This is a genomic window from Streptomyces sp. NPDC057543, from assembly GCF_042801895.1.
Taxonomy (GTDB): Bacteria; Actinomycetota; Actinomycetes; order Streptomycetales; family Streptomycetaceae; genus Streptomyces.
This window is the reverse complement of the sequence record NZ_JBHVFF010000012.1, coordinates 1-55,937: the sequence shown is the minus strand read 5'-3', so window position 1 is coordinate 55,937 and position 55,937 is coordinate 1. Positions and strand designations below refer to the sequence as shown.

Sequence of the window (55,937 nt, the reverse complement as noted above, 5' to 3'; positions counted from 1 at the left end):
TCGACGATCGCAGGTGCGTCTCGGTCCTTGGCGATGTTGGTGACGCCCGCATCCGTGTGGGCGACCAGACGGCCGAACGTGACACCTTGCGGGACGGTGGTGGCGGCGTACAGCTGCAGCGAGCCGAAGAAGATGTTCGGGCCCATCAGCACGCCGGTGGCGACCTCGCGCCGCGGGCCGCGCAGCGCCTCCTCCAGGCCGTCCGTGTCGGTGTCCGTTCCGTGCTCGAAGCGCAGCGTCAGCTCGCCGTCGAGAAAGGGGGCGACGGGAATGGTGCGGGCCTGCTGGCTCTGGTCGCGGACGAAGCCGCAGTAAGTGAAGTGATGGGCGTACAGGACCTGGCCGCGCCGCTCGAAGGTGATGGCCCGGGTGTAGCCCCCGAGTTCCAGTGGCAGGACCAGCTGGCCGCCCTCGGCCAGTTGCTCGCGCCAAGCTGGTGCGATGTCCCAGCAGTTGTAGGTGATGACGCTGGCGTCGAAGCCGCCACGGGGCACGAGCCGCGCCGGGGCGCCGAGGGATCCGTCCGTCTCCACGACGTCGACGCGGCCGGTGCTGGTCTCGGCGAGGAATCGGCGCGTGCGGTCGATGACCCACCAGTCGATGTCGACCGTCACGACCCGACCGTCGGGCCCGGCGACGTGCGCGAGCAGGGCGGCGTTGTAGCCGCCCGATCCCGCCTCGAACACGACTGCTCCCGGGGGCAGGCCGAGGTGCTCGATCATGTCGGCCTGGAGCCACGCCGCCGAGATCGAGCTGATCGTCGTTCCCGTCCCATCGCGGCGGGTGACCACGGCCCGGTCGCTGCCGTCGTACGCCGTGGACAGCGGCGCCTCCGGCGCGAACCGGTGGCGGGGCACGGACCGCAGCGCCTGCTGCACTGCGGGGGACGTGGCCCAGCCGCCGTCGATGACGGTCTGGGCCATCGCATCGCGCAGCCGGCCAGCCTCTGCGGGCTCTCCGGGCACGGCTGGCTCATCGGCGGCAACGCGATAGGCGATGACTGGCGGCACCTCGGGGAGGATGCCGGGCCATACAGCGTTCAGAGCCTGCGCTGTTGGGGCGAACAGGTCGCCGATCGCGGGCAGCGTGTGCAGGCGATGCCACTCCCAGCGTAGGAACTGCTCCTCGGGCCGCCCGATCGTGCCCTTGTGCGCGCTGATCCGCACGACGGCCGTCACGCGGGTGATGTCCTCGCGTGCGTCGTGCAGCACGGTGAGCACGTGCGCGTCCTCCACGTTGGCGGACAGTCCGGTCTCCTCGCCGAGCTCGCGCACCGCGGCCGCGGCCGCCGATTCGCCCGGCTCGATTCTCCCGGCGGGCAGCTCCCATGCGGGTGTGCGACCCAGGCGGCGGCCGAGCAGCACGCGCCCCTGGTCGTCGGTCACGACCGCAGCCGCGCCGAAGACCGCGCGCGGCTCGGGAGGGTGGGTGCGCTCGACAGCCTGTCCGGGACGGGCCTTCTTGCCCAGCACCAGGACGGCGAACTGGTCTGCGGTGTACCGCGCAGTGTCGCTGAACGGGTCAGTGAGGACCGCGATCTGGTCCTCATCGAGCGCGATGTAGCGCCGCTCGGCGGGCGTGTGCTCGGTGGTCGGCGTGATGACGACGAGCCGGCCGTCCTCGGTCAGCAACTCTGCAAGGCGCAGCAGGGTGGCGGTGGGATTGGGGAAGAAGGCGACGGCCAGGCGCAGGGTGATCAGGTCGTAGCCCTCCCCAGCCAGCGGCTCCAAGTCGTCGTTCTCTACGTCCAGGCACAGCCACCGCACCCCGGGCGTTTCCGCGTGCTCGGCGCGGGCCCGCTCCAGGGCGCCTTCGGCGAAGTCGATGCCGTCGACGGTGTATCCGAGGGAGGTGAGGTAGACGGACAACTCGCCGGTTCCGCAGCCGATGTCGAGCGCGCGGCCGCCCTTGGGTGCCGGGGCGTGCTCGACGAGCAGGCCCTTCTCCTCGTCCCCGAGACGCCGGAAGCCCTGCCCGGTGTTGTAGTGCTCGGACCAGTCAGTCCGGGTGTATCCCACAGGTCGCTCCTCGTTCGTGAAAGGCGGTGTCAGGGCAGTTCGACGGGTCCGTAGAGGGCGGCCGACTGCTGCGTCTGCAGCGCCCAGTACCGGTCGCCGAACGACCAGTGCCACCACTCCGTGCCGTAGTTGATCAACCCGGCGGTGGACAGCGCGCCGCCCAGGGTGGCCCGGTTCGTGCGAGCCCGGGTGCTCAGGTTGGGGGCGTCGGTGTAGCAGGCGCCCGAAGATTCCTCCGGCGACGCATTCACCCGGGTACCCATGTCCAGTTCGCGGCCCCGATGGTCGACGAGCGTCACGTCGACGGCTGCGCCGGCGGAGTGCGGCGCGATCTCCGGAGGCGATACGAAGCGGCTGGCGGCCTCCCGGATCGCGGCGGCCTGCCAGTCCGGATGGGCGCGCGCGAGCTCGTCGGAGTACTCCTCGAAGTACCGGCGCTGCAGGGACGGGGGCCGGTAGCCCTCGATGAACAGCAACTGCACACCGCCGGGGAGTAGCGATTGCGCCTGCTGGAGCCGCGTGAGCACACCCTGGCGGACGTGGGCCCAGGCGCCCGCAGCGTCCTCCTTACGGTCGTCGACCATCAGACCGTGCACGCGGGCATCGAGGAGGACCTCGCCACGCTCCTGGACAGGGATCGCGGCGACCCGCCAGTCGGACATCAAGACGATGCTGCTGGCGGTCATGCGTTCCCCCAGGTGTCGACGTATGCGGCCACGCCGGTGCGGCGGGCCTCCTCCACGGCGCGCAGCCGCACGAAATCGCGAGCCGGCATCAAGGCCTCCCACTCGGCCAGGGGCAGGACGCGGGCCTGGTCGTGCTCGCGCGGGTTGAGGGTGATGCCCCGGATCTGTTCAGCGGTGAGGCGACCGCCGTCGAAGATCAGCTGCAGAGTGCTGTACGGACGCCTCTCCCGGGGCTGCCCGTACACGGTGGCCAGCAGCCGGGGCGGGCCCGCGGCGGTCATGCCGGTCTCTTCCCGGCACTCGCGCACCACCGCGTCCCAGGGCCGCTCGCCCAGGTCCATCGCGCCGCCGATCATGTGCCAGGGGTGGCCGGGGGAATAGACGGAATGCAATTGCAGGGGCCGGTCGTCCTCGTCGGTTACGTAGAGGCACGCGTACGCGGCCGCCCGGGGCAGTGCGTCGGCGTACTGCTGCGGCGGCACCCACGTCGATTCCGGCTGCGCACCGGGCACGGCTCCATCTAGTTGGCGGTGGCGGGTCATCCGCATCAGCGCCGGGCTGCCGCTGAAGCCGAGTTCCCGGTACAGGGGCGCGGCCTCCGGGCTGGTGTGCAGCTCGAACAGCGTGACGTCCTCAACGGTGGCGAGGTGGTCCAGGAGTGCGGACACGACGGCCCGGGCGTAACCGCGTCGCCGGTGGGCCGGGTGCGTGGCGACCAGCTGCACGCGGGCGGCCCGGCCCCGGGGGTAGGCCGGGGCCGGGAGCACGGGGTGGATCAGGCCGAGGGCGCAGGCGGCCATCGTGCCGTCCGGGGCGTCGGCGACGAAAGCCCGGGCGTCTCCCTCCGGCGTGAGCCGTGGCGCCAGCTCGTCCGTGCACCGCTGGAGCCAGTCGTCGGTGAACGGTGCGGACAGGACGTATGCGGAGCGCATGCAGGTGATGGCTTCGGCGTCAGCGGGGGTTGCCGCGCGGACCGGCGGCAGCCCGTCGGCGTCGCGCGGCTCGGCCGCGGTAGTGGCAGTGGGTGCCGGGTCGGCGTTCACGTCGCATCTCCTGTCGGTGAGAGGGCGGCACGGTGCTCGGCGCGCAGGCGGGCCAGGGTCCGCCGGCCGCGTTCGACCAGCTCGGAGTCACCGTGGGCGGCACCGTACGAGATCCCGCTCACGGAATCGAGCGCTGCGTCGATGACGAGGCGGGCCTCCTCGGCGGCGGTCAGGGACCTGCCGTACCCGGCCAGAAACGCCTCGAACAGATCCGGGCGGCCGGCCCAGGCGTCGGACAGACGGACCAGATCCCGTACGGCCGGTCCCGGCTCACTGCGCTCGAGGTCGATCACCGCCACGAACTCACGGTCGTCCGTCTCGTCGGCGGCGTCACGGGTGGCGAGGATGTTGCGGAGCTGGAAATCTCCGTGGGTCTCCACCCACTCCAGCGAGGACAGGTCCTCGGCCTGCCGGACGAGCTCGCGGACGAACTCCTCATCACCCGGGAGCAGATGAGACCGCGCCCCGGCCAGGTGCCGGTCGGCCTTGGCCACAGCCGGGCCGCTGCCGACAGGAGCGGGCCGTGGGGGAGAGGCCTGGTGGATGAGGGCAGGGCGTGAAGGGGTGCCCAGTCCATCGCGTCGCAGACGTCCGGCTCGGCGATCTCAGGCTCGCCCTTCCACTGCCGGACCTCGAAGAAGTGCCCGGTACGACTGGCGCTTCCGGGGCTGCGGTGGTGCACGGTCACGGCAGACCGCACGTTGGCCGGGTCGATGACGACCCCGGTCTCCTCCCGCGCCTCGCGGATCAGGGCGGTGACCACGTCCTCATGCGGACCGTCCAGATGCCCCGACGGCAGGTGCCACAGGCCGGCGGCGTACACCCGCCCGGCCCGCCGGGACAGCAGAACCTGAGGCCCGTCGACGGTCTCCCGGCGCAGGATCAGGTGGACGTCCACCGGCTCGGTGTGCCGCTGTCCGCCGCTCACTGCGCTCCCTCCGGACGCCGGGCGAGCAGAACCCTGAACGTCGCTTCCTCGACCAGAGACCCGTCCACCGCATGCGCGTGGAGAAGGGCCAGGGCCTCGTCCTCGAACGCCTGGTGCCGCTCTGCGAAGAGCTCAGGAGCGGCGAAGGACGTGGTGCGCAGGTAGCCGAGTACCTCCTGCGGCGCCCAGGTGCGGGTCACCGGGAAGAGGTGTTCGGTGACGTCGTTGAACGCCGAGTCGGCGAGGTCCTCCTCGTAGGAGCGGCGGGGCTCGGCGTAGGAACGGCGGGCGCCCGCCCGGCGCTCGGCGCCCAGGTAGCGCTGGATCAATTCGCGCAGCGCACGGGTCCAGCCGGCGTCGTGGGTCCACAGGCTCCCGTCGCCCATGATCGCCACTGCGGCACCTGGTGTGGCGATCCGGTCGGCCATTTCCAGGACCGCCTCACCGTTCATCCAGTGGTAGGACCGGCAGAAGGTGATCAGGTCCGGGCCGGAGTCCGGTTCGCCGGGCAGCGTCGCGAGCGGCTCGTAGGCGTCGGCTGCCGCGTGGACCAGGGTGAGGGTGCAGTGGCCGAGCACAGGCTGGAGGGCTTGCCTGGCCTGATGCAGCATCTGCGGGCTGACGTCGACCGCTTCGATGTGCGTCAGGTCAGCGCCGGCGGACAGAAGCGCGAAGGGCACCTGTCCGGTTCCGGTGCCCAGGTCGAGGAGAACCGGGGACGGACGGCCCCGCAGCGTGTCGGCGAGCAGGCGCACCGCTGCGTCCGGCAGGCCGGGGCGGTGGCGGGCGTAGGTCAACGCCGCGCCCTCGAACATTGCCTCCTGCTCCGGTGCAAGGCCCGGAAGGGGCCCGTCGGGGTAGGTCACGAGGTGGCTCCCTCATCAATCGGGCGGGCGATAGGCAGTTGCCAGGACAGGCGTCCGCACTCGGACGCGGCCCGCTGCCTGCCGTCCGCGTCGAAGTAGAGGCGGTAGCGGTCGGGGGAGCGTGCGGCCCGCCACCGGTCAGCGAGGTCGTGGACCTCTTTCCAGATGTCCCGAGGCCCGTGGACGGTGACGTCCCAGCGCCGGTGGCCCACCGGCTCCGCGCGCATCCAGGATCCGCAGCTGGGTGCACCGATCGCCAGGTGCTCAGAGCCGAAGTCCCGCACCAAACCTCCGAGGAGGTGGTCAGCCGCCAGCCAGAAACCGCGGTCGCTGTCCGCGGGCGGCATCAGCTTGCTTCGCTGGGTACACGTGCCGGGCTCGGTGGCCATGCGCTGCCGGAGCTCCTTGTTGAGCCAGATCCGCGTCATGCCGTGCCCGGCACGGTGGGCGAACTCCACGGCCCGCAGCTCCGCCGTGACATGCCCATCTGCGGTGCGCTCGACGACGGCGAGGCCGGGCCACGACGGGGACGCGCTGGTCACGTGTGCCAGCAGTTTGCCGCCTGGCGCGAGTTGCTCGACCAGGGCCGTTGGCACGCACTTCACCGTGTACGACACGAAGATCCGGTCGAACTCCCGGCCCCGCACGCCCTGTTCGCCCGAACGGCACACTACCTGCGGCCGGAAGCCGAGATCGGCCAAGCGGGCGGCGGCCGCGTCGGTGAGGTGCCGGTCCCGGTCGAGGGTGACGACCCCCTGGTCGCCGCAGACCTGGCAGGCCACTGCGGCGGTCACCCCCGCGCCCGTCCCGACGTCCAGCACCCGCAGGCTCGGGCGCAGATCCAGCTCCTCCAGCAGCTCGACGGTCAGGCCCATCACCGACGACATCGACGTGATCGACGCCCCTGACCGCGTCCCGCGCGCCCGGCCCAGCAACGGCTCCCCGTCATGCTGGACGAGCACACTGGCCCCGCCGTGCAGCAGCCCGAGCAGCTCGGGGCGGTCCTGTGACGCCGACCAGTCCAGCAGATCCCACCGCGGCGGCTCCTCGCCCGGACCGCTGCGCCGTACGTACGCCTGCGGCATCAGCACTTCGCGGCGCAGCGCGAGGAGGGCGTCGCGGACCGGGCCCGGCCGCAGAGACCCTTCCTTCTCAAGCCGGGCGACCATCGCCGCCCGCGCGGCTGCCGGATCCGTTTCCGCATCCGTCGGCGTGGCCCGGCCGACCGGGCCGCCGGTGGGACAGGTGTCCAGAGTGCTCATCGCTCGCCCCAGCCCTGCTCGGAGTACGGGCGCTCCCGAAGGATTCCGTCGATCGCCATGCGGGTGTACGGCACGACCTCGGCCGGAAGGTCCTGCGGCTTCCACCACCGCCACTCCACGCACCGGTCGGGCTCAAGGACCTCCGGTTCGCCGGTCCAGGAGCGGGCCTGGAAGACGAGCGCGATCCTCGGCCGGGCGCCGGGGGAGTCGACGTGGTGCACCGTGTGGACGAGATCGACGTCCTCGGGCGCGATGGTGAGGCCCGCTTCCTCTTTCGCTTCGCGTACCAGGCAGTCGATCGCCGCTTCCCGCTCGCAGTGGCCGGCCAGGAAATGCCAGGTGTCCGGCGCATACGGGGAGTCCGGGTGGCGCAGGCCGAGGAGGATCCGACCCTGGTCGTCCTGGAGATGGAGGTGAACGCCAACGATGTGCAGTTCGGTCCCCGGCGGAGTCTCGTCGGCCAGCGGGCCGGTGTCGTCCGGCGGTCCCTCGGCCGGGGGGTGCTCGGCGGCGTGGCGCCGGATCAGCTCCCCGAGCCCGGGGCTCAGGCGCAGCCGGTCGAGCATGTCCACGGTGCACCACGTCAGCAGGACTCCCTCCCGGAGCTCCACCGCCTCGGCATCACCGCTCCAGCGCCCGGCATAGACGCTGATGGACACCGCCAGGCCGTCGACGCTCGTCGCCGCCTCCACGGCGAACGGCACCAGATCGGTGGGCTCCAGACCCGGCACCTCCTCGGCAAGCTCACGTCGCAGCGTCGCCTTAAGACAGGCGTCGTCCCTCGTGCGGCCACCGCCGAGGAGGGCGAGCACCCAGGGCTCCCAGATGCCCTCCCGGTCATCCCTAAGATGAAGGAGATACTGGCCAGCCCCATCGTGGATCAAGGCGCTCGCATTGACGGGCTCCGGGCGCCCATCAAGGCCGTCCGCCTCGGCGGCAAGGAGCTTGGCCCGCAGCGTCGGGGACCGCACGTCGGCGTACGGGAGCCACCGGGCCCCGGCAACCTCCTCGTCCTGCAGAGCGAGCTCAGGAGGTTGTTCGGCGGTGAGGTAGAAAGCGAAGCGGACATCGAAGTGCCGGTGGGCGGCCTCGCCCTTGGCTGGGTTGGCGTCGATGTCATGGACGTCCACGTCGATCGGCTCGTCGAGGAACTGCGGTGTCAGACAGAGGTCGCCGGGGCGGAGCCCGGCCTCTTCGCTCACCTCCCGCACAGCCGCGGCCAGGAGAGTACGGTCACCTGCCTCAACGTGGCCGCCTGGGGCGAGAAGCAGTCCCGTGGCCCGGTGGCCGATGTGGAGCACCCGCCGGTCGCGGTCGATGACCACCGCGCTGCAGGTGACATGACCGGGCAGAGTGGCGCGGCTGGACGGCTCCCCGGTGCCGTCCAGGGCAGCCAGCAACCCTTCCAGAGCGCCCCGTTCCTCGGCGTGCCGGCTGAGATAGGCCTCGATGGTTGCGCGGATATGAGAGCGGGAGGGCGGCACGTGATCACCTCGAACGTTGGAGGGCAGGGCGTAGGTGACGGGCGGGAGGGCCGTGTCCGGGTTCGTGCTCACGGCCCGCCTTCCGAAGAGTGGTCGTGCCGCACATCCACGGCGACTGCGGGATGAGGGACGATCGGCCCCGGCGTCAGGGGTGTGACGGCCTCGGCTGAAGGAGGAGCCACGGTGGGTGCGCCGGGCATGTCCAGCAGGCTGCGCAGGGGGGAGCGGTAGAGGACCACGAGGGGGACGACGAGGAGGCAGGTGCCGACGATCAGGGTGGGGCGCACACCGATCCAGGTGCCGAGCCCGCCGGCGAGGAGGGCTGCCACCGGACGGGCGCCGGAGGTGAGCCAGGTACGCACGGCCTGCTTCCGGGCCTGCATCCCGTCCGATGTGACGATCTGTCTAATGGTGCGTTGAGTCGTTCCGTCGGCCCCGGCGCAGGCCAACTGAAGGAACAGGGCGGCACCGATGGCGAACTGCCAGACCAGGCCCGGGGAGGAGAGGAGCAGAGGGACCTGGGTGAGCGGGGTGATCGCGAGCGCGGTGAGCATCATCGGCCCGGGCCCGTACCGCGCCGCGAGCGACGGGGCGGCCAGAGCACCCGCCGCCGCGCCGAGGGCTCCGAGTCCCAGGACCACGCCGAAGGCGGTCGGATCCAGGGTGAGGGACCGGAGCAGGTACAGCGCCCACAAGGTATTGAGGAGCGCCAGGGCGAACGACGTCGTGGCGTTGACAAGGGTCAGGGTGCGCAGCCGGTGGTCGCCGTTCACGTAGCGCAGGCCCGCACCGATCTCGGTGTGCAGCCGACGGCCTTCCGCTGCCGGCCGGGGGCTTTCGGGGGCCTGGATGCGGGCGGTGCACCAGGCGCTGACGAGGTAGGACAGGACGTCCCCGAGAAGGGCCCGGGCCGGGCCGAGGAGCGCGGTCAGGGCGGCGCCGAGGTTGCTGCCCGCGGTGGCGGCGACGGCAAAGAGGCCGCCGATGCGGCTGTTGCTCCGCTGGAGCAGGGACCGGTCGACCAGGCCGGGCAGGAGACTGATCGCGGCAGCATCGTGCAGCATGCCCGCCGCGCCCTGCACGGCCGCGACCACCATCAGCTGGGGCAGGGACAGCCGGTCCAGCGCGGCCACCACCGGCACGCTGGCCAGCGCGGCGGCGCTGACCAGGTCGCCGGTGATCATCTGCTTCCGCTTGGAGTGGCGGTCGGCCAAGGCCCCAGCGTGCAAAGCCAGCAGTGCGGGCGGCAGTTGGCCCAGGCACGTCAGCCAGGCGACCTCGGCGGTGGTCGCGTCCAGTTCGAGCACCGCCAGCACGGGGATCACCATGCTGCTGATCGAGCTGCCGGTCACGCTGGCTGCCTGACCGGTCAAGTAGCGCCGGAAGTCGCGTTGCCGCCACAGCGACGGCCGGGCGCCGGGGGAGGAGGGGTCAGTGGAGGAAGTCATGGAGCACCTCCTCGGCTTCCGGCAGGCGCTCGCACAGCTCAGCCATGGCCGCCTGCCGGTTGTGGCCGTATGCCTCCAGTTCGGGGGTGACGGCGGCCGGGTCGTCGACGGCATCGGACAGCGGATACACCGAGCAGGCCAGGTACCCGGCGGCGAGGCGGGGTACGGCAAGGAGCTCTTCGTCCGGCAGCGCCGGGTTGGCTGCCCGGTAGGCGTCAACGGCTTCGGCCAGGCCCGTGGGCCACTGCGGCTCTGCTAGGACGGTGCGCGGGTCGAGGACAATCCGCCCGAGCTCCCAGGCGGGGCTGCGGTGACCGGGCGGCCGGAAGTCGATCAGCGCCGCGACCTGCTGTCCGCGCAGGAGCAGGTTGGGCGAGGCCAGGTCGCCGTGGACGGTCTGCACCGTCAAGGACGTCCGCAGCCCTTTGACCATGGCGGCCGCGGCGGGCAGCGCGTCGACCCGCCGGGCGGCGGTCTCGCGTGCCCAGGCGGGAAACCCCGAGGCGGGCGGCCCCTTAGCGAAGAGGGCGAGCAGCCGTTCAAGACGCTGCCGGGCCCGTTTCACATCGCAGACCTCCCGGGCGGGCACCCGGCGCGGTGGCCCGGCCGGGTGCCGGGCCAGGGTCCGGTGCAGGCGTCCGACGGTCTCGCCCACCGCGGCCCACCGGTCGCCGGACAGGCCGCCCTCCGCTGTCTGCGCGTTCTCGACGTACGCCGCGACCGAGACCGCCATCCCGCCGGCGGCTGCGATGAGGTCACCGTCGAGGGTCTGCCGCACCTTCGGCACCGGGATCCGGCCGATCCGTGCGAACTGGCCGAGCTCCAGCGCCTGGCGCTCCGCGTCCAGATCGGTGCCCGTCGGGTAGGCCTTCACGAACCACCGGGCTCCGTCGCTGTCCCGGGCGACGTAGTTGCGGGTCGCGGTCCCCGCGGGACCTTCGACGACCGCGGTGGGGATGATCCGGTAGAAGAGCGTCAGGATCCCCGCCACGACCATCACGTCCGACTCGGCGCCGTTCATCGCCGCACCCCCGACCGGCCGGTGAGGTTCAGCAGCTGGCGCAGGGCTCGGGCATCCGCCTGCAGCTGCTCCTCGTCCTGGCGCCCGAGATCGAGCACCTCGAAGGGCAGCGGCCCGCCCGGGGCCGGGCCCGTTCCGGCTTCGCGGCGTGGAACGCAGTGCCAGTGGGCGTGCGGGATCTGGTTCCCCAGCAGCAGGTAGTTCATCTTCAGCGGCTCGTAGAGCGCCTCCACAGCGCGGCCCAGGGCGAGGACGTCGCGCCAGAACGCGGCTGCCTCCCCCTCGTCCAGCTCGGTGGGCTCGGCGACATGACGGCTGGTGTAGATCACGACGGCGTACCCGCGGACCTGGCCGCTGCGCCACAGGTAGGCGTTGCTGACCTCTCCGCGCCGGACAAGAAGGCCCCAGCCGATGTCGTCGGCGGCGAAGTCGTTCATGCACATCGGGCAGTTGGTGCCGTAGCGGTGGTCGGTGAAGTGCTCCGGCCAGACGCCGGCCGACGCGCGACAGGGCTGTACGTGGTCGGGCATCACGCCGCCTCCCCGGCCTCGGCGCGGTAGCCGGCGGCCTGGAGCGTGAACATGGCGGCGTAGTCGCCGCCGAGGTCCATCAGCTCCTGGTGCGTGCCGCTCTCGGTGATGCGGCCGCCGTCGAAGACGAAGATGCGGTCGCAGGCGACGACGCTGGCCAGGCGGTGGGAGATCAGCACCGTGATCTGATCGGGGCGCGGGTTGTTCCGCAGTACCGCCTCGTATACGGCGTGCTCGGCGCGGGGGTCCATGCTGGCGGTCGGTTCGTCCAGCAGCAGGACGGGGGCGTTCTTGTACAGGCCGCGGGCGACGGCGACCTTCGCCCACTGGCCGGCGGACAGTTCCTGGCCGCCGCGGAACCGCTTGGACAGCAGCGCCTCCCACCGGCCGGGCAGTCCGGCGATGACCTGTTCGGCGCCGGAGGCCCGTGCGGCGTCCAGCGCCCGCTGCGGGTCGGCCTCGGTGAGGGTGCCCCGGGAGACCGTCAGGTTGGCCAGCGCGCTGAACGGGAACCGGACCGGGTCCTGGAGCACGCAGCCCACCCTGGCCTGCAACGACTCGGCGTCCATGTCCAGGACGTTCACGCCGTCCCAGCAGACCGTGCCCCCGTCCTGGGGCTCGTACAGCCCTGCGAGCAGCCGCGCGCAGGTGGACTTGCCGGAGCCGTTGACGCCGACGAACGCCACCGTCTGCCCGGCGTGCAGCGTCATGGAGATGCCGTTGAGCGCCGGGGTGTCCTTGCCCGGGTAGGTAAAGGACACGTCGTCCAAAGTGATGGTCTTCACCGTTTCGGGGGCGGGTAGCCCGCTGCGCCGCGGCTGGAGAGTGCGGCAGCGTTCCTGGAAGGCCAACAGGTCGTCCACCCACATTGCGTGCTCGTAGACCAGGTGGGAGACGTCGACGAGCCGGGTCAGCGAGGACTGGGCGGCCTGAATGGCGAGGACCGCGCCCGCACCGGCGGCAAGCGGCAGCCAGCCCGCGATCAGCATGGCGCCGAGCGCCGTATAGGTGATGCCGGTGCCGATCCCGCCGACCGCCCGGCCCGCCAGGGTCAGCCCGGCCGAGCTCACGCCCAGGCGGGTGTCCTCCTCGGCGATCCGGGTCGTCAGCCGGTAGTGCTCCTCCAGCAGCGCACCCTGGGCGGTGTCCGAGCGGAGCTCGGCGGCGGCGTCCCTCTCCAGCAGCAGCCAGGAGAAGACCCGCACCCTGCGCTGCAGCGTGTTCCACCGCTTGAAGGAGTGAAAGCGCGCCCGGGCGCTTCGAACGGCCGCCGCGCCGACCGGCAGCACCGACAGCAGGAGAAGAGGTAGCAAGGCCGGGTGGAGGACGCCCAAAACGCCGGCGGTGCCCACAAGCCCGAGCAGGGCCGCGGCCAGGGAGACGACCTGGCCGACGATCTGCCGGGCATAGAACAGCCCGCGGTCGTTGGCCCGGTACGCCTCGTCGTGCCAGTCCGCGTCGTCGACAACCTCCAGCCGCACATGGGCGGTCAGGGTGAGGAACTCCGTCTCCAGCGCGGTACGGATCTTCGGGGTCACCCGGGCCTGCGCGATGGCGACGCCCGCCTCCAGAAGCGCCCGGGCAGACAGGAAGCCGACGACGAACAGGAGTTGGGGGATGGCCGCGCGCACCCGGTCCGGGGTCGGCCCTTCGGCGAACAGTTCCCGCAGTACCGCCACCGAGGCCATGAGCCCGAACGCCGTCATCGCGGCCGACGCCAGCTGCAGAACCACGACCGCGACCGTCGCGGTCCGGTCCGTGTTCCAGGCCAGTTGGCCGATCTGGCGCACGATCCGCGGCAGCCGAGCGAGGATCTGTCCCACCGTAGCCTGGGACGCGGCGCCGTCGTACACGGACCAGTACGCCTCCTCCAGGCCGTCGGCGATGTCACCGTCGTGCGGCCCGTCCGGCACGGCGGCGGGCGGCAGCGGAAGTTCCGCACCGCGCGGGCCGGGCACCGCACCCGGGCGGATGCCGTCTTCATCACTGCCGCTGCTCATGCCCCCCACCTCGTATCCAGTCGAGCCGAGCGGCGCGCGTAGACGTCGGACTGCCGAGGGCCGCAGGTCTGGGAGGCGAGCGGGGACCACCGCCGCTGTTCGAATCCGGGGCGATGAGCGGGAGCGGGCTCAGCGTTCACAGTGTTCCTCCATCTGGGCGGCCGGTTGGTACTGGTGCTCTAAGAACGCGCCGAATCCGGGTCCGTAACGGCCCCGGACGGGCGAATTTCTCGAACGTAAATACGGCCCTGGCGTCCGGGCCAAGAGCCTCCTGCCTGGTCACTCTTGAATCCACACGTTCGAGTGGTTGACGACGTGTGGCACTTGATCAGGGGCTTGCGCGGGCCTTCCACGGCCTAGGGGCGGGACGGTCACGCTCCAAGGCCGCCAACACCAGCAGGAAGCAGTGTCGGCCGGTGCGCCCCCGGCCGGGACGATCGCGTGCGGCGACTCCCGCAGCATCCAGGTGTCCGGGACGTTCTGCGACGTCGACCCGGACACCGGGGACGTCCTCGGCCTGGTCCTCGTCGAGTACTCCTACGCAGCTGACGGCTCGATCGCCGCCGTGCGCCTGGTCGACGCGACTGGGCATCAAGACTGGCCGCCCTGGAGGGTCGCGATTGGGTGCGCATAGACACCTGGCGGACGAACGAGGGCCTTCACTTCTACTGGGAACGGCTCGGGTTCAGGCACGTGAGGACCGAGAGCCCGTCACATCGGCTCTCAGGGTGGCTCGCTCAACGGCCGACTACCGCGCTTAGCCTCCCCGACTGCCCACTGACCGTGGGCAGGCCTCACGAGGGCGGTTCAGCGCCGATCCCATCGCAGCACACCCCGGCGGACTGACCTGGGGCGGAGCTTCCCAGGTCATATTCGGATCCTGCCGAATACTCAAAAGCCCCCCAGGGTCATCCTGGGGGCTTCTGGCGTCACCATCTTTGTCCGGGCGCGCCGCTCCGCCGACCTTTATGCGTCCAGGTCCCCGTAACCGCGATACACGGATCAGATTTTCCCCGTGCCACAACCGCGCCAGATTGGGCAGGGAGCCACGGGGTATTCCGGGCGGCGTCAGGCTGGCGGTCAGTTCGTGCAGCCGGGGACCACGCTGGGAGCGCAGTTGGTCCGGAAGTTGTCCACGACCGGAGTCGCGGTCAGCGAGACGGTGCCGCCGTTGTTGAAGATGCCACCCGGTGCGTCGTCGGCGAAGTTGTTGGTCACCGAGCTGTTGCGGATCGTGAGGCTCGAACCCGCGTCAGCGGCGATGCCGCCGCCCTGCCCTTCGACGGCGCGGTTGGCGAAGACGGTGGTCCGCTCGAGGGTCAGCATGCTGCCACTGCTATTGATGCCTCCGCCAGCCTGGCCGGGGTCGGCGCTGGTGTTGCCGCGGACGAGGGTATCCCCGACCGTGCCCGTGACGTCGAACGCCAGGATGCCGCCAGCGTCCTCACCCGAGGAGTTGTCGGTGACCCGGCTCTTGCTGAGGGTCAGGTTGCCACGGGCGTCCATCCCGCCGGCGCTGTCGCTGGCGGTGTTGCCGGTGATGGTGGTGTTGGAGAGGTTCGCGGTACCGTCCGAGGCGATGCCGCCTCCGTTGTTCGTGGAGATGTTGAAGCTCACGGTGCTGTTGCGGGGGGTGAGCGTGCCGCCTGCGTTGTTGACGGCCCCGCCCACGCCTGCCGCGTCCGAGACGTTCCGGGTCAGTTCGACGGTGTTGAGTCTGAGCGTTCCGCCGAGGTTGAGGATGGCTCCGCCGCCGCTGGAGTCGGATCGGCCGTCGCGAAGGGTGAGGTCGTTGAGCGTGAGATTGCCGGTCGGTCCGACCTCGAGAAAGCGGAAGCCGGTCGCGGACTGGCGGCGGATGTTGCTGTTGTTGCCGAAGATGGTGATCTCGCTGGTGACGATCGGGAGGCCGTTGCCAGGGTTGTCGGGGGCCGTGAGCGTGTAGGTGCAGCCTCTGGAGAGGTGGAGGATCGCCGGGCCGGGGGTGGTGTTGGCCTGGGTGATGGCGTTGCGGAGAGCTGTGGAACTACAGGCGACGAACTGCTTGGCGTAGGCGGGGCCGGGGAGGGCGACGACCGTCGCGACGGCCGCTGTCGCGGCCGTGAGGACTCCGAGTCTGAGCATGGCGTTCAAAGTAGGCAAAGACACTGGCCGCACCGGGTAACCCAGCGGGACTCGCCGGGCGCGGTCCTCCATGGGGAGCAGGGAGGGGCTCCTCGTGGCCAGCGTCTCTGCAATCAGGCTTGCCGTAGTGGCCTTGGTGCTGGCGTTCCCGGGTCTTGCGGCCCCTATCGGAACGGCTGCCGGCGTCGTCGCCGCTGTTGTTCCGCTGGTGCAGCGGATGGGACGCGGCGGCGCGTCCGGTGGCGGATCGGCAGACGAGCCGTAGCCGCTCGGGGTCCGCAAATCCAGCCGATCCCGTCTCCTTCATGACCGTACGGCGCCGTTCATAGCCATACTCAGCGCCTTGCGGAGCGATGTTCAGACCGGCCGTGAACGGCTATGAACGCCCCGGTACGGACCCCTGACCAGCACTAACAGACCTCCCAAGCGGGTGAGGCGCGGCTTGGGCCCCATCTGTGGCCCGCACAACCTGCGCACCACCTCGGCACCACGTAGGGCGGTAAACCACGGTCCATGACGGGTTGCCGGTCGCAACGCAAGGGCGTCCGGCGCTCGCATCGCCCAAGGTCAGGCGGGGGCTAGCGGGGCTCAGGGCAAGCTTCCCAAGCTCAGGTGCCAGACGCGTCTGCACAGCGGAAGCCGTAGGGTTCCGTCCATGGTGACTGCGACTGTCCGCGAGTGGGACGACGAGGAAGGGTGGGGTGTTCTTGACTCACCCCACCGGTCGTCTGGATCAGGCGCGTCAACGTTTGCTCGTCGCCATGGGTGGCGACGAGGAAGAAGAGGCGAGCGAGAGCGTGTCAAGAGCGCCATTTGGCGATGACATCAGCGGCTGACACCAACACGTCCGATCCTTGGCGAACCCCGCCGGACTCAGACGGCAGGTGCCGCAGTGCGGGTCAGGATCTGCGGTGGTACAGGGGGCCCATTGACCGACCTGATAAGGATGAGGCCGGACTGCAAGTCCTATGCCCGGAGGGAACGTTGTCCTGTCGAGGGATGGCGCCTCTCCGGCTTGACTCGGTCATAAGCCCGCACCGAACGGAGACCTACTGTGCTGACCTCCCATTTCTCCCGCACCGACTGGTGGATCGCCGCCTTCGTGGCGGGCACCGCGGCAGCAGTGGCGTTCCGAGCCCTGATATTTGAGAAGAAGAACAGGTGGAAGGCGATCCTGCCCCCGTTGGGTGCCGGGCTCAGCATCGCCCTGGGCTCGGCGGCGCGGGGCATCGAGGGAAACACCCCGCTGCAGCTGTACACGGCGGCCATGCTCGGCCTAGCCCTGACGAGAGTCGTCTTCGCGGGCTACATCAGACGCATGATGGAACAGGCCCGTTCCGGACAGCCCGTACAACCGCCGAAGGCTTGGCAGAGCATGGTCTTCGTCCTCACCCTCATGGCCATCATGCTGGGCATCGCCGTCACCCTGTAAGCCCGGCCGATCGGGCCGTCTCAGGGCCGTGCGAGGTCAGCCGACGCCGACCAACAACGACAGAAGTCCACGGCATCTGAACTGGTCAGAGCCGTGGGCTTCTTCAGGTCCGCTGGTCAGCGGAAGGGTTGATCAGTAGAGCGGCTACTGCTCCCACTCGATGGTGCTTGACTGGCCCATTGAGACTCCACCGACCGTGTGGGCACGTGCAGAAGCAGGCTGGCACCTCACCAAGATCTGTCTCGTAGTCGGGGCGGACGATCGGGCACGAACTGAATCATCTTGGTCTTGGGGTCGTCCAGAGGCGCGGAGAAGCGCACTGGCCACAGGTTCTCAGGGCCGAGGTATCGGGTCAGCTTCCGCACTGCTCTGGTCCGGTCGAGCGGCACAACATCTGCCACGCCTTGGCACGTCACCGAAAGCACTTCACTCGCGGAGAGGTCACAGGTATCGACCACGAGCGCCACCCGCGGGTCCTCGGCGAGAATCAACTCCATGCGCGAGTAGGAGCCAGTCAGCCACCAGAATGCCCCCTCCTCCCAGAGGAACCACACTGGCCTGACCTCGGGACCGTTGCTGGCTACCCTTGCCACCAGGGGCCTGGATAAGAACTCGTTCACGTCCACGGCATGAAGGCTGCCGTACAGCAGCGAAGTACAGCAACCCCAGCAACCAGCAGCGTCCGCCGCCGGCTCCCAGCACATCCGTCGCAGCCTGTATGCCCCTCCCTGGCCGATCCACATAGAGCTACGGATCAGAAGGTTGCACCAGGTAGGGACGGTCTGGCCCGGTGCCAGGCCGTCTCAGTTTCCTTCTCATTCAGCTACGTTCATCGCCGTCATCGGCGGAGACCGCCTGGGCACTCGTCCGCCCATGAACGCAGGTGAACGGCCGTGGGCGCACCCGTCGCCCCCACCAACAGACTTGCAGGTAGTGCTCGGCTGTTCATCGCCCCTCCAGCCTCTGGACGGCCACCGTGTCCTTCGGGTTCGGCGCGTGCTCGGAGCCGTGGCAGGCGGCCATGGTGGCCACTCCCAGGAGCAGGAGGGCCACCACGGCCGTCTTGCGGATCACGATCAGGAGCGGCTCCGGCCCCGGGGCACTATCCGCATCACAGCGGTTCCCAGGGCCACCAGGGCGAAGGCCGTCAGGCCCAGCCACACGCTGGTCATCAGTCCGATACCGGTAGAGGCCAACGCCCCACCGCCCACAGTCGTTGCAGGGTTGTTGTACAAGGGTCCCTCCCAAATGATCTCTGACAGTTTCTGAAGCGACCTGCTACCAGGCGCGCTCACGGCGGAACACGGAGTCCAGGTACGCCTTGGCGTGGCAGGCCTGGAGCAGGAAGTCGAAGAGCAGCTCGTACATGGACGCGGCGAGGAGCATCCGCTTCCAGCCGAGCTCCCGTACGGTCACAACCCGCTCGATCACGAAGACGAGCGAGACCCAGAGCCAGAACTCGTTGACGTGGGACGAGTGCGAGGCCAGGGCGTAGGCGAGGGTCGCCAGGTACACGGCGGTTACGAGGACGCCGACCATGCTCAGGAGCTGACGGCCCCAGTAGCGCCACGTGATGCGCGTCAGGCCGTACTGGACGCAGTTCTCCACCGCTCCCCGCTTCCAGCGCAGTCGCTGGTCCCACAGGGCCTTCCAGGTCAGCATGACCTCGGTGGTGAGCGTGCAGCCCTCCGGCGAGAGCACTTGATAGTCCAGGTGCAGCACCGCGAAGGTCAGCTCGTTGTCCTCGGTGAGCACCGAGGTGTCGTAGATGCCCCCGAGCCCGTCCCCGGCCGGGAGACGGCCCTCCAGGCGGGCCTGGGAGATCTGCCGCAGCACCTGCACCCGGAACATGGCCGCCGTGCCGGTGAGCACCAGGCACTTGCCGCCCAGGCGCTTCACGTCCCGCGAGTAGCGGGCGTACTCGTTGCGCTGGAGGTGGCCCACGAAGCCCCCGCCTGGTCCTCCCCGGAAGGTGCCGCCCACTCCCCCGTAGCCTTTCGCGAGGTGCTCCACCCCACAGGCCACGAAGCCGGGGTCCAGGGTGCTGTCCGCGTCCGTCACGAGGACCACGTCGTCGTCGTGCAGATAGGGCAGCAGGCGGGCCAGGGCCTGGTTCAGCCCTCCGGCCTTCTTGTGTCGGTTGCCCTGGGTCTCGAAGACCTCGGCCCCCAGGGAGTCCGCGATGGCCACGGTGGTGTCGGTGCAGTTATCCGCGACCACGATGACCTGCCGCGGGGGCACGATCTGCCCGTACAGCCCCTGGATGGAGTCCGCGATGGCGTTGGCCTCGTTGTGGGCCGGTATCAGGGCGATCACGTTGCGGATCTCGGCGGGCCTCAGGCCCGATCTTCGATGCTTCCCCATAGGTGCTTCCTGCGGAGTCGTTCTGAGATGGAATCGGCGGGGTCTCGGAAAGGGGTGCGGTGGCCGGTTCCGAGATCACGGCGGGAGTCGTCTCCTCAGGCACAGGGGCTGTGTTGGTCGACGGTGAGAGTGATTCGCCCCCGGTCAAGGGCGTGGGCAGCGCGGCATGGTGGAAGATCCGGAGTGACTGAGTGCAGCGCGTCAGAGCGACGTACAGGGCGCCCCGTACACAACGGTGGACAGACCGATACTCGCAAGTCCGTACATGATGTCCCCCCTTACTCCATTGCGGACGGCGAAGATCACGGTCGTACCAACCAGTCGACCAGATGACCCCGCCCGCATTCCCCATGAAAGCTTCACGTGATCTACACGCGACGCCCGACAAATCGTACTGTCACGCGCAGTTTCCATAAGAGGCCACGCTGTGACTCAGGCCGGGGAGGAGGTCGAGCCGCCTACCGCAAAGCGGGATACACCTGCATAATTGTCCCGCCTTCAATCATCTTTGAGTGACGGAGATCACGTTGAGCAACCGCAGCGGCATGCCCGGCATGCCAACCGTGCTGTAGGCGCGAAGAGTTGACGGGTACATGGATCAAGCCCGCGCCTGACATCCGCATCTGACATCAACAGCGGCAGACAGCAGCAGCTACGAGCGGTTTGAGTCACCCTTCGGTGTCTTGCGCACACGGGCCTCGTCGACCAGTTCGGTCACCGGCCGGCGCTCCAGGACCGCGCGCAGCGCGAGGATCGCGGTGTGGTGCGTGAACGCCACGACATCCGTCGCAGACGAGGTGTGCAGGCCATCGACGAACGCCGTGGCCCGCCGCAGGACGCCGCAGGCGAGGGACTCTCCGGTGTCGTGCTAGTGCCACATCAGTGCCTGACGCTGTCGGGGATCTTGGTTTCCGGTCTGTACGTGCATTGCGCGTAGTGGGAAGTTGGAGGGCCTGCGGCGGTCGGGCTGGTCCTCGGCCCCATGTGTTCCACTCACCTAGGGAGGATCGACTGTGGCCTCCGATCACGACCTGCTGTGGCGTCGCTGCGTACACCTGGGCCGTGTCCTGCTGCCGGTGGTGGACCAGGAGGCGTGGCGCCAAGGCCGCCGCCACGAGCACCTGGGGGCCTGGGGCATCAACATCGTGGAAGGCGAGCGGCTGATCGAGGTATTTGCGGCCTTGGCCGCCCATGCCGTCGCGATCGACACTTCCGTATCTGCCGCAGAACTTGACGTCCTACCTCTGAGCGCGGTGGCTGACGCGGCGACCGGTAAAGGCGACTTCGAGCTGCTCGCCGGACTCCCGGACACCTTCGCCGACGGCCGCGACGAACTGGCCGTCAAGGTCTTCCGGCTGTACGCCTACAGGGGTGGGCAGTACAGCCTCCAGCTCATCCGACTGGGCACGGAACTGCGCCGTGCGCTGATCGTCCTCGTCGAACGCTCGCGAATGCCATCCCCCTCGTGCGGGCACGTCTTCTTCTGGGCGGCTGCAGCTGGCCTGTCCAGTGATCACGGAGATCGCTGAATGGGCGGTCACCAGGCGGTGAGCTCGATCTGGTGCCGGTCGGCGTACAGCCGCCAGTGCCCGGCCTTGAGCGCGACGGCGGCTGCGGTGAGCGTGACCGGGACGGCGGCCGCCAGCAGCAGGGCGTTTCGGGGCCGCATCAGGTGAGCGGGATGGTACGGCAGATACCGGCGTGCTCGTTGGCGCTCTCGCGGATTTCCCACAGGTAGTTCTCCTCCGGGAACCGCGAGGTGTCCTTGCAGCCGCGGCAGTCCCAGCGGTGTTTGTCGGAGGAGCGGCCGGGGCCGGTGACGTCAACGTACGAGCCGCCGACTGTGACGAACCTGATCTGGAGATTGTTGGGCCGGTCGGGCTCGGTGAAGGCGAAGGCGAGAGCGGCGATGCTCATGGGCTGGTGTCCTCTCGGATCAGGTGGCAAGCAGGTGCTTGGCTGGGGGAGCGGTGAAGGTGGAGGGGTCGGCGGGCGTGCCGTCGAAGCCTCCAAGGTCTTGAGCGGTACTGGCGCAGCGCATTTGTTCCGGAGCTGTCGTATTCCTGGGCGCGAGCAACGCAGAGCGGCGAGGCAGTTCGGATTCAAGGTCGGCCATCGAGGAGTACGCCGAGACGCTCCGTAGCTCGCTCTGTGACTGCGACGTGCGGATAAGCAGTGGAGGCCCGGTCGTGGTGATGACAAGGTGAGACTCATGCCGTCGCCCACATTCGAACAGCTCCTCCGTGAACTGCACGCCTCGCTCACACTGCGCAAGCGTCCGGAAGATGTGGCCCGACTCATCCAGGATCTGTACGCCGCCCAGGGCACTGACCTCGATACAGCGACCGAGGCTGCGCTCGCCAAGGCTGCTGAGCACTCGCTGCGCAACCTCTGGCACGGCTATACCTCCATGCGGGAGGAGTTCGCCCGTCCGGTTGGCGCACAGCGCCAGCTTGCCCGAGCAGCAGACCTGTTCATGAGCGTGCCGGACCTTCCGGACAACGCCGGGGATGATCCAGCCCAGATCGAGGTGGTGATCCGGCGAGCGGGTGAAGAGATCGGCCGCTCGTACGGGCAGAACGACTTCGGCATGGACCGCCTCAACCGGACCGAGCGCACGGCGGCAGGCCTCGGGGAGATTTCCAAACGCCAGTACAACAAGCGTTTCCGACTACTGCGCCGGATGGAAGCCAAACTGGCCCGGCTCATCCACGAGCAGCGCCGACGCGAAGTGGCCATCACCGGCAAAGGTGCCCTCGCCCACGTCCTGCCGTACGAGCTGTTCGCCACAGACCCGGACACGGCGGCCTTCATCGCCTACATCACGGCGCGCGGCTACATGCGCAGCGTCTTCACCAACGGTCGGCAGCGTCAGGTCTACGACGAGGTCGCCGAGGCCCTGTTCCAGCGCCTGAGGAATCTCCCCGAGAGGGCCTGCTGGTACGCGGTCGCGCATGTGCACCCCACAGCTGAAGTGCTGGCCCATGTGTCCGACCAGGACCTCACCCAGCTACTGGTTCGGTGGAACGGATTCCTGCGCCATGTCGCCGATCTACTGGAGGACGCCTGGAACCGGCATCCGCTGGAACGCGACACGATGATCGTGCGCCGTGGCAACGACTCGTCGACGTGGAACCAGGCCGCACAGGCATGGAACACGGCCCGGGCCCACTGGTTCGCGCTGCTAACCGAGCTGGGGCAGGACGAGATCCTGGATCGGATTTGCCCTGGCAAGGTGCCCCGCCTGATGGCGGCCGACATGGCGTACTGGCACCGCATGAGCGGCGGCGGGCTGCACCCGGACACCTACGTCTGGGCAGACCTTCCTCTGCCCTGGGAAGTACTCCGGGGTGAGAAGGAATGCCCACGTTCGCTCGTCGAAGCAGCTTGCGCCCGGCATCGGGTGGCCCCGATAGCTGGTGCCTGGACTGCTCCCAGGCCAGCGGCTGAGGCCGTCGTCTTCCGGCGGACACCCGAGCTGGTACACGGAGTCGCCGTCGCCGACCCGCTTATGGCCAGCGCTCTCCGTTCGGCAGGAGTCTTCTCCGGCAAGGGAAAGCGTGCTGCCGCTCAGGAGTGGACGTGACCGGCGGCAATTCCCGCGTGTGTCCGTCCCTGCAAATCAGTTGACCCACACAGCGGCTCAAGCAATGATCACGGTGGCGACGAGGAAGCTCTGCGGAGGAGCGCCCGGCTCTGATCCCGGGTGGACGCAGGTTCGAATCCTGCCCTCGTCGCCTCTCCGCATACTTCCCAGAACACAATGTCCCCGGACCGCGCCCCTCGTCGGCAAGTGGCGCAACGTCAAAAGGGGGTGGTCTCGTCGCGCACCCGAGAGGCAGGATCGGTCCTGTGATGCGCCATGCCCACGAGGATCCCGAACTGCTGGCCCTGGTTCGCCGCTATGTCACGCCCGAGCGGCGCTACATGAAGCTCAGCGGCAGCTTGCTGCGCATGCATGGTCCTGAGTACGACCGATTCCTGCAACAGCTAAGTGAGGACGCAGGAGTCATCACCGCAAACGAGATCGCCACCCTCCTTGAGGGCGGGTGGCGCGAGCGGAGAACTGCGGCGTGGCTCGTGGCTGTCTCCCGCCGGACCGAGTTCCGTGAGCGCCTCGGCGAGCTCCTGCTGGCCAGCGAAGTCTGCTGTGTTGGTCTGGCTTACTGCGTGGCCTTGGCCAGTTTTGGAACGCCGCGTGACGCCGAGCTGCTGGCCTCCTACCTTGATCGTTACCTTCGCTGTCCTGACCTCGCGTACGACCAGGCCGTGGCTATGGGCGCTCTCCTGTACATCGGTCTGAATCTCAGAGGTGATCAAGCGGCCCGCTTCCTGATGCCGGGCGGCTTGTGGCAACAGTGGCTCGAGGGTGCATCCCACATGCAGTCCACCACTGCCCCTGGCACCTACCTGAGCCTCATTCGTCGGCTCTGCGCCTTCGTCGACGAATGTGCCGAAGCGGCATGACGGCTACGACCCTGATCAGGTAGTCCTGCCGGTATTGGGGTGACGTCAACGGAACGTTGATCCTAGGCTCCTGGCGGAGGGCGGTGCAGTGGAAGTCACGGCGCAGTGGATCAAGACGTCCTGGACGAAGCAGTCACGGGGTGGGAAGGCCGCAGCTCACAGGAACGCGGCGCCGACGGGCTTTGTGTTGCCCCAGGCGCCCTGCGACTTTGCCCATTTCGTCGAGATGTCCGAGCTCGACGGCTTCGAGCCACGCCGAGCGCGTCCGCGACATCGTCCTCACGGTCGTACGCGCACGATCGGGCCGCCGCAGCCTCGCCCAGGCACTGCACGACGACCCGTCACTGTTGCGGACCGGACAGCCACCGGCGCCCTACTGCGTCGCAAAACTGCTGATGGCCCTGAACGAGGCCGGCGCCCAGAACGTCGCGCTGCCCCGCTGCGGCGAGTGCGGCCGCGCATGCGGCTACGTCGGCAGCAGCAAAGGTGGGCACTGGGGCTGCTCGCGCTGCTTCGGCAAGCCCGCCATCTGCGCGGGATGCCATGAAGAGCGACGCGTCGTCAGCAGGGACCGTCACGGCGAGCCCCGCTGCGCGAACTGCCCGGACACCGAGGGCGATCCGCTCCAGGAACTCACCAAACTCGTCACGGGCCTCGATCCCGCCCTCAACGACGACATGGTCCTGGCTGCCCTCGGGCGGGCCACCGTCCGGCCCGCCGGCCAGCGCCGCCTGGCGTGGGCCGTGGTCGCCCGTCCCGAGCTGCTGACCGGCGCCGGTTACGAAGCTCCCACCCCGGCCGCCCTGCGGTTCGTCGAAGAGCTCGTCAAGGCCGGGGCGACCAAGGTCGTCCGACCGGCCTGCCCGCGCTGCCACGGAGTGAAGGCGCTATCCAAACTGCTGGACGGCAAGAGGATCTGCCGGGCCTGCTTCGCCCACCACGCAGCCGTCCCCTGCTTCGGCTGCGGCGCCGTGCGCGAACCCGCCCCCCGCGACGCCGAGGGCCGACCGCTGTGTCCGAACTGCATGATCAGACAGCCCGAGAACCTGGAGGAGTGCGTCGGCTGCGGCCGACGCAAGCCCGTCGCGAACCGGCTGCCTGATGGCCCACGCTGCCAGAACTGCCGGCCGAGGATTACCGCGGAGTGCGGCATCTGCGGGGGGACGGCGCTCTGCGACATGTCCCGGGCTACCGGCCAGCCCTGGTGCGACCGTTGCCAGCAGCGATGGGTGGCCTGCAGCAGCTGCGGCACCGTCGCCCAGGCCCGCAGCGGAACCTGGGAGGAGCCGTTGTGCGCGAAGTGCACCAACCCCGACCCGGACTTCTGGGGCCGCTGCCCGGTCTGCACCATCACCTGGCAGCTCAGCACCCGCCCCTGCCAGCGATGCGTCCTCGACCAGCAAGTATGCGACCTCCTCGGCGGCCCGGACGGAGCCATCCGCCCCGAACTCGCCCCGTTCCACGAGGCGTTGACGAGCGCCGAGCGCCCCGACGTCGCCTTCGCCTGGGTCTCCCGCTCCAAGGCCCGTGACCTCCTGGAACGCATAGGCCGCGACGAGCGGCCCGTTACACACGAGGTCTTCGACGAACTGCCCCCGGGCAAGGTGCTGGCCCACCTGCGCAGTGTCCTGGTCGCGACCGGCGCCCTGCCGCCCCGCGACGAACGGCTGGTCGCCCTGGAGAAATGGATCACCGCGACGGTCCAGGCCCGCACCGATCTCGCCGAACGGCGAATCCTGCACGGCTACGCGGTCTGGCACCACATGCGCCGGCTCCGGCGCCGCCTCGGTGAAGACCACACCACCCGGCTCCAGGACCTGAACGTGCGCTGCCACGTCACCGCGGCAAACAACTTCCTCGACTGGCTCGGCGACGAAGGGCTCACACTGAAGACCTGCACTCAGACGGACCTGGAACGCTGGATGGCCGACCCCACGGTCAGCTACCCCGACGAGACCGGCCACTTTGTCCGCTGGTCGGTACAGCACCGGCACGCCCGCGACCTGACCTACGGCACCGTCCGCTGGACAGGCCCGCTCAGTACCATCGACAGCGAGAAACGATGGGCAGACGCCCGGCGCCTCCTCAGCGACGACACGCTGCCGACCCCGGACCGCGTCGCGGGACTGCTGCTGATCCTCTACGCACAGAAGATCGCCACCATCAGCCAACTCACCGTCGATGACGTCGACTTCGACGGCGACACCGTCTCCATCACGTTTGGCACGTCGCCGGTCGTCCTCCCCGCACCGCTGGCCAGCCTGGTCCGCGAACTCGTCGCGACCCGCCGCGGCAAGGCCAAGATCGGCACCCCGGAGGACGCTCCCTGGCTCTTCCCCGGAGGCCAGCCGGGCCGCCCCCTCGGCGACGACCGGATCGGCCAGCGCCTCCACAAGATCGGGATCCGGCCCAAGCAGGACCGCTCTACCGCGCTGTTCACCCTCGCCACCGAAGTGCCCGCCGCGATCCTCGCCCGGATGCTCGGGGTCCACATCAAAGTCGCCGTCCAGTGGCAACAGGCATCAGGCGGGGACTGGGCCGCCTACGCCGCCGACGTCAGCCGTCGCAACGGCGTCACGGAAACGGAATAGCGATCTGCGATTATCTATGACGGGACCTCTGCTTGTCAGATCTAGGTACTACGGGACAGCACGTTGTTGACGGCGGCGGCACGCCAAGGCGTGCTTCCGCGGAACCAGGCGATGACCGGTGATTTCGGGCCCGCTCGGAGGGGCTACTCAGCGGGCAGCCGGTGTGCGGTTGGGCGCCCATAGCTGGTCGGCGTCGCCGGCGTCGAGTCGGCCTCGGTAGACGTCGACCTTGCGAGCGATGAGTTTCAGGTTCTCCTGGAGTTCGGCAATCTTGGCGAGCACCTGGTCATGATGCGATTCAAGCAAGTCCAATCGCTCGTCTTCGTTGCCTCGGCCCGCCGCGACGAGTTCGGCGTAGCGGCGGATGCCCTTGATGGGCATGCCGGTCGCCCGGAGCCTGGTGCAGATGGTGATCCACTCCAGGTCGAACTCGCGGTAGCGGCGCCGGCCGCCGTGGGTGCGGTCGACGGGGGTGACGACCAGGCCGGCGCGTTCGTAGTAGCGCAGGGTGTGCGTGCTCACTCCGGTACGGCGAGCAGCCTCGGCGATACTCAGCCCCGTCTCGGGCACGGGCTCGGGAAGTTGTTGGTTGACTTCGACCACGCTCTAAAGCTTAGCGTCCCGGACATGCCCGAACCCATACCTGTACTCAGTCCTCGCCGTCGACTCCTGGTGCTCGCGATCTGCTGCGCCAGCGTGATCGTCGTGGTGATGGACATCTCCATCGTCAACGTCGCGCTACCGTCGATTCGTCGTGATCTGCACGCCTCAGTGTCCGGCCTGCAGTGGACGGTCGACGCCTACACCCTGGCGCTGGCCAGCTTCCTGGTGCTGGCCGGGTCCACCGCGGACCGCGTCGGCCGTCGGCGCGTGTTCCAGATCGGCCTAGCCGCCTTCGGGCTCGGCTCGTTGCTGTGCGGCCTGGCGCCGAGCATCAGTTGGCTGATCGTGGCGCGTACGCTGCAAGCCGTCGGTGGCATGATGCTCAACCCGGTGGCGATGGCGATCGTCGCCAACACGTTTTCCGACCCGGCTGAACGGGCCCGGGCGATCGGCGTGTTCGGGTCGATGACCGGCCTGTCTCTGGCGCTCGGTCCGATCATCGGCGGTGCCCTGGTCGATGGCCTCGGCTGGCACTCCGTCTTCTGGATCAACGTACCGATCGTGGCCGCCGCGATCGTGTTCACCACACTGTTCGTACCCGAGTCCCGCGCCCCCCGGGCGCGCCGATTCGACCCGGTGGGCCAGATCTTGACGATCCTGGTCCTCGGCAGCGTCGTCTTTGCGATCACCGAATCCAAGGAGTTGGGCTGGTCCTCACCAGTCATCCTGGGCCTGCTCGCTGTGGCTGTGCTCGGCGTGCTCGGCGTCCTGGGCTACGAACCACGCCGCGTCGACCCGCTGCTGGAGCTACGCCTGTTTCGCAGCGTGCCGTTCAGCTCGGCGATCCTGATGGCGCTCTTCGCACTGTGTGGGTTCGGCGCGTTTCTGTTCGTGACCACCCAGTACCTGCAGGACGTGCGCGGCATGTCGGCGCTGACGACCGGGCTATGCCTGCTCCCCGTCGGGGCGCTGGTCATTGTGCTCTCCCCGTTCACAGGACGGCTGGTCGTCACACACGGTCCCAGGCTGCCGCTGGTGCTCGCCGGGGGTGTGCTGGCGCTGGGCGGCGGCGCGTCGGTCTGGCTCGGACCGGCCACCCCTCTGCCGACCGTGCTCTCGATCTACCTACTGTTCGGCATCTTCCTGGGCACCGTCAACCCGCCGATCACCAACACAGCGGTTTCCGGAATGCCCCGCTCGATGGCCGGAGTGGCTACCTCGTTGGCCTCCGCTGGCCGGCAGACCGGCACCACCCTGGGCGTCGCGATCTCCGGAACGATCGTGGGGTCGGCCTTGCCTCGCGGTGGGACAACGTTCAGCAGCACGGAGCGCGGAGTGTGGTGGATGGTGGTCGGGTTGGGCCTGGGCATTGTGGTCTTGGGACTGTTCAGCACCGGGGGCTGGGCCTTGGGCACCGCAGTGCGAGCTGCGGCACTGTTCAAGGAGGTGGACCGTGGCTCGGATCTTCGCGCCGCCTCTATCGGCCGCCGTTGATCGGCAAAGCGGCACGCCACATACCAAGGACCCTCGCGGCCAACGCTGTTGACCTCAGTGAGCTCCGAAAGCGGACGGCACCCCCGCCGCGAGCAACGCCGACCTCATCCAGCAGGCATTCGGAGAGTTCCAATACCCGACTCCACCATCAGCGCGCGGCCGTGGCGGCATCCACGCGCTGCTCGACATCGAGACCGCCCGGGCCACCGCCGACACCCTCACCACCCTCCACGACGAGCTCGCCGCCGGAACCGGGATTTCAGGGCCGGCCGCCCGGCGAGCGATCCACGCCGCAGCCCAGGCCCCCACGTTCGTCGGGTCCATCCGCACCTACCGGCAGGCGCGGGACATCTTGGGCAACCCGGCCCTGACCGTCTACGACAATCCGCGCTCGTTCCTGATGTGCGTCTACAACCGCGACCGCGCCCTGTGTCACCGGCTCGATGACACCGACGCCCCGAGCCTGGACCGATGCCAGCCGACCTGCGCGAACATCGCTCGGACCGACCGCCACGCTGACGAACTCGTGCAGCACGCGAAGGCGTTAGAGAAGCAGGCCACCTCGGAGGCAGTGCCCGGCCCGCTCGCCGACCGGCTCACCCGGCGTGCCGACCACCTCCGTGACCTGGCTGACCGCCACCACCACGGCCGCATCGACCTCCAGGAGCCGACGTCATGAGCCCCGCCCCGAACGAGCGCGACCTCATCCGTGCCGCGATGGACCGCATCCTGGGCGGAACGCCAGAGCGTTGCAACGGCGCGCTGACGATCGTCGCCCTCGCCCTCGAGGCCGGTGTCCCGCGCAACGCACTCACCCAGCGGCACACCGACCTGAAGAAGGAGTTCTACGACAAGGTCCGCGCCCGCGGCGACACCCCGGACAGCGAACAGCGCCTACGCAAGCAGGTCCGCCGGCTCAAAGAGCTCCGTGCTGCTGACGCCGTGGAGATCGCCGACCTCAAGGCCGACTTCGAAGCCCTCATCGGCGCTCTGCACCAAGCGACAACCGAGAACCAACAGCAGCTGACAGATCGCACGGCCGTGCTCCGTCCGCTGCCCTCTCAGCGTCAACCAGAGGTCTCCCACCCGGAAAGCAGGCGACCCGACACCAAATTCGAGCGGTGAGGAGCAGCCCCTGCCTGAGAGCTGCAGCCAGGGGCTCTGCGAGAAACTCGAAGGCGCCACCCGGCATCGCCCTTGCTCTCCGAGCTGGTGTGATCAGTAGTTGTTGCGGATCAGGACGTTGGTGACGGCGCATAGTGGTGGGCAAGATTAGTGGCTAGGTCGCGAAGGTGAGCCCTGGCTTCGGTGGGGCCGTGCACAGTGATGGCGCTCCCGAACGGCAGTAGTGCTCGCACGTCCTCCAGATGCAGGAAGCGGATCGTTACCTTGCAGCCGGTGGCGGATTCTTCATGGTCGTCCGGGACGAGTCGTTGGCCAAAGATCCGTTGCGCTCGCTCGATCTGGGTCTGGTCGATGGTGGCGCTGACCTCTATCGCGTGGCTGTGTTCCCACTGATCAATGAGCGCTGCAGCGACGGTGGCCAGGGTCTGGCTCTCGCGGATCCGTCGTGGCTGGTCGACTTCTTTCCACGTCGTGATCCGTTCGAGTCGGTACATCCGTGGCACTCGGGCACAGTCGGCGATGAGGTACCAGATGCCGGCCTTGGCGAACAGCCCGTAAGGATCCACGACCAGGTCGCGTGGGCATGACTCGCGTGGGCTGTCGTACTCGATCCGTAGCCGGCGACCACGCCGCACTGCGCCGATCAGTGAAGCCGGAGTCGTGCCGGAAGTAGGGGCCTGGAGCCAGGGACGGCTGTCCACGTGCACTACGTCGGTGAGCGGCAGGAGCTCTTGAACTTGACGTGGCTGTGCAGCGGCGATCTTGGAGAGCGCGCGCTGGCTTTCGACGGATGCGTTGAGCTCCGCACGTTGCTTCTCATCCAGTCCGGTGAGCGACAGGTGATCACGCTCGCCCGGTGTGAGTCGCGTGAGGTCAAGCCCGGACCCGGGCAACATGGTCACGCCTCCGAGGCGGCCCCGTTGCGCGGTCACCGGCAGACCGGCGTCGCGGAGCCAGTTCAGGTCCCGGGTGACGGTTCGAAGGGACACCCCCAGCGCCGAGGCAAGTTCCTGTGTGGTCACGGCATTCCTCGATGCCAGGAGCAGCATCAGGGAGAAGAAGCGGTCTGGGGTCACACACCAAGCTTTTCAGGAATTGCGACATGATGCGGCGCATATCCCGGTCAGGCTGGCGGATGCATACCCACGACCTGCGAGAAGGAAGAACCATGACCACATCCGTCGTGTCCATCGTCTACGTGAACGACGCTCCCGCCGCAGCGCGTTTCTACGGAGACCTCCTCGGCATGAGCCCGTCGTTCGAGACTCCGGGATACATCACCTTCGACCTCGGGCCAGGTGCTGACCTCGCTGTGTGGTCCGGCCAGTTCGAGGATCTGTCAGCGGACGTCCCGCGTACCAGTGAGGTGTGTCTGGCCATCGACAGTGGGCCCGACGAGGTCAACGCGATCTTCAAGCAGTGGCAGTCCAAGGGCGTCACGATCCTGCAGGAGCCTCATGATGCGGGGTTCGGGCTGACCTTCCTCGCAGCCGATCCTGACGGGAACCGTATCCGCATCGCACCGAGGGACTGAAAGGCCGCAATGCAGCAGGCGCGCACGATAGGTGTCGCGCCTGCCGTCGTCCGACTTCGAGAGGACGACGAATGCCCCACGCGAATGCGCCCCTGAGCGTCGAGGGCCGTAGGCGGCTCCCTGGTTCGGTTCAGAGGTGGTCAGCTCCGTGAACTTGACAGAGAAATCGCCGCCGATCTCCTGGCGCAGGGAGTCGAGGCAGACCACGACGTCGACCGCCGCGGTGTCGACGTACGTCGACTTGCCGAGGCACCGGGGCCGACCGCGACCAGCAGCGTGCCAGGCATCAGGTCGAGCGGCGGGACGACCAGGAAGCCCGCGGTCTCCTCGTCCTTCTCGTCGGGCCCGTCCTGCGAGGCCAGTTCGGCGGTCGCCTCCAGGTCGAGGTGCCCGGTGCCGTGGTAGACGAGCACAGCGCCGTCGGCGTCGGTCTCGGTGTACGAGGGCAGGGCGTCGTCGTCCTTGTTGCCGGTGCCGTGCCACAGGTCTTCCGCGACCTGGACGGGATCGTGCAGCGTCACAGCGCCACCTCCTTCTTCGAGGTGATGAACAGGCCGTTCGTGCGCGTCTCCATGCGGTCGACGTACTCCTCCAGGTCGAGGTCCGCGTTCGTGCGGAGGTCCTCGGCCGACCGGGTCCAGTCGGTCAGGTCGGCCACCTCGCGGGCGGCGCGGAGCGCGTCGTCCCGGGAAGGGAATGCGGCCAGCGCCTTGCCGGAGTGGTGGCCGAGCCGCCACGGGTTGGCGACGCCGTCGCCCTCCTCGCGGTGTTCCACCGGCAGTTCGTAGACGTGCAGGCCGGGCACCGGCTCCACGGCCGGCAGCGCGACCGTGCCGCCCGACCCGGTGAGCGCAAGCAGGTACGGGGTGACCGGCAGCGGGGCGGGGTTCGGGTCCACCTCGGGGTGCGTGAAGCGAACCGGCTTACCCAGGGTGCGGGCATAGCGGATCTCGGAGCGGGTGGAGTCCCCGATGTAGTCGCCGACGACCAGGACCTCGTCGGCGAGGCGGAGCTGTGCGCGGTGCAGCTCGTCCAGCTCATCCTTGAGGCGTTCGGTCCGGACGGGGTCCGCCCACAGGGGATGGGGTTCTTTGAGGTCGCAGCCGGGCTTGACGACGATTCGCCCGGCGGCGGTCTCGTACCGTCGAGCCCTGTACGTGCCGAGCGTCCTGGAGCACGCCGCCGAGCTGCTCACCGCCCTGTGGGCCACAGGCGAGCGCCACGGCGTCGCCCCGGCCGAGTGGGGCTGGACGACCGACCTGGCAGGCACCAGAAGGTGGCGCGGGAGCTCGTACGGCGCGGCAGGTAGCGCGAGTAGTCGGCGACGTAGGGCCCGAACGCCAGCTGCCAGGACGCTGCGATCGACACCGCGAGCAGGAACATCGGCAGGTCGAAGGCGCGGTCGGCGAGGGCGGCGCCGAGATCGATCCGGTCCAGCAACCGGATACCGAGATAGATGAAGGCCAGCGCGCAGACCACACTGGCGACCCGGCCCAGGATGTGGACGACCCGGTAGCCGATCGCCGCCATCAGCGATCGCGGCGAAGACGAGGATGCCGGGGGTCTGCCCGAGGTGGGCGAGCTCGCCGACCGCCTGGCCGGCCAGCACGCTGCCGCTGGCGAAGAAACCGACGTACATCACGACGACCAGAAGCAGCGACACGACCGCGCCCCGCACCCCGAACTGTGCCCGGCTGGAGATCATCTGGGGCAGGCCCAGCCTGGGGCCCTGCGCCGAGTGCAGCGACATCACCGCTCCGCCGAGCAGGTTGACCACCAGCAGGCCGATCAGGGACCAGAAGGCGCCGCCGCCGAAAATGACTGCGAGGGCGCCGCTGACCACCGCGGTGATCTGGAGGTTCGCTCCGAGCCAGAGGGTGAACTGGGAGAACGCGGTACCGTGCCGTTCGTCGTCCGGTACGACGTCGATCGAGCGGCGCTCGACGAGGGAGTCGGCCGTCGGGGATTGCTCCTTTTCTCTTACTTCTCTGCCAGACCGTGCGCCGTGGCCCAGTCGTGCGCCACGTCCTCCGGGTCCTTCTTGTCCTTGTCCACCAGGCGGTTCAGCTCCGTGAGGTCCTTTGTCGTGAGGGTGGCGCCCAGGCGGGCCAGTGCCCTGCGGACCGTGGAGTCCGCGGCGCGGTCCGCGATCAGGGGGACCACGTGCTGGCCGGGGATCAGGTTCTTGGGGTCGGTGAGGACGACCCAGCCCTCGGCGGTGATGTCCGTGTCGGTGGTGAAGAGGTTGGCGACGTCCACATCGCCCTTCTTCAGGGCTCCCTTGACCAGCGGGCCGGAGGAGTCCAGCGACTTGAACTCCTTGAACTCGACTCCGTACACGTCCTTCAGGCCGACCGCTCCGACCGCCCGCTTCTTCACCTCGGGGGCCGCGCCGATGACCAGCTTGCCGTTCTGCTTCGCCAGGTCGGCGAGGGAGGTCAGGCCGTACTTCCTGGCGGTGCCCGGGGTGACGACGAAGGCGTCCGAGTCCTCCGCCATGCCGTACGGGAGGATCTGGAGGCCCTTGGGGAGGGCGATGGCCAGGGCGTTCTGCATCTCGCCCTCCTCGGTGGCCTTCGCCTTCGGGTCGAGGTAGTGCAGGAGGGCGCCCTGGTACTCGGGGAGCAGGTCGATGTCCCCGCCCTCGAGTGCGGGGATGAGGATCTCGCGGGTGCCCAGGTTGGCGCGGACCTTTGTCTTCACCCCGGCGGCCTGCAGGGCTTCGGCGTACAGGTAACCGAGCACCTGGTTCTCGGTGAAGTTGGCCGTGCCGATGGTGATGCCGCCGGCGCTGGAGCCGCCGCCGGTGCCTCCGCCGCCCTGGCCGTCCAGCGAGGTGATGCCACTGCTGCAGGCCGCGAGTGCGGGGACTGCGGCCGCGGCGAGGAAGCCGCCCAGCAGGGATCGGCGGGTGGTGCTGCGGGGAGTGCGGGTCATGGGTGGTCTCCTCAGGCGGTGCGGTGACGGAAGAGGATGCGCTGCAGCCCGGACAGGGCCAGGTCCAGGACGACGGCCACGACCGCCACCAGGACCGCGCCGCCCAGTACCTGGACGAGGTCGCGCTGGGCCAGGCCGTCGAAGACGTACCGGCCGAGGCCGCCGAAGCTGACGTACGCGGCGACCGTGGCGGTGGCGACGACCTGGATCAGGGCCAGGCGCAGGCCGGTCATGATCAGGGGAAGGGCGAGGGGGAGTTCCACCTGCCACAGGATCTGGTGGCCGCGCATGCCCTGGCCGCGGGCGGCGTCCTTGACCTCCGGGTCGACGGCGCTCATGCCGGCGTAGGTGTTGGTGACGATCGACGGGACGGCGAGCGCGACCAGCGCCACGTACACCGGGGTCATCGACAGCCCGCTGGCCAGGAAGACGAGCACCACCAGACCGACTGTGGGCAGCGCCCGGCCGAACGACGAGAGGTTGATGGCGAGGAAGGCGCCGCGCCCCGTGTGGCCGATGAGCAGACCGATCGGGAGGGCGATCACCGTCGCGATCAGGGTGGCGAGGAGCGAGTACTGGAGGTGCTCGGTGAGGCGGTGGGCGATGCCGTCCGGGCCCTGCCACTGCTCGGCGGCGGTCAGCCAGGTGCCGAGGTCCGCGAAGAGTTCGTACATGTCAGGCCCTCTTCCGCTTCCAGGGGGTGAGCGCGTACTGCACGGCGACCAGCAGGGCGTCCGCGACCAGTGCGAGCAGCAGGGTCAGGGCAATGCCGACGATCACCGGTGTGGGGAAGTTGCGCTGGAACCCGTCGGTGAAGAGCTGGCCGAGACCGCCGTCGCCGATGTACGTGGCCACGCTGACCAGCGAGATCGACATGACCGTGGCGATCCGTACGCCCGCCATGATCACGGGGAGGGCGAGGGGGAGCTCGACGGTGAACAGGACGCGCAGGGGGCGGGTCCCCATCGCCTTGGCGGCCTCGCGGGTGCGCGCCGGGACGGAGTCGAGGCCCTCGACCGTGTTGCGGAGGAGGACGACCAGTGTGTAGACGGTCAGGCCGATCACCGTGGTGGTGCGGGTGAGGCCGGAGACCGGAAGCAGGAGCACGAAGACCGCGATGGACGGGATCGTGAAGAGGATGTTCGACAGCCCCAGGAGGAAGCCGCGCAGGGGGCGTACCCGGTGGGCGAGGACGGCCAGCGGGAGCGAGATCAGCAGGCCAAGGAGTACGGCGGTCAGGGCGGCCTGGAGGTGGGAGACGGTCAGCGTGGCGAGGTCGCTCGCGTGGTCGGATATCCACGACCAGTCGATGGTCATGCGCTGCTCTTTCCGACCGGGACCGTCGCGGGCCGAGGAGGCTCGACCGCTGCGGAGTGGGCGGCGCCCGCCCGTGCGTGCACGGCCTCGCGTGCGGTGACCCCGGTCAGGACGCCGTCGTCGTCGATCCTGGCTATCAGTCCGGCCGGTGAGGCGACCGATTCGTTCAGCGCGGAGAGCAGCGAGTCCGTGTCGCGCAGTGGCCGTACGGGGAGGAGCGCGGCGTCTCCTGCCCGGCCCGGCGGGGTGGTTGCCGGGTCGAGCCAGCCGAGGGGTTCGTCCTTGGCGGAGACGACCAGTCGCCAGTCGGTGCGCCCGGCGGGGGCGGTTTCGTCGGCCCGCACCGTTGTCGCTGGTTGCCGGGGGAGATCCGCGAGCGTGCTCAACGAGAGCAGTTTCAGGCCGCGTTCGGCTCCCAGGAAGTCGGCGACGAAGTCGTCGGCCGGGCGGGCGAGGAGTTCGGCGGGCGGTGCGCACTGAACGAGATGGCCGCCGGTACGGAAGACGGCGATCCGGTCGCCGAGCCGTACCGCCTCGTCGATGTCATGGGTGACGAAGACGATGGTCTTGTTCAGCTCCTGCTGGAGACGGAGCAGCTCGTCCTGGAGCTGGGTTCGCACGACGGGGTCGACCGCGCCGAACGGCTCGTCCATCAGCAGGACCGGCGGATCGGCGGCGAGCGCGCGGGCCACGCCGACGCGCTGCTGCTGGCCACCGGAGAGCTGGTGCGGGTAGCGCTTGGCGGCGTCGGCCGGAAGCCCGACCGTCTCCAGCAGCTCGGCCGCGCGGGCCCGGGCGCGCTTGCGTCCGTGGCCCAGCAGCAGGGGGACCGTGGCGATGTTGTCGAGGATCGTGCGGTGCGGAAAGAGTCCCGCCTGCTGGATGACGTAACCGATGCCTCGCCGGAGCTCGGCGGCGTCCGCTTCGAGGATGTTCCGGCCGCCGAGCGTAATTGTGCCGGAGCTCGGATCGACCATCCGGTTGATCATCCGGAGAGTGGTGGTCTTGCCGCAGCCGGACGAACCGACCAGGACCGTGATGCCGCCCTCCGGCATGGTGAGGCTGAGCTCATGAACTGCTGTCGTGCCGTTCGGGAAGCGCTTGTTCACTGCGTCGAATTTGATCATCAGTCGTCCCTTGCCCCGGCTGCATATAGTCATGCAGAGTTCTCGTTGGCTGAATAGATTGTCAATGCCTCGGGGTAAAACACTGGTGACAGAAGCCCGAAAAGCAGGATCGAGTGTCCGGATGAGGAGTGTATGCGCATGATGTCGTCTCACATGATGGACTCCTCGCCCTTCGGTGGATGGGCCGCGGACCACGCCGTCTCCATCGTCGAGCTCGACGGAGAGACCCTCCCCGTCGCCGATGTCGTCCGGATCGCCCGCGGCGCCGCCCACCCCGCGCCCGGCGCCGAGGCGATGAAGCGGGTCGACCGCTCCTGGGCGGCCGCCCAGGAGCTCGCCGCGACCGGGCGGGTGTACGGGCGATCCACCGGGGTCGGCGCCAATCGCAACGAGGAGGTCCCGACCGAGGCCGCCGCCGACCACGGGCTGCGGTTGCTGCGCAGCCACGCCGGGGCCATCGGCGAACCGCTGCCGGCCCGCGAGGTCCGCGCGATGCTCGCCGTACGCGCCAATCAGCTGCTCGCGGGAGGCGCCGGGCTGCGGCCCACCGTCGTCACCGCGCTCTGTGAGGCGCTGGAAGCGGGGGCGCACCCGGTGATCAACGAGTTCGGTTCGGTCGGCACCGGGGACATCGCCGCCCTCGCCCAGGCCGGCCTCGCGCTCGCCGGGGAACACCCTTGGCAAGGGCCCGGTGCCGCCCCCGAACCCCAGCCGCTCGACAACAACGACGCCCTCGCCCTGATCAGCAGCAACGCCCTCACCCTCGGTCAGGCCGCCCTTGCGCTCGACGAGTTGCGCCGGCTCGTCACCGCCACCGAGGTGGTCGCCGCGCTCTCACTGCTCGCGGTCGACGGATCGTACGAGGCCTACGCCGAACCGGTCCACGCCGCCCGTCCGCACCCCGGCTCGTACCGGGTCGCGGCGCGGATGCGGCAGCTGCTCGGTGCCCCCGACCGCCCGGGACCCCCGCTCGGCCGGATCCAGGACCCGTACGGCTTCCGCTGCCTGCCGCAGATCCACGGGCCCGCGCAGGACGCCGCCGACGCGCTCGAACGGGTCCTCGCCGTCGAGATCAACGCCGCTGCCGAGAACCCGCTGATCTGTTCGGACGCCGGTCTCAACGACAGCCCCGCCGCCTACCACCACGGCGGTTTCTACATGGCCCAACTCGCGCTGGCGCTGGACCACTTCAGGCTCGCTGTCGTGCAGGTCGCGCGACTCTCGACCTCCCGGCTCTCGGCGCTCAACGAGCCGTCCTTCACCCGGCTGAAGCCCTTCCTCGCCGACGGTGAACCCGCCTCCTCGGGTGTGATGATCCTGGAGTACGCAGCCGGAGCCGCCCTCGGAGATCTGCGGGCGTACGCCGCGCCCGCCTCGCTCGGCCACGCCGTGCTGTCCAGGGGTGTGGAGGAGCAGGCGAGTTTCGCCTCGCTGGCAGCCCGCCAGACGCTGCGCGTGTGCGGCGCCTACCGGCAGGTCGTCGCCTGCGAACTCGTATCCGCCGTAAGGGCGTTGCGCCTGCGTGATCTGCGGCCCGATCCCGGTCTGCCGGTCGGGCGGGCATTCGCGCTGGCCGATTCCCTGCTCGAAGGGGAGTTCGCGGACCGGCCGCTCACCAATGATGTGAAGGTGGCGGCCGGGGACCTGCTCGACCGCTGCGCGGACCTGTGGAACACCGATCTCACCAGCACGAGCACTAGCCGCAGTTTGTCCAGGCGGGATATCGCTTCGGGGTCGGCCACGGCTACGCCGCCTGGTCCTCGGACTCCTCGTGGGCGTGCTTGAGCGCCATCCGCGCTTCCACCACACCGCTGTCCAGCGTCGACCAGTACGGGTGTGTCGTGACTTCGATGCTCAGCCGACGCAGCTCATCCTGGAACCGGGCCAGTTCCGAGGCCTGCTCCTCCGTGTATCCCGGGCTGTCCGGTTTCCCGGACCGGTAGGAGGAGTGGAGCTGCTTCTCTCCTTCCCAGCCCGGCATGGGCCCCGCCGACCACGGCAGGGTGGTGGCGTACTGCTCGTAAGCGGCGCGGGTCTGGTGGAGGGAGAGCTGGGCGTCCCGCAAGTCCTGCGGGAAGTCGAAGGCGGGGCTGTTCTTGGGCACACGATAATGCTACGTCTGTTCGAATATCGGATGCGAATGACGTGCCGGACACACCACCCCCCCTGACCGCTGACCTGTGACAGTGAAGATTGATCCATTGCCACCGAAGTTTGACCGGTGTCGGTGCTACTCGCTGAGCATGCCAGCATTTCCACGGGACTTCGATGCTCTGCGGGACAAGTGCGCGAGCAGCTGACCTGCGCCGACGGCCACGTAGAGCGCGACCAGAACCCCGAGTCCGAGGTCGAGCCAGTCATAGGCCGCGCCCCTGAAGAACGAGGCCCACGCTCTGGCCCCCGCGACGGATCCGGCAACCACCAGCAGCACCGACGCCACGGCGTACAGCGCCTTCGCGGCCCTGGGCCGCCGCTCTTTGAGCAGTTCACCACCCGCACCGAGCGCGACCAGCGCGGCGAAGGCATCGTGCGGCTCCGGACGCCCCGTCCCGATCGCGTCCACGATGTTGATCAGAACGCCGATCGACCCGACGACCAGGACACCTTGGGATATACGGCGGCTCATCAACCCTCGCCTTGCAGTCAAACTTCGTTGGCAATGAATCTATCTTCGCTGTCGCAGGACAACCGCCACCATCCATCCCTGCCACCATGGCGCAGACCCCACTGCCACCCCGTTGATGGGGCCACCACCCCGAGAAGAGATCCCGACCGGCACGGAACAGGGTTGACGGTCGTAGAGAAGTCCGGCGCAAGACCCGCCCCGCGCGTCGTCACCGGAAGATTCCTGGGCCACGGGAATCCCCTGACCGGTACGGTGTTCGTCGGCTGGGTTCGGTTCGCCATCCGGTGTTCGGTTCTTCACCCCAGCCCCTGTACCCCGGATCAGCGCTCTGGCCCGGGGTTCAGTTCATCTGTCAGTTCGATTGCCACGGGCCGGATCGTACGACCGACCACTGACAATCGGCCGAAGCCGCGCGGCACCGCATAGGATGCGCCGCATGATTCGCGCAGTGGTGTTCGACGTCGGTGAGTGCCTCGTAGACGAGACCCGCGAGTACGGCACCTGGGCCGACTGGCTCGGCGTACCGCGGCACACGTTCGCCGCCATGTTCGGCGCGGTGATCGCCCAGGGACGGGACTACCGCGACACGTTCCAGGAGTTCCAGCCCGGGTTCGACCTGTACGCCGAGCGGGAAAGGCGCGCCCAGGCCGGGCAGGCAGAGCATTTCGACGAGACCGACCTGTACCCGGACGTCCGCCCTGCCCTTGCTCAGCTTCGAGCCGCTGGGCTGTGGCTCGGCATCGCGGGGAACCAGACGGTGCGGGCCGGCGGGATCCTGCGGGAGCTGTTCACCGACGACGTCAACCTGATCGGCACCTCGGACGACTGGGGTGCGTCGAAGCCCGATCCGGAGTTCTTCGTCCAGGTCGCCGAAGTCGTGCCCCATGAGCCCGACGAGATCCTGTACGTTGGCGACCGCGTCGACAACGACCTACGCCCCGCCGTCACGGCCGGGATGCACACCGCGCTGATTCACCGCGGGCCATGGGGCACCATTCAGTGGAACACCGCCGAGGCCCGGGACCTGCCAACGTTCCGCATCGAGTCCCTGGCCGAACTGCCGGAGGCTATCCAGAAGTTCAACGAGCGAGCGCGCTCACAGTCGTAGCCCACCCGTACAGTCGCTCGTCGAGGTCCCGCACGCACTGCTCGTGCTGGTGCGGGGCCAAGGCTCGGCGCACTTCCCGCACCCGGTCCATGCCCATCGCATACCAAGTGACCTTTAGCTGCTCGAGCCCCCGGCACGCGTATTCACACGCCGCTTCCGGGTTTCCTGCGGCGGCTTCGACCGCGGCCAGGTCGCCGTAGATGACGGTGCGCTGCTTGTCCTCGGTGGCTGGCATGTCATCGAGGACTCTGAGGAGCGTTGTACGCGCCTGGGGAAGGTGCCCCGCCTTCAGCTGAGTATTGCCCTTGAACGCCGCCAGCCTCACCGGACTGAACCAGTCCAGCCAAACGGGGCTCGCGTGCTCGGCGCCCGTAGCCAGAACGTCCTCGGCGTGCCCGATCAGGTGCAGAGCGGTACGGGTGTTCCCGCATCGGGTCTCGCACTCGGCCTCGACTGCGTCCAGCCACGCCAGGAATTCAGCCGATGCGGGGCCGCGGCGGGCGTACGTCCGGGCGGCCACCATGCGTTCCACCGCCGCATCCCGCTCGCCATCCCATGCCGGGATGAACGCGGAGTGCGCGAGGATCGCGCTCCCGAGCAGCGGATCGTCAGCCTGACCGGCCGCCTGGAGCGCAAGCAGCAGCTTCCTTCCTGCCTGGTCGCCGTCGCGGAGGTCGAAGAACTCGATCCGGCCTGCCAGCAGGTACGACTCGGCAAGTGCCGCGGCGACGGCGCGCCGGGTCTGGCCAGACGTCTCGGTCAGCAGCGCGCACCCGAGGGTCGCGTGGGCGACGGCAGCGGGGTGAAGAGTGGCGGGTGCGACGGACCAGTAGAGGCGCCGGTGCGACCGGGTCACGGCCTCGAAGTCCGCAGCAACGGAAGCGGGCTGCATCGCCACTGCGGACTGCATCGGTACCGCAGCCAACCCGACAGCAGCCACGGACGCCCCAACCAGTGAGCGCCGCACAGAGTCGGGCCGGTCACGGCCAGCCGGAGGGGTGAATCCGAGCGATTCCATGTCCTGCCCGAGCAGCTCGGTGAGAGCCTGTTGCAGGTCCGGGTGCGGCCATGGCGGGTTCTCGGACTCCCAGCGCCGGACCTGCCGGACACCGACCCCAAGGGCGGTGGCCAACTCCTGCTGGGATCGGTAGCCCGCAGCATGACGGGCCGACCTGAGACGGATGTTGCTTGCTGGCTGCGACATGCGGGGCCTCCATGACAGGATCTCAAGTTAGTTTCACAGCAGGCCCTTTCAGAGGCCAGTCGTCATCCGAACGACGGCATAAAAGTCCTCTTTGGTGTCGCGAAAAGACCTATGAGAGTCCTCGATACGCGTTCCGGTTAGGGCCAGTCTTGGCGCACTGCCCAGAACGGTGTCCCCGAGGAGCCGCAGCCGTGCCCGCATCCAGCATCCGCACCATCAGAGCCTGTCGCCTCGAAAGGGCCGGCCGGACGTGGGACGCGATCCGCGTGCCCCGCAGTGTCGGCCTCGACGCGCTCGCCATCCTCGGTGGCCGATCCGGGGCAGTACTCGAAGACCCACTCAGCGCCGCCTTGTATTGGTTCATCCCGCCGGGCGACGCCTCCGAGTGGGACGTGGACGGCACCCGCGTCCTCGATAAGGATGCCCATCTAGTCATTCCTCCCGACAGACGCACCCAGGGGCCGGGCCCGCATTGGCGTGTCTGCCCGGCTGCCGATGTATGGACGACGGACGCCGCAGCGCTACAGGCCGCGCTCGAAGACGCTGCCAGCCCGAGGGTGGGACGATGACCGGCGCCGCACTGGGCCGGGCTTCAACGGCCGCGCCCGGCGATGCGGAGTACCGCACGCTCCTCGGCCACACCTACAACTGCGCCACCTGCCGGGCCGGGGCATCCTGCCCCACAGCGGTACGGCTCGGCCGAGCATGGCGAGCAGCCCGCGGCCCGATGCGGAAGGCCAGCCGATGAAGACCGAGTCGAGCGACATCATCACGCACTGCTGCTGGGACATGGACCCGAAGACCAGTGCGCGCTGCACCCTGGAGCCCGACCACACGGGCGACCACTACACCCCGCATACGACGCCGTGGAACCAGCCGGGCACCTCGTGGCCCGCCAAATGACTCCCACCGGTGGCCGCTCTTTGGACGGTCCGGCCACCGACGGTTCAACAGGCGGGGAAACAGTCCCCGCCCCCACAGAAGGGATTAGACCATGGGTGCTCAGCCTGAGTTCGAGTTCGAGTTCGTTTCGGCGACCATGTGTCGCGACAAGAAGGTGGGCAACTGCCCGCAGGTCGCCCTCAATGTCCCCGGTACCGTGGCGGTGCGGGACAGCGAGCGGCCGGACGAGGTCGTCACGATGACGGCGGCCGGGTGGGCGTCGCTTGCGGCCGCGGTGAAGGCCGGAGAGTTCGACCTGCTGACCTGAGAGGTAGTCCTGTGAGCCGCTGCCCGCGCTGTACTGCTGCGTCCCTGACTGATCCGGAGAGCGGTTTGGGATGGTGCGCTCGGTGCGGACAGCACTTCGGGCTTGAGGTCCGCCGTTGCTCGGGGCTTTGGTGGCAGAGCGCTCGCGCTACCAGAGTGCCGGCCAGGCTTCGGAAGCACTGACCAGGACGACACAGACAGCCCCGGCCTGCCCCCCCCTCGGCCGGCCGGGGCTCATTCGCGTACGAGGTCGGCGAGCGGTACGTCGAGTGCGTTGGCGATGAGGAGCATCCCTCTATGGGGTGATCACGGGAACTCGCTTTCCGGGGATGTGGCCTCTATGTGGCCTCGATCATGGAAAAGGCCCTCCGGTCCATGTGAACCGGAGGGCCCGATCAGGCTCTCACCTGCGGTTTCCTACTGTGAGCGCGGACGGTTTCGAACCGCCGACATCTGCTTTGTAAGCCTGGCGCTGACTGTAGGAGAGTTCTGGCTGGTCAGTGACCGTGCGCCAGCGCCACGCCTTCAGCCCGCAACTGAACCGTCTCGTACCTCAAGTGACCGTGAATGGCCGCTCGATCTGGCACGGATCTGGCACAGCCAGCGCCGTCAGCTCAGTAGTGCCAACGGTTCGCGCCAGCCTCATAGCCGCAGGTGATCTCACGCCCGGCTGCGTCCGTCGTCCTCGCCCCCACATCGGCCTTCCGACAGAACTGTCCGGCGTGGTAGCAGTTACCGGCGTTGGACCGGATGCTGCACAGCTGCGTCGTGGAGGAGCTGCCGCCTGACGATGTACTCCCACCCGAGCTAGAGCTGCCGAATGATGAGGACCCGCCGCTGCTAGACGTATTACTGGACTTGGCGCGCGGCGGGTGCGCGCATGACTCGCCCATCTCCACGATCTTGAGCGTGAGCTTCGTGGCCGTGCTGTAGACACCGGCGGACGGACTCTGCGAGCACACCTTCCAGTTGTAGGTGTGCACCACGGTGCGCCTCAGCTCGCTCGCGTCCACGTACGTCACCGACTTGACGTGGTGGTTGTGAGCGTTCGCCACGGCCTTCTGAAGGTTCCAGCCGGTGTAGTCACTCACCGTCTCATTGACGACCGGCTCCTTCGAGGGAGACGCGGACGGGGACGTCGAGGACGTGGCCGAGGGAGAAGCCGATATGCTCGCCGAAGCCGAGGGTGAAGTGGACACGCTCGCTGAAGCCGACGGCTTGGCCGATACGTCGTTGTCCTGTCCCCCGCCAGCGCACGCTGTGACGGTGACAAACAGAGCCACAAGCCAGACCACCAGGCTTCCGTAGCCCAGGCGCTCCTTCATCGTTCTGGTCGTCCCATTCTGGGCACCGTTGGATTCTGACCAACTTGCGGCATCTCGAAGAGACATGCAACCCCCCTGTCACTTGCTAGCAGTCACTGCTGAAGACCCGTGCCGGCGAGGACGCCATACCGTCTCTCGAAGCGCGTGTTACTCCTGGCGGCGCGTCGGAGGAGATCTTATGTCCTTTGTGATGTTCTTGTGAAATTCGACGGCCCGTCAGGTCGGTGGCAGCGCTGAGGCTCGCCGGCTCGCCGCCCTATGAGCTCGTAACAAGATCAAGGTTCTAGTGCTGGCTGGCGAGGTCTCAGTCTGTTGGAGTGGCCCGCGGCGATACGGCGGTCGCACTTACCATGGGAATGCGCCGGACCCCTGGAAGGAGATCACGAACCAGACCACCAGGGGCATGAGGACAAGGAGAACGAACACAGTCAGGGCCTTCGCCCACGCTGCTGACTTGCCAGGGCCTTCAGTCGGCATGAGCGCTCCGGACCGCCTGGGCGTAGCCGAGTACCAGCGCCCGGGTCTGGTGCACGGTGTCGTGCTTGCGCAGGTACACCAGACCCACAAGCGCACGTTGGTGCGGCGGGAGTTTGCAGCGACGGTCACCGTCGCGGGTGACGATGAGCATAGTAACCCACTCGACCAACGCATGGGGCAGGTCGAGTGCGGCGGGATAGGGAACCAACGAGGCACCTGCGCGGACGAGTTGAGACTTCGAACGTCTTCCTCAACGGCACGGGTGCCTCGTGCGTTGCGCCCTCGCCGGGGTCATCCCATCGGTGGCTACCCTGAAAACGCTCACTGACTCGGGCATGGGTTTCGATAGGTGACGTCGGGCGCGTAATTATGCCACTGCGAGGGAGTGAGAGAGCCCGCGCTATAGGAACAGAGGCGGGCAGCGAGGTGGTCCGGGTCGGCGTCGAGCAGGGTGACGGTGTCCTGAGAGGCAATGAGGAGAGTTGGTCCCGTCGACACGAACGCCACGGCGTCGATCTCGGCGGCACTCAGGTCGTGGATGGGGGCGATGGGAGCGATGGGAGCGACCAGAACAGGGCTGTCAGGATTGCGGATGTCCCACAGTTCAAGGTCGGTGCTGTTCCAGATGGCCATATGCGTGCCGGTCTGGGCGATTTTGATGCCTCTGACGTTCTGAACAGTCGGGATGGTCGATCGAGGGCGGGGGTGTTGGGGGTCGCTGATGTCCCAGAGAGACACCGTGTTGCCGCTGTTTCCGCCAGCAGCGAGTAGGCGGCTGTCACCGCCCATCTCCAGACCAATGCCGAAGGCACCGGGCAGTTCAGCCTTTGAGCTGGGTCCGCCGCTGGCGGTGAAGTTGAACAGTTGCACGGAAGAGCACTTGCAATTGATGTCCGGTGTGCTCCTGACGGCGACGACCGAGCCGTTCGATGTGGCACCGGAGAGACTGGTGCCCCTATTGGAGCCTTGGTCGGAACCACTGCCCCCTCCGGGGACCTGACAGTCGAGAAGCTTGCGTGCCTGGGCCTGGCCGGGTTGCTGATGTCCCACCAGTCGAAGCCGGTATCGGTGGCCACGTAGGCCGTGCTGCCGTGATCGAGGACGCCGGCGTCGTTGATCTTCGTGGCAGGGAGGGGGATCGAGCCGACCTCTGTGGCGTCGAGGGCGTCGCTGACGCGCCACAGATGGAGTGCCCCTTTGCCGATCACCGCGATGAGTCGTCCGGTGTCGGCCGCAGTGACACCGAACGTGAGGATCATGTCACCGAGGCCTGTTGAGTCAGTGGGGAAGTCGGCGATGCCCAGGGACGCGACTCTCACCGGCTGATGCGCATCACTGAGGTCCCACAGCTCCACGTCACCGTCCCACCCGATGGTCAGCAGGCAGCCCGGGTGGATGAACGAGGTGCCCCGCGCGGAGACCGGCAGTGTCGCGACGAGGGTGGGATCTTCGGAGGTGGAGAGGTCCCAGACCCCGACGGACTGCGGCCGGGTCGGTGAGGACCGTGGGCCTCGCTGCGGTGCGGCCATGAGGCGTCCGTCGGAGCTGAAGGACCAGGGGTCGAGGCCGCCGAAAGACATACCGTCGATCTTCCGAGCAGCTGAGCGCCACCGGCGTACCACCCCGTCGACGCCTGCGGCCAGCAGGCCACCGGCCGGAATGATCGTCATGGTAAGGGTGCCGGCGGCGGTCTCGACGCAGCTCGATATAACCGAACCACTACTGATGTCTTCCGAGCGCAGGGAAGCAACGCAGAGTTGGCCTTTGGGGTCCTTGACGTCCGCGCCAGCGTACGCGAGCAAACTGCTGTCCCTGCTGAAGGCCACCGTACTGATGTTCGCACCCAACGAGCTTCCGCCGCTGACCTCGATCGGTTCAGGTCGAGAAGGGTTCCTGACTTTCCATAATCCGATGTCCATGCCGCTGGCTGCGGCGAGCAGGTTGCCGTCGGGGCTGAAGGCGATGGCCTTGTAACCGGTCTTCTGGGAGGAGAGCCGAGTGGGGTTGGCCGGGTCGGCGAGGCTCCATACCTGGGTCTTCCCGCCCGGGATGGTGGTGGCGAGCGTGTCACCCCGTGGTGCGAAGGCGACGGCGGCGAGGCTCACCTCCCCCTTGATGTTGGTCGGGTTGCGCAGCCGGCCAAGGGCTTTGGGGGTCGTAGGCTGGACGACCGACCACAGGAAGGTGTCGCCGTTCGTGGCTGCGGCCGCGAGCAGAGTGCCGTCCGAGCTGGTGGCCATTGATGTGATCCGTGCGTTCGGGTCCTTCATGCCAGGCTGATCGGGAAGGTGGGCGGCGATCGAAGGCTTTCCCGGGTCAGCGAGGCTCCACAGGCACAGGCCACGGGCGCCGCACATGGCTGCCAGGTGGGATCCCTTCGGAGTGAAGGCGATGCCCGTCCCACCTGCGTTGATGGTCGCGCGGAGGAGTGGCGCGGTCGGGTCGGCGAAGTCCCAGATTCGCAGCGTCCTGCCCTTGTCAACGCCCGCTGCAGCGACCAGGGTGCCGTGCGGGGCTGCCGCAACGGTCGTGTAGGAGCTCCCGGTCTCGCCGACGACGCTGTTCAGCAGCGGGCCGAGCAGGTCGTACAGCCGGGAGCCGGCCTCCTGAGTCGGGGAGCTGTGATAAGCGGCGACCGCGAACTGCGACGCCAGTCCGGGGTCGAAGGGGGCGAGTGCCTGCGCGCGGGCCGCCAGGTCCTTGGAGTCGAGGACCGCGGCCTGCCGGGCCGTGGCATCCCGTTCCCGGTCGGCGATCACGATGCCCGTCGCGGCCAGCAGCGCGAGTACGCACAGCGTCGCGACCGCCGACCGGCGCCGCCGTCTCCGGGACCGGCGGTGGAGACGCCCGCGTTTCAGGTAGTCGCGCTCAGCCTCGCTCAGATGGTCCTTCCGCTCGCGCAACCACGGCTGGGCACCTGCCAGCGTGATCCCGGTCGGCAGCAGTTCGCGGTCGCGTCCGCTGTCCTCCCAGCGCCTTTGATCGTGCCGAAGCACCTCCCGCCATGCCAGGAACGAGCGGTCCTCTTCCACCCACGCCTGCAGCGTGTCCCAAGCGTTGATCAGTGCCTCGTGCGCGAGTTCTACCGTCTCCAGCCCCTCACCGTTGCGGGCAGTGACCAGTAGCCGGGTGGTAGTCAGCAGTTGAGCTAGCTCCCACTCGCCGTCGCTGAGCTCGGTGCGCGGCGCTGTACGGCGCGTAGGCGACATGGTGCCCATCGGGATCCGCACGAGCTGGGTGAGTAGGCGTCGGGCGACCGGCTCGTCCTGGGGCGACACCGTCCGCTTGAAGACACCGCTGGCGTAGTCGCCGAGTGCGCCCTTGACCCCGCCGAGTTTCTCGTATGCCTGGTGCGTCAGCAGTCCGCCTGCCTGGCGCTGCCAGAGCAGATCGAGTGCGAAGCCGAGCAGGGGCAGGGCGCCCGGTTCTGATCCGGTTTCCTCAAGGAGACGTTCGGCCAGGTTGGGCGCGTAGCGCACACCGGCGATGGCGTCGACTGGCGCGGTAACGACCTCGTGCAGTTGCTCGCGACTCATCGGCCCAAGTGCGTAGACTTTACGGCTGATGACCGGCCCGAGACGCGGGTGAGCGAGGGCCGTCTCCAGAAAATCGGCCCGCATGGTGGTGAGGACGCGGACTGTGTCCGGCAGGTCATCAGTGAACAGCACGGCGGCGAACTCGTCGACGGTGGCTGATCCGTGTGCCAGGAGCTCCTCGAACTGGTCCACCACAAGGAGTAGCTGGGTGGCTCCGTGCCGTTCCAGGATCCGGGGCGCGATGTCGGCCAGGCCTGCGGGAGCGCCCAGCAGGGCGGTCAGTGCGGAAAGCCGTTCCAGACGCTGGATCTCGGACAGCCCCGGCTCCAGAAAGGGCAGTAACGCGGAGGCCAGGGCCGACAGGGGACTTCCGCCGGAGTCCGGCCGCAGAACGATCGCCAACGCCCCGGCGGCCCGGAGGCGGGGGACCACCCCGGCAAGGGCCAGCGACGACTTCCCGGAACCGGACGGGCCGGCCACGCAGACCCACTGGTCGCGGGCCAGCAGGTCTGCGATGTCCTCGCTCTCAACGTGACGGCCGCAGAAGATCTGTGCGTCCGACTCCTCGAAGGCCTTCAGGCTCCGGAACGGCGACGGCGGCATCGCGAGGGCCCGCAACGACGGCCAGGCCGTCATCAGGCCGTCGGTCGGGATCAGGTAGCTCACCGCGGGATCCCCGGCCTCGGCCACTGCCACCATGCCGACCACCCCGCCGAGCCGCTCATCCCACACCGGGCTGCCGCTGAACCCGCCGGACACCCGGTAGCCTCCGGGACGTGGGTCGATCTGCACCCACCCGTTGCCCTGCCGCCCCCGCAGCACACCGGAGTGCCAGACGCCGTCCGGGCGCCCGACCGGGAACCCGAACACTCGCACGGGATCGTCCCATAGGTCCTCGGATTGTGACTCTGCCAGCCGCATAGGCACACCGGCGGCGATCGGCACCGCAAGCCGGAGTACGGCGATGTCCGCACTGCCATCAGGCTGCCGCGGAGCCCAATGCTCGACGACCGCCATCACCCCAGCCCCGCCCGGCACACCAGATCCGGACTGATCGGGCCGCAACGGAAGATCGACGAAGACACCGGCACCGACATCCGGCTCGACGCCCCGGCCGACGAGAGCGGCCGAGACAACGTGTGCGCAGGTGATAGCCAGCTCGGGAGTGACCAGGAAGCCCGCTCCCACCGGTTGGCGCAGCGCGTCGTGAATCCGCAGTACCGCCGCGTCCAATGCCTGCGGCGCGACTTCGTCGATGGGCTCCGGGGACGGAGGTGTCACGGTGAGGGTACCGCCGAGACCTGTTCGGCGTCCTCGCCTGGGAGGTTGGCGGGGGTGCGATGCCAGGTCAATGAGACCTTGAAATTCGCTGCAGCCGCAGTGCTGGAGATCACCACATCCGCCTCCGCGGACAGTGACAACCCGAACTCGATCCCGATCTCGTCCGGCGCATGGACCATGCCGCGAAACCCGTCGACGAAGTTCTGCGCCACCGGTCTGACCCCCGCCAGCATCTCGCCCAGCGACCGTGTGGCACGAGCCACCACCTGGCCGGGCCGGGCCACCTGCACCAGACCGTCCGCAGCCTGCTCGATCTCGACCCTCACAACATCAGCTCGTCCGTCCGCCGCAGCAATCGGCAACTCAACGAGATAGGCCATGTCTCCCCCTTGGAGTCTTCCATGCGCCATATATGAACGATCTTGTCTCCGTACCGCTCCCACCCACCCGGCTGACACGAATCCCACGCGAACCGCGCTGGGCCGAAACGGTGGAATCACCGTACAAGGCCTTCTCCGAGGCCGCCCCGGAATCGAGCGCTACGGCGTGTCAACTTAACTGCGGAGATTGGTTGTTGGAGATCAGTTGCCAGCCCAGTGTCGGCTGAAGACAACCGGCGCGGCGGCCCGCTGAAGAACACCGTGGGGGACTTCATCGATTACGCAACCACGTGATCACGGCCCCCGTCTCGGTCGTTCCCGCAACGAGCGACCATGTCGAGGCCATCAACACGATCCACGACAGCCCGGTGTCATACCTCTCCGACGGCAGCACCGGTAGGTGTTCCCCGGCGGTGCTCGGCGGGCACGGTCTGTCCGCCTGGTCGGACTCGGACCGGCAGGGGTGTCGTGAGGAAGGCAACATCTCGCTTCTCGGCTTCCCCTACGAACGCGGGCTCTTCGGGCCCCTGGGGCACGACCGGGCTCAGACACCCACCCGGTGGGCACCTTACCCCGACAGAACGGACGGTCAACCAGGCGCTGGCCGCGTCCCGGGCGCCAGTCGAATGCGGCATGGCACGACTCAAGTCCTGGCGAGACTTCAGGAAATCGCGATGCAGCCCAACTCGCATGACGTCAATCGCCAAGGCCGTCCTCACCCTGGAGAGTCAACGCTGAAAACGCTCATTGACTCCCAGTCCGTGAAGGCGGCCTCGACCGTCGGCAACGACTCCCGCGGCTACGAAGCGGGTAAAAGGATCAATGGCCGCAAACGGCACCTCGTGGTCGACACCCGCGGTCTGCCGCTGTTCGTGATGGTCACGCCCGCCGACCTGCACGACTCCGCCGCGGCCAAGGAAGTCCTCTTCCGCCTGCGGCTGATGCACCCCGAGATCACCATCGTCTGGGCCAACCGGGCCTACGCGGGAAAGCTTGTGACCTGGGCAAAGACGCATCTCAACCTGACGATCAAGACTGTCAGCCGTCCCAAGGGCAGCTCCGGATTCGTCATCCTGCCCCGCCGCTGGGTGGTCGAGCGGAGCCTGGCTTGGATGATGAACGCCCGTCGGCATGCCCGCGATTACGAGCGGCTCATCCAGCATTCGGAGACCCTGATCACCTGGGCCGCGATCACGGTGATGACCCGCCGGCTGACCCGCAAGGGCTTCACGGGCTGGAAGAAGAAGAAGCCCAAGCCCACCGCTGGCTGACATATCCCGGCCGGTCACTGGCCTCGATCCCCCGCAGAGCATCATCATTGAGACCAGATCTTGGGCACTTTGCTGTTTTTGAAGGCATACAAGACTGCGGCGTCACTATTCGCACGGTGGTTCCCGGCCATTGAAATCACGCCATTCTCGTCAAACTTGGCGATGGAGAAAACGTCGGTCCCGATGACCGCGATCAGCGGAGGGGTCCCCGCCTCGATCAGTTCCGCGATCTTTTCCAGCCTGCGAAGACCGCTGTCGATGAGGCGGATCCTGCCTACGAACTCGTCACGGGCACTGGCAGCCGAGAAATGGGGGTGCGTTGAGCGCGTGAGCACCCGCATGTCCCCAGTCTGTGGGTTGAGCTGTTGCCATACCCAGTCCCAAAGTTCCATCCGAGACCCCCCGAGAGACGAATCATGGTGTGGCATTCAGTCTCCCAGAGAGAGAAGCGACGACCACCCGGATTGAAGACAGCTTCTGACCCGGACCGGAGGCGGTGTCACGCCGGGGCAGGCTGCGCTTGCGTGGCCGCTGCTGACCGATCCGGTCAGACATCATCGGCCAACTCGTCCAGATCGCTGATGGTTCGGCAGGCCGCCAGAGCCAGGGGCAGGAGCCGGTCGCGCGGTCGCCTTGGGGCAGCCGGTCACGGAAGTCCGTCAGCACACTCTGGTGGAATCCAGAATCGTACGGATCCGTCGCCAGGGCGTACTCGAAGTCGATCCGGCATCGGGCGGCCTCATTGCCTGCCCGAGAGGCTGAGCAGGAACTGCCGGACGCACACGGCGGCGAGCTGAGCCGGAGAGATGCCAGGACGGCCACCACGCGGCTACCAGGAGACGAAGTCCTCTCGTCCAGAGCCCGTTGAGGCGGTTACGCACCCACATAACCGTCGTCCCACGGGATTGCTGGACCGGACCATGTGGGCGGTGTGCTCGGGTACCACCACACCGGACAACGGATGAACGGACACTTATCACCTCGGGAACGCAGGACTGGGCCAAACCATCCAGAGTGTTCCGAACTGCCCACCACGCTGTCCCGGAAGCTCCAAGTTCCCCGACAGGGCCCCTCGTTGAGACCGTTGACACCGTGAAGCAGCCCGAGTAGCGTCACCGATCACCAGTTGATAATACGTATTATCAACAATGGCTTCAGTAGCCTCCGGAGGAGTTCCCCCGTGCCAAGGATCACGCAGCGTGACATCGCCCGACTCGCCGGCGTGAGCCAGTCGGTGGTCTCGCTCGTGCTGAACAACAGGACCGACGCGACGACCCGCATCGCCCCCGAGACCCGGCAGCGCGTCCTCGACGTGATCCGGGAGACCGGGTACGCGGCCGACCCGGTGGCCCGCCGAATGGTGCGTCAGCACAACCAGATCCTCGGCGTATTCACCTACGAATCGGTGTTCCCGAGCACCAGCGCCGATTTCTACTACCCGTTCCTGCGCGGCATCGAAGAGTGCGCCGAGCAGCTCAGGTGCGACCTGCTTCTGTTCACCAGCGCCCCGGTCACCGAAGGGCGGCGCAAGGTGTTCCACGAGAACAACCGGCTGCGGATCGCCGACGGCTGCCTCCTGCTCGGCCGGGACATACCCCACGACGAGTTGGCCCGGCTGAATCGCGAGAACTACCCGTTCGTGGCAGTCGGCCGACGCGACGACGCGGGCGGCCCAGTGCCCTGCGTGGGCGCGGACTACGCCGCCGCCACCCGGAAGCTGGTCGAGCGGGCCCGGCAGCTCGGGCACCGGGAGTTCGCCTATGTCGGGGCGGGGGAGGGTGCGGAGTCCGCCGACGACCGGATGAACGGGTTCCGTGCCGGTACTCAGGGGAGCGGCCGGCACGAGCGGACAGCCGGTCGGTCCGCAGGGGAGTCCCTGGACGCGCTGCTCGCCGCCGGGGTGACCACCGCCGTGGTCGAGGGCTACGACGACGGGGTCGCGCTGATCCGGGCGGCCCGGGAGCGCGGCGTCGACGTGCCCGGTGACCTGTCGGTCGTGGTGACCGGCGTACCAGCTGAGTCGGCGGACGCCGACATCGCGTGCACCGGCTTCCGCATTCCGCGCCGGGAGATGGGCTGGCAGTCAGTGGAACTCCTCGCCGCCTTGCTGGAGAACGAGTCGACCACCACGCTCCAGCGGCTCCTGCCGTGCCACTTCGTCGAGGGGCAGACCCTCGGCGAACCGAGAAAGGACCGTTCTTGACTGAGATACGCAGCGATGTGCTGGTGGTCGGCGGAGGGCTGGGCGGCGTCGCCGCGGCGCTCGCCGCGGCCCGCGCGGGCCGGACCGTGGTGCTGACCGAGGAGTTCGACTGGCTCGGCGGGCAGCTCACCAGCCAGGCAGTGCCCCCGGACGAGCATTCCTGGGTGGAGCAGTTCGGCGTCACGGCCGGCTACCGGGCCCTGCGCGACGGCATTCGCGACTACTACCGCCGGCACTACCCGCTCACCGAACGGGCCAGGGCCCGCCGCGAGCTGAACCCTGGCGGGGGCTGGGTGAGCCGGCTCTGCCACGAACCGCAGGTTGCGGTGGCGGTCATCTCGGCGATGCTCGCCCCCTACCGCGCCAGCGGGCTGCTCACAGTCCTCCAGCCGTACCGGCCGACCGCCGCCGACACCGACGGCGACCGGGTGATCGCGGTGACCCTAACCCATCGCGACACCGGCGAGAGGGTCCACGCCACCGCTCCCTATGTGCTGGACGCCACCGAGACCGGCGAGTTGCTGCCGCTCACCGGCACCGAGTACGTCACCGGCTTCGAGTCCGCCGCCGATACCGGCGAGCCGAGTGCCCCCCAGACCGCCCAGCCGCTGAACATGCAGGCCGTATCGGTGTGTTTCGCCCTGGACCATGTCGACGGCGACCACACCATCGACAAGCCCGCGGACTACGACGTCTGGCGGTCCTACCAGCCCGACTTCTGGGGTGGACCGCTGCTGTCCTGGCAGTACCCGCACCCCAGGACGCTTGAGCTTGTCGAGCGCGACTTCATCCCCAACCCCGGCGACGACCCGCTGGAGGTCCACGCCGACCAGCGGTTCAACCCGGGCGACGCCAACCTGTGGACGTTCCGCCGGATCGCCGCCCGCGGCACCTTCACCGATGGCGCCTACCCCAGCGACATCACCCTGGTCAACTGGCCGATGATCGACTACTTCGAGGGCCCCGTCCTCGACGTCCCCGACGCCGCCGACCACCTGCGCCGGGCCAGGGAGCTGAGCTTTGCCTTCCTGTACTGGATGCAGACCGAGGCGCCCCGCCCGGACGGCGGCACCGGATTCCCGGGGCTGCGGCTGCGCGGCGACATCACCGGCGGCACCGACGGCCTGGCCCAGGCCCCGTACATCCGCGAGTCGCGCCGGATCAGGGCCGACTACACCGTCGTCGAGCAGGACCTCTCGCTCGCCGTCCGCGGGGAGCGGGGCGCCGTGCGGTACCCGGACTCCGTGGGCCTCGGCATGTACCGGATCGACCTGCACCCCTCGACGGGCGGCGACAACTACATTGACGTCGGTTGCTGCCCGTTCGAGATCCCGCTGGGTGCGCTGCTCCCGCAGCGGGTCGAGAACCTCCTGCCTGCCAGCAAGAACATCGGCACCACCCACATCACCAGCGGCGCCTACCGGGTGCACCCGGTCGAGTGGAACATCGGGGAGGCCGCCGGCACGCTCGCCGCCTTCTGCCTCACTCACGGCACCCGTCCCCGCGCGGTTCGGGAGACCCCTGAGTTGCTCTCGGCCTTCCAGGCCCAGCTCACCGCGGCTGGCGTCGAGCTGCGCTGGCCCGACATCACGGGCTACTAGGCCTCCACGCATCACCGAGGGAGAACACATGTTGATACGAAGAGGGTTGGCCACGGTCGCCGCTGCGATGTCCGCAACGCTTGTACTGGCCGCGTGCAGTGGAGGAGGCTCGGGGGGAGACAGCGGTCCGGTGACGCTGCGGATGACGGTCTGGACATCCAACAAACCGCACCTGAAGCTCTTCAACGAGATCGCCGCCGAGTACAAGAAGAACCACCCCGAGATCAAGGAAATCAAGTTCGACCCGCTGCCGTTTGAGACCTACACCACGGCGCTCACCACCCAGATGACCGGCGGCAACGCCCCCGACCTCGCGTGGGTCTTCGAGAAGGACGCGGCCGACTTCGTCAGCTCCGGGGCCCTGGTGCCGCTCGAAGACACCCTGAAGCAGACCAGCGGCTACCAGTACGACGACCTGATCCCGAGCACCACCAAGCTCTGGAAGAGCGACGACAAGCTGTACGCGTACCCGTTCTCCACCTCGCCGTTCGGTGTCTTCGTCAACCGCGACCTGCTGAAGAAGGCCGGCCAGAAGACGCCGGACCAGCTCGTCAAGGCGGGTAAGTGGGACTGGCCGACCGTGCTCGCCGAGGGCTCCGAGGTGCACCACTCCACCGGCAAGGCCGGCATGGTGATCCGTGACTTCGAATACAAAGAATGGGACAACCTGGCCACCTTCTGGGGCGGCTGGAAGGCCGAGCCCTGGAGTGCCGACGGCAAGACCTGCGCCTTCAACAGCAAGCCGATGGTCGACGCGATGACCGCCCTACACAAGGGGATCTTCGAGGACAAGGCGATGCCGGGCCCCGGCGAGGCCGCCGACTTCTTCACCGGCGACGCGGCGATGACCATCACCCAGATCAGCCGGGCGTCGCTGCTGGAGGGCGCCAAGTTCAAATGGGACCTGGTGCCGCTGCCGGCCGGGCCGAGCGGCGACTACTCGGTGATCGGCCAGGCCGGCATCGGCGTGGTCAAGCAAGGCGGGCACACCAAGGAGGCCAAGGACTTCCTCGCCTACTTCACGAACCCGCAGAACTCCGCCAAGCTCGCCGCCTACTTCCCGCCGCCCCGGGCGTCCCAGCTCACCGCGGAAAACCTGGCCAACACCAACCCGCTGCTGAAGAAGAACCAGCTCGACAACGTGGTCGTCGGCGGCGTTAAGAAGGGTGCGGTCAAGCCGGGCCACACCGGCCAGGCTGAACTCGCCCAACGGGTCCGCGCCGGACTGGACCCGCTGTGGAAACCGAACGCCGACGTCAAGGGTGTCCTCGGCGACCTGTGCGGCAGCATCTCCCCGCTGTTGGAGAAGTGACCA

Annotated in this window: 50 protein-coding genes, 1 tRNA gene and 7 pseudogenes (1 of these 58 running past the window's edge); 21 read left to right on the top strand and 37 right to left on the bottom strand. The window is 68.5% G+C overall.

Annotated elements, in window-relative coordinates:
• The 12 genes and pseudogenes from fxlM to ACFU8Q_RS04320 form a co-directional block, all read right to left on the bottom strand.
• A protein-coding gene (fxlM, locus tag ACFU8Q_RS04375; RefSeq protein ID WP_384447560.1) for a methyltransferase, FxLD system crosses the window boundary here: on the bottom strand, window positions 1-2,018 show its 5' portion. 355 nt of this gene lie to the left of the window's left edge; only the first 2,018 of its 2,373 coding nucleotides appear in the window; it begins with the start codon at window positions 2,016-2,018; its stop codon lies off the left edge, out of view.
• 29 nt (window positions 2,019-2,047) lie between these two features.
• Window positions 2,048-2,704, bottom strand: coding sequence for a M15 family metallopeptidase (locus ACFU8Q_RS04370; protein ID WP_384447557.1), 657 nt, complete (start codon window positions 2,702-2,704; stop codon window positions 2,048-2,050).
• Entirely contained in the window at window positions 2,701-3,747 is a 1,047-nt protein-coding gene (locus ACFU8Q_RS04365; RefSeq protein WP_384447554.1) for a GNAT family N-acetyltransferase, read from the bottom strand. The genes ACFU8Q_RS04370 and ACFU8Q_RS04365 overlap by 4 nt, the downstream gene beginning before the upstream one ends.
• A complete protein-coding gene (locus tag ACFU8Q_RS04360) occupies window positions 3,744-4,241 on the bottom strand; it encodes a phosphotransferase (RefSeq protein WP_384447551.1) in 498 nt (165 codons plus the stop codon). Before ACFU8Q_RS04360 ends, ACFU8Q_RS04365 begins: the two co-directional genes overlap by 4 nt.
• Before the next feature lie 107 nt (window positions 4,242-4,348).
• A pseudogene (locus tag ACFU8Q_RS04355) lies at window positions 4,349-4,645 on the bottom strand (NUDIX domain-containing protein); the annotation flags it as partial.
• 26 nt (window positions 4,646-4,671) lie between these two features.
• Window positions 4,672-5,541, bottom strand: a complete 870-nt coding sequence (locus ACFU8Q_RS04350) for a class I SAM-dependent methyltransferase (RefSeq protein WP_384447548.1) — start codon at window positions 5,539-5,541, stop codon at window positions 4,672-4,674.
• A complete protein-coding gene (locus ACFU8Q_RS04345) occupies window positions 5,538-6,803 on the bottom strand; it encodes a protein-L-isoaspartate O-methyltransferase (RefSeq protein ID WP_384447545.1) in 1,266 nt (421 codons plus the stop codon). Before ACFU8Q_RS04345 ends, ACFU8Q_RS04350 begins: the two co-directional genes overlap by 4 nt.
• Complete coding sequence (locus ACFU8Q_RS04340) at window positions 6,800-8,359, bottom strand: NUDIX domain-containing protein (protein ID WP_384447542.1); 1,560 nt, start codon at window positions 8,357-8,359, stop codon at window positions 6,800-6,802. Before ACFU8Q_RS04340 ends, ACFU8Q_RS04345 begins: the two co-directional genes overlap by 4 nt.
• Window positions 8,356-9,735: an MFS transporter gene (locus tag ACFU8Q_RS04335; protein ID WP_384447539.1), complete on the bottom strand. Its 1,380-nt coding sequence runs from the start codon at window positions 9,733-9,735 to the stop codon at window positions 8,356-8,358. Before ACFU8Q_RS04335 ends, ACFU8Q_RS04340 begins: the two co-directional genes overlap by 4 nt.
• Window positions 9,719-10,756, bottom strand: coding sequence for a phosphotransferase enzyme family protein (locus ACFU8Q_RS04330; RefSeq protein ID WP_384447536.1), 1,038 nt, complete (start codon window positions 10,754-10,756; stop codon window positions 9,719-9,721). The genes ACFU8Q_RS04335 and ACFU8Q_RS04330 overlap by 17 nt, the downstream gene beginning before the upstream one ends.
• A complete protein-coding gene (locus tag ACFU8Q_RS04325) occupies window positions 10,753-11,286 on the bottom strand; it encodes an HIT family protein (protein ID WP_384447533.1) in 534 nt (177 codons plus the stop codon). The genes ACFU8Q_RS04330 and ACFU8Q_RS04325 overlap by 4 nt, the downstream gene beginning before the upstream one ends.
• On the bottom strand, window positions 11,286-13,286 hold the full coding sequence (locus ACFU8Q_RS04320; RefSeq protein WP_384447531.1) for an ABC transporter ATP-binding protein: 2,001 nt from the start codon (window positions 13,284-13,286) through the stop codon (window positions 11,286-11,288). Before ACFU8Q_RS04320 ends, ACFU8Q_RS04325 begins: the two co-directional genes overlap by 1 nt.
• A gap of 406 nt (window positions 13,287-13,692) precedes the next feature.
• Between ACFU8Q_RS04320 and ACFU8Q_RS04315 the strand changes: the two genes are divergently transcribed.
• Entirely contained in the window at window positions 13,693-13,920 is a 228-nt protein-coding gene (locus tag ACFU8Q_RS04315) for a hypothetical protein (protein WP_384447528.1), read from the top strand.
• 446 nt (window positions 13,921-14,366) lie between these two features.
• Here ACFU8Q_RS04315 and ACFU8Q_RS04310 read toward each other — a convergent pair whose 3' ends face one another.
• Window positions 14,367-15,410, bottom strand: coding sequence for a hypothetical protein (locus ACFU8Q_RS04310; RefSeq protein WP_384447525.1), 1,044 nt, complete (start codon window positions 15,408-15,410; stop codon window positions 14,367-14,369).
• Window positions 15,411-16,065: 655 nt separating this feature from the next.
• Here ACFU8Q_RS04310 and ACFU8Q_RS04305 point away from each other — a divergent pair.
• Window positions 16,066-16,143: pseudogene (locus tag ACFU8Q_RS04305) on the top strand (cold shock domain-containing protein); the annotation flags it as partial.
• 321 nt (window positions 16,144-16,464) lie between these two features.
• Window positions 16,465-16,842, top strand: coding sequence for a hypothetical protein (locus tag ACFU8Q_RS04300; protein ID WP_384447522.1), 378 nt, complete (start codon window positions 16,465-16,467; stop codon window positions 16,840-16,842).
• 227 nt (window positions 16,843-17,069) lie between these two features.
• On the opposite strand, the gene ACFU8Q_RS04295 is transcribed toward ACFU8Q_RS04300, so the two are convergent.
• The 4 genes from ACFU8Q_RS04295 to ACFU8Q_RS04280 all read right to left on the bottom strand — a co-directional run bounded on the left by ACFU8Q_RS04295 (window position 17,070) and on the right by ACFU8Q_RS04280 (window position 19,984).
• Window positions 17,070-17,468 (bottom strand): pyridoxamine 5'-phosphate oxidase family protein, encoded by a 399-nt coding sequence (locus ACFU8Q_RS04295; protein WP_384447520.1) that lies wholly within the window; start codon window positions 17,466-17,468, stop codon window positions 17,070-17,072.
• A gap of 319 nt (window positions 17,469-17,787) precedes the next feature.
• The gene (locus ACFU8Q_RS04290) at window positions 17,788-17,916 is read right to left on the bottom strand and encodes a hypothetical protein (RefSeq protein WP_384447517.1); all 129 of its coding nucleotides are present in this window, start codon (window positions 17,914-17,916) and stop codon (window positions 17,788-17,790) included.
• Between the two features lie 204 nt (window positions 17,917-18,120).
• Window positions 18,121-19,206: a glycosyltransferase family 2 protein gene (locus ACFU8Q_RS04285; protein ID WP_384447514.1), complete on the bottom strand. Its 1,086-nt coding sequence runs from the start codon at window positions 19,204-19,206 to the stop codon at window positions 18,121-18,123.
• A gap of 652 nt (window positions 19,207-19,858) precedes the next feature.
• On the bottom strand, window positions 19,859-19,984 hold the full coding sequence (locus tag ACFU8Q_RS04280) for a hypothetical protein (protein ID WP_384447510.1): 126 nt from the start codon (window positions 19,982-19,984) through the stop codon (window positions 19,859-19,861).
• Between the two features lie 235 nt (window positions 19,985-20,219).
• On the opposite strand from ACFU8Q_RS04280, the gene ACFU8Q_RS04275 reads away from it, so the two are divergent.
• Entirely contained in the window at window positions 20,220-20,735 is a 516-nt protein-coding gene (locus ACFU8Q_RS04275) for a hypothetical protein (protein WP_384447507.1), read from the top strand.
• An 8-nt stretch (window positions 20,736-20,743) separates the two neighbouring features.
• Here the strand turns inward: ACFU8Q_RS04275 and ACFU8Q_RS04270 are convergent, their stop codons facing one another.
• Both ACFU8Q_RS04270 and ACFU8Q_RS04265 read right to left on the bottom strand, forming a co-directional pair.
• Entirely contained in the window at window positions 20,744-20,875 is a 132-nt protein-coding gene (locus ACFU8Q_RS04270) for a hypothetical protein (protein WP_384447505.1), read from the bottom strand.
• Entirely contained in the window at window positions 20,875-21,123 is a 249-nt protein-coding gene (locus ACFU8Q_RS04265; protein WP_384447503.1) for a hypothetical protein, read from the bottom strand. The genes ACFU8Q_RS04270 and ACFU8Q_RS04265 overlap by 1 nt, the downstream gene beginning before the upstream one ends.
• Before the next feature lie 295 nt (window positions 21,124-21,418).
• On the opposite strand from ACFU8Q_RS04265, the gene ACFU8Q_RS04260 reads away from it, so the two are divergent.
• From ACFU8Q_RS04260 to ACFU8Q_RS04245, 4 genes are all read left to right on the top strand, one after another.
• On the top strand, window positions 21,419-22,792 hold the full coding sequence (locus tag ACFU8Q_RS04260) for a hypothetical protein (RefSeq protein ID WP_384447500.1): 1,374 nt from the start codon (window positions 21,419-21,421) through the stop codon (window positions 22,790-22,792).
• A 78-nt stretch (window positions 22,793-22,870) separates the two neighbouring features.
• Window positions 22,871-22,943 (top strand) — tRNA-Gln (locus ACFU8Q_RS04255).
• 118 nt (window positions 22,944-23,061) lie between these two features.
• Window positions 23,062-23,673 carry a DUF6000 family protein gene (locus ACFU8Q_RS04250; protein ID WP_384447497.1) on the top strand — a complete coding sequence of 204 codons (612 nt, stop codon included), beginning with the start codon at window positions 23,062-23,064 and terminating at the stop codon, window positions 23,671-23,673.
• 209 nt (window positions 23,674-23,882) lie between these two features.
• A complete protein-coding gene (locus ACFU8Q_RS04245; protein ID WP_384447494.1) occupies window positions 23,883-26,264 on the top strand; it encodes a site-specific integrase in 2,382 nt (793 codons plus the stop codon).
• A 147-nt stretch (window positions 26,265-26,411) separates the two neighbouring features.
• Here ACFU8Q_RS04245 and ACFU8Q_RS04240 read toward each other — a convergent pair whose 3' ends face one another.
• A complete protein-coding gene (locus ACFU8Q_RS04240) occupies window positions 26,412-26,867 on the bottom strand; it encodes a MerR family transcriptional regulator (RefSeq protein WP_384447492.1) in 456 nt (151 codons plus the stop codon).
• Window positions 26,868-26,891: 24 nt separating this feature from the next.
• On the opposite strand from ACFU8Q_RS04240, the gene ACFU8Q_RS04235 reads away from it, so the two are divergent.
• The 3 genes from ACFU8Q_RS04235 to ACFU8Q_RS04225 all read left to right on the top strand — a co-directional run bounded on the left by ACFU8Q_RS04235 (window position 26,892) and on the right by ACFU8Q_RS04225 (window position 29,486).
• Window positions 26,892-28,361 (top strand): MFS transporter, encoded by a 1,470-nt coding sequence (locus ACFU8Q_RS04235; protein ID WP_384447489.1) that lies wholly within the window; start codon window positions 26,892-26,894, stop codon window positions 28,359-28,361.
• Window positions 28,362-28,713: 352 nt separating this feature from the next.
• Window positions 28,714-29,040: a hypothetical protein gene (locus ACFU8Q_RS04230; RefSeq protein WP_384447486.1), complete on the top strand. Its 327-nt coding sequence runs from the start codon at window positions 28,714-28,716 to the stop codon at window positions 29,038-29,040.
• Window positions 29,037-29,486 (top strand): hypothetical protein, encoded by a 450-nt coding sequence (locus ACFU8Q_RS04225; RefSeq protein WP_384447484.1) that lies wholly within the window; start codon window positions 29,037-29,039, stop codon window positions 29,484-29,486. The genes ACFU8Q_RS04230 and ACFU8Q_RS04225 overlap by 4 nt, the downstream gene beginning before the upstream one ends.
• A 110-nt stretch (window positions 29,487-29,596) precedes the next feature.
• Here ACFU8Q_RS04225 and ACFU8Q_RS04220 read toward each other — a convergent pair whose 3' ends face one another.
• A complete protein-coding gene (locus tag ACFU8Q_RS04220; protein ID WP_384447481.1) occupies window positions 29,597-30,562 on the bottom strand; it encodes a helix-turn-helix transcriptional regulator in 966 nt (321 codons plus the stop codon).
• 92 nt (window positions 30,563-30,654) lie between these two features.
• Here ACFU8Q_RS04220 and ACFU8Q_RS04215 point away from each other — a divergent pair, with 92 nt between their 5' ends.
• Entirely contained in the window at window positions 30,655-31,020 is a 366-nt protein-coding gene (locus ACFU8Q_RS04215) for a VOC family protein (protein WP_384447478.1), read from the top strand.
• 140 nt (window positions 31,021-31,160) lie between these two features.
• On the opposite strand, the gene ACFU8Q_RS04210 is transcribed toward ACFU8Q_RS04215, so the two are convergent.
• The 7 genes and pseudogenes from ACFU8Q_RS04210 to ACFU8Q_RS04180 form a co-directional block, all read right to left on the bottom strand.
• Window positions 31,161-31,541 (bottom strand): hypothetical protein, encoded by a 381-nt coding sequence (locus tag ACFU8Q_RS04210; RefSeq protein ID WP_384447476.1) that lies wholly within the window; start codon window positions 31,539-31,541, stop codon window positions 31,161-31,163.
• Between the two features lie 365 nt (window positions 31,542-31,906).
• Window positions 31,907-32,158: pseudogene (locus ACFU8Q_RS04205) on the bottom strand (hypothetical protein); the annotation flags it as partial.
• 119 nt (window positions 32,159-32,277) lie between these two features.
• Window positions 32,278-32,950 (bottom strand): annotated as a pseudogene (locus ACFU8Q_RS04200) (purine-cytosine permease family protein); the annotation flags it as partial.
• 50 nt (window positions 32,951-33,000) lie between these two features.
• Entirely contained in the window at window positions 33,001-33,957 is a 957-nt protein-coding gene (locus tag ACFU8Q_RS04195) for an ABC transporter substrate-binding protein (protein ID WP_383763061.1), read from the bottom strand.
• An 11-nt stretch (window positions 33,958-33,968) separates the two neighbouring features.
• Complete coding sequence (locus tag ACFU8Q_RS04190) at window positions 33,969-34,631, bottom strand: ABC transporter permease (RefSeq protein WP_384447473.1); 663 nt, start codon at window positions 34,629-34,631, stop codon at window positions 33,969-33,971.
• A 1-nt stretch (window position 34,632) separates the two neighbouring features.
• Window positions 34,633-35,274, bottom strand: a complete 642-nt coding sequence (locus ACFU8Q_RS04185; protein ID WP_327245994.1) for an ABC transporter permease — start codon at window positions 35,272-35,274, stop codon at window positions 34,633-34,635.
• The gene (locus ACFU8Q_RS04180) at window positions 35,271-36,401 is read right to left on the bottom strand and encodes an ABC transporter ATP-binding protein (protein ID WP_384447577.1); all 1,131 of its coding nucleotides are present in this window, start codon (window positions 36,399-36,401) and stop codon (window positions 35,271-35,273) included. Before ACFU8Q_RS04180 ends, ACFU8Q_RS04185 begins: the two co-directional genes overlap by 4 nt.
• Window positions 36,402-36,542: 141 nt before the next feature.
• On the opposite strand from ACFU8Q_RS04180, the gene ACFU8Q_RS04175 reads away from it, so the two are divergent.
• Window positions 36,543-38,186 carry an aromatic amino acid ammonia-lyase gene (locus ACFU8Q_RS04175; RefSeq protein ID WP_384447574.1) on the top strand — a complete coding sequence of 548 codons (1,644 nt, stop codon included), beginning with the start codon at window positions 36,543-36,545 and terminating at the stop codon, window positions 38,184-38,186.
• Here ACFU8Q_RS04175 and ACFU8Q_RS04170 read toward each other — a convergent pair.
• Together ACFU8Q_RS04170 and ACFU8Q_RS04165 are read right to left on the bottom strand one after the other, a co-directional pair.
• Window positions 38,146-38,505 carry a hypothetical protein gene (locus tag ACFU8Q_RS04170; protein WP_384447470.1) on the bottom strand — a complete coding sequence of 120 codons (360 nt, stop codon included), beginning with the start codon at window positions 38,503-38,505 and terminating at the stop codon, window positions 38,146-38,148. The two genes, ACFU8Q_RS04175 and ACFU8Q_RS04170, sit on opposite strands and share 41 nt — an antisense overlap.
• 126 nt (window positions 38,506-38,631) lie before the next feature.
• Window positions 38,632-39,027, bottom strand: a complete 396-nt coding sequence (locus tag ACFU8Q_RS04165) for a hypothetical protein (protein WP_384447467.1) — start codon at window positions 39,025-39,027, stop codon at window positions 38,632-38,634.
• Between the two features lie 436 nt (window positions 39,028-39,463).
• Here ACFU8Q_RS04165 and ACFU8Q_RS04160 point away from each other — a divergent pair, with 436 nt between their 5' ends.
• A complete protein-coding gene (locus tag ACFU8Q_RS04160; RefSeq protein WP_384447465.1) occupies window positions 39,464-40,135 on the top strand; it encodes an HAD family hydrolase in 672 nt (223 codons plus the stop codon).
• On the opposite strand, the gene ACFU8Q_RS04155 is transcribed toward ACFU8Q_RS04160, so the two are convergent.
• Entirely contained in the window at window positions 40,107-41,339 is a 1,233-nt protein-coding gene (locus tag ACFU8Q_RS04155) for a helix-turn-helix domain-containing protein (protein WP_384447462.1), read from the bottom strand. The genes ACFU8Q_RS04160 and ACFU8Q_RS04155 overlap by 29 nt on opposite strands.
• Before the next feature lie 744 nt (window positions 41,340-42,083).
• Between ACFU8Q_RS04155 and ACFU8Q_RS04150 the strand changes: the two genes are divergently transcribed.
• Both ACFU8Q_RS04150 and ACFU8Q_RS04145 read left to right on the top strand, forming a co-directional pair.
• Window positions 42,084-42,242 (top strand): hypothetical protein, encoded by a 159-nt coding sequence (locus tag ACFU8Q_RS04150; protein ID WP_384447459.1) that lies wholly within the window; start codon window positions 42,084-42,086, stop codon window positions 42,240-42,242.
• Window positions 42,243-42,333: 91 nt separating this feature from the next.
• Window positions 42,334-42,549 (top strand): DUF397 domain-containing protein, encoded by a 216-nt coding sequence (locus tag ACFU8Q_RS04145; RefSeq protein ID WP_384447456.1) that lies wholly within the window; start codon window positions 42,334-42,336, stop codon window positions 42,547-42,549.
• 613 nt (window positions 42,550-43,162) lie between these two features.
• Here the strand turns inward: ACFU8Q_RS04145 and ACFU8Q_RS04140 are convergent.
• The 5 genes and pseudogenes from ACFU8Q_RS04140 to ACFU8Q_RS04120 form a co-directional block, all read right to left on the bottom strand.
• Entirely contained in the window at window positions 43,163-43,639 is a 477-nt protein-coding gene (locus ACFU8Q_RS04140; protein WP_384447453.1) for a hypothetical protein, read from the bottom strand.
• Between the two features lie 4 nt (window positions 43,640-43,643).
• Complete coding sequence (locus ACFU8Q_RS04135; protein WP_384447451.1) at window positions 43,644-43,805, bottom strand: hypothetical protein; 162 nt, start codon at window positions 43,803-43,805, stop codon at window positions 43,644-43,646.
• Between the two features lie 540 nt (window positions 43,806-44,345).
• A pseudogene (locus tag ACFU8Q_RS04130) lies at window positions 44,346-44,558 on the bottom strand (IS5/IS1182 family transposase); the annotation flags it as partial.
• A 319-nt stretch (window positions 44,559-44,877) separates the two neighbouring features.
• On the bottom strand, window positions 44,878-49,167 hold the full coding sequence (locus ACFU8Q_RS04125) for a trypsin-like peptidase domain-containing protein (protein ID WP_384447449.1): 4,290 nt from the start codon (window positions 49,165-49,167) through the stop codon (window positions 44,878-44,880).
• On the bottom strand, window positions 49,164-49,547 hold the full coding sequence (locus ACFU8Q_RS04120; RefSeq protein ID WP_384447446.1) for a CU044_2847 family protein: 384 nt from the start codon (window positions 49,545-49,547) through the stop codon (window positions 49,164-49,166). Before ACFU8Q_RS04120 ends, ACFU8Q_RS04125 begins: the two co-directional genes overlap by 4 nt.
• 519 nt (window positions 49,548-50,066) lie before the next feature.
• Between ACFU8Q_RS04120 and ACFU8Q_RS04115 the strand changes: the two are divergent.
• Together ACFU8Q_RS04115 and ACFU8Q_RS04110 are read left to right on the top strand one after the other, a co-directional pair.
• Window positions 50,067-50,285: pseudogene (locus tag ACFU8Q_RS04115) on the top strand (transposase family protein); the annotation flags it as partial.
• Between the two features lie 2 nt (window positions 50,286-50,287).
• A pseudogene (locus ACFU8Q_RS04110) lies at window positions 50,288-50,812 on the top strand (transposase); the annotation flags it as partial.
• A gap of 50 nt (window positions 50,813-50,862) precedes the next feature.
• Here ACFU8Q_RS04110 and ACFU8Q_RS04105 read toward each other — a convergent pair.
• Window positions 50,863-51,210 (bottom strand): hypothetical protein, encoded by a 348-nt coding sequence (locus tag ACFU8Q_RS04105; protein WP_384447443.1) that lies wholly within the window; start codon window positions 51,208-51,210, stop codon window positions 50,863-50,865.
• 788 nt (window positions 51,211-51,998) lie between these two features.
• Between ACFU8Q_RS04105 and ACFU8Q_RS04100 the strand changes: the two genes are divergently transcribed.
• The 3 genes from ACFU8Q_RS04100 to ACFU8Q_RS04090 all read left to right on the top strand — a co-directional run bounded on the left by ACFU8Q_RS04100 (window position 51,999) and on the right by ACFU8Q_RS04090 (window position 55,934).
• On the top strand, window positions 51,999-53,021 hold the full coding sequence (locus ACFU8Q_RS04100) for a LacI family DNA-binding transcriptional regulator (RefSeq protein WP_384447440.1): 1,023 nt from the start codon (window positions 51,999-52,001) through the stop codon (window positions 53,019-53,021).
• A gap of 5 nt (window positions 53,022-53,026) precedes the next feature.
• Window positions 53,027-54,622, top strand: coding sequence for an FAD-dependent oxidoreductase (locus ACFU8Q_RS04095; RefSeq protein ID WP_384447571.1), 1,596 nt, complete (start codon window positions 53,027-53,029; stop codon window positions 54,620-54,622).
• 142 nt (window positions 54,623-54,764) lie between these two features.
• The gene (locus tag ACFU8Q_RS04090; RefSeq protein ID WP_384447437.1) at window positions 54,765-55,934 is read left to right on the top strand and encodes an ABC transporter substrate-binding protein; all 1,170 of its coding nucleotides are present in this window, start codon (window positions 54,765-54,767) and stop codon (window positions 55,932-55,934) included.
• Window positions 55,935-55,937 lie beyond the last annotated feature (3 nt).

What these genes read in the sequence shown, in the direction of transcription:
- ACFU8Q_RS04310 (WP_384447525.1), bottom strand. Translation starts at nt 15,410, where the DNA reads ATGCTCAGACTCGGAGTCCTCACGGCCGCGACAGCGGCCGTCGCGACG.
- ACFU8Q_RS04260 (WP_384447500.1), top strand. Translation starts at nt 21,419, where the DNA reads ATGCCGTCGCCCACATTCGAACAGCTCCTCCGTGAACTGCACGCCTCG.
- ACFU8Q_RS04335 (WP_384447539.1), bottom strand. Translation starts at nt 9,735, where the DNA reads ATGACTTCCTCCACTGACCCCTCCTCCCCCGGCGCCCGGCCGTCGCTG.
- ACFU8Q_RS04195 (WP_383763061.1), bottom strand. Translation starts at nt 33,957, where the DNA reads ATGACCCGCACTCCCCGCAGCACCACCCGCCGATCCCTGCTGGGCGGC.
- ACFU8Q_RS04105 (WP_384447443.1), bottom strand. Translation starts at nt 51,210, where the DNA reads ATGGAACTTTGGGACTGGGTATGGCAACAGCTCAACCCACAGACTGGG.
- ACFU8Q_RS04330 (WP_384447536.1), bottom strand. Translation starts at nt 10,756, where the DNA reads ATGAACGGCGCCGAGTCGGACGTGATGGTCGTGGCGGGGATCCTGACG.
- ACFU8Q_RS04155 (WP_384447462.1), bottom strand. Translation starts at nt 41,339, where the DNA reads ATGTCGCAGCCAGCAAGCAACATCCGTCTCAGGTCGGCCCGTCATGCT.
- ACFU8Q_RS04235 (WP_384447489.1), top strand. Translation starts at nt 26,892, where the DNA reads ATGCCCGAACCCATACCTGTACTCAGTCCTCGCCGTCGACTCCTGGTG.
- ACFU8Q_RS04090 (WP_384447437.1), top strand. Translation starts at nt 54,765, where the DNA reads ATGACGGTCTGGACATCCAACAAACCGCACCTGAAGCTCTTCAACGAG.
- ACFU8Q_RS04150 (WP_384447459.1), top strand. Translation starts at nt 42,084, where the DNA reads ATGAAGACCGAGTCGAGCGACATCATCACGCACTGCTGCTGGGACATG.
- ACFU8Q_RS04185 (WP_327245994.1), bottom strand. Translation starts at nt 35,274, where the DNA reads ATGACCATCGACTGGTCGTGGATATCCGACCACGCGAGCGACCTCGCC.
- ACFU8Q_RS04250 (WP_384447497.1), top strand. Translation starts at nt 23,062, where the DNA reads ATGCGCCATGCCCACGAGGATCCCGAACTGCTGGCCCTGGTTCGCCGC.
- ACFU8Q_RS04215 (WP_384447478.1), top strand. Translation starts at nt 30,655, where the DNA reads ATGACCACATCCGTCGTGTCCATCGTCTACGTGAACGACGCTCCCGCC.
- ACFU8Q_RS04120 (WP_384447446.1), bottom strand. Translation starts at nt 49,547, where the DNA reads ATGGCCTATCTCGTTGAGTTGCCGATTGCTGCGGCGGACGGACGAGCT.
- ACFU8Q_RS04285 (WP_384447514.1), bottom strand. Translation starts at nt 19,206, where the DNA reads ATGGGGAAGCATCGAAGATCGGGCCTGAGGCCCGCCGAGATCCGCAAC.
- ACFU8Q_RS04345 (WP_384447545.1), bottom strand. Translation starts at nt 6,803, where the DNA reads ATGAGCACTCTGGACACCTGTCCCACCGGCGGCCCGGTCGGCCGGGCC.
- ACFU8Q_RS04190 (WP_384447473.1), bottom strand. Translation starts at nt 34,631, where the DNA reads ATGTACGAACTCTTCGCGGACCTCGGCACCTGGCTGACCGCCGCCGAG.
- ACFU8Q_RS04325 (WP_384447533.1), bottom strand. Translation starts at nt 11,286, where the DNA reads ATGCCCGACCACGTACAGCCCTGTCGCGCGTCGGCCGGCGTCTGGCCG.
- ACFU8Q_RS04160 (WP_384447465.1), top strand. Translation starts at nt 39,464, where the DNA reads ATGATTCGCGCAGTGGTGTTCGACGTCGGTGAGTGCCTCGTAGACGAG.
- ACFU8Q_RS04320 (WP_384447531.1), bottom strand. Translation starts at nt 13,286, where the DNA reads ATGAGCAGCGGCAGTGATGAAGACGGCATCCGCCCGGGTGCGGTGCCC.
- ACFU8Q_RS04175 (WP_384447574.1), top strand. Translation starts at nt 36,543, where the DNA reads ATGTCGTCTCACATGATGGACTCCTCGCCCTTCGGTGGATGGGCCGCG.
- ACFU8Q_RS04180 (WP_384447577.1), bottom strand. Translation starts at nt 36,401, where the DNA reads ATGATCAAATTCGACGCAGTGAACAAGCGCTTCCCGAACGGCACGACA.
- ACFU8Q_RS04165 (WP_384447467.1), bottom strand. Translation starts at nt 39,027, where the DNA reads ATGAGCCGCCGTATATCCCAAGGTGTCCTGGTCGTCGGGTCGATCGGC.
- ACFU8Q_RS04370 (WP_384447557.1), bottom strand. Translation starts at nt 2,704, where the DNA reads ATGACCGCCAGCAGCATCGTCTTGATGTCCGACTGGCGGGTCGCCGCG.
- ACFU8Q_RS04265 (WP_384447503.1), bottom strand. Translation starts at nt 21,123, where the DNA reads ATGAGCATCGCCGCTCTCGCCTTCGCCTTCACCGAGCCCGACCGGCCC.
- ACFU8Q_RS04145 (WP_384447456.1), top strand. Translation starts at nt 42,334, where the DNA reads ATGGGTGCTCAGCCTGAGTTCGAGTTCGAGTTCGTTTCGGCGACCATG.
- ACFU8Q_RS04270 (WP_384447505.1), bottom strand. Translation starts at nt 20,875, where the DNA reads ATGCGGCCCCGAAACGCCCTGCTGCTGGCGGCCGCCGTCCCGGTCACG.
- ACFU8Q_RS04225 (WP_384447484.1), top strand. Translation starts at nt 29,037, where the DNA reads ATGAGCCCCGCCCCGAACGAGCGCGACCTCATCCGTGCCGCGATGGAC.